This window comes from Sporosarcina sp. P25, assembly GCF_002743235.1.
GTDB lineage: Bacteria > Bacillota > Bacilli > Bacillales_A > Planococcaceae > Sporosarcina > Sporosarcina ureae_B.
In genome coordinates this window covers 1-57671 of record NZ_PDYV01000005.1, presented here as the reverse complement: position 1 = coordinate 57671, position 57671 = coordinate 1, and the positions used below count along the sequence as shown (strand labels likewise).

Sequence of the window (57671 nt, the reverse complement as noted above, 5' to 3'; positions counted from 1 at the left end):
AACTGAGGAACGTCACGATATCCAGGGAGAATGAAATCATCTTTTTCCAACACATATTGAGAAGCTAACTGGGAAGCTTCTTGTCCTGCCGTAGGAGCATAAAATCCGAGACGTCCTTGTCTATTTAAAGAAATGGATCGTTGGTCAAGGATACGTGTATAAACCATGCGATTCATCAATTCCACTAATTCTTCATCGGGAAGTTTCGGATCCAAGTCCTTGTCTACGATCTTTCCTTCTTCATTCAATATTTGCACCATATCAAATTGACTTTCAATCAGTTGAAGCGCTTTCACAGGATCATACTGATTACCTTTTTTAGCTACCATATCTTGATCTCTCCTTCATATCTGTATTATATCGATTTCAAATAAAGTTAATACAACTTCTTATAAATATTAGTATACGCAAAACTGAGCACTTGGTCAACCATTGTAATCAAAGACTTCTTAGTCTTTTTTATATTTTTCTAAAAACATACTGTACTAACACAATATCCATTCTGTATTGGTACAGATGCGTTTTTTCTTAACTGACACTCAGCATTCTGTAGCCTTAAAATTCATCATTAGATATCCATACAGCAACTCAGATTACAGCCTCATTCGCATTCTTGATCTGCTCCAACAATCGATTATGGCGTACTACTTGTTCCTTTTAATAGTATTTACTCCATACTTTACATTTCCTTTTTAATGTGTTTCTAAACTTTTCAAAGCACGAGCAGCTAATCTGTTTACTTCCCTAGTCGCTTCATTAAATTCTATAAGTGATTGTTGACTGGAAGTGATTAACTCGTTTACTTCATTGACTTGTTTTTGAAGTTCATGCTCACGGATAGAGTGATCTTCAATTTGCGTATATAATTGCGTCTGACTATCTATCAACTTTTTATACTGCATGATGAACGTCTCATGTATATCCGAACGTTCATAAAGTGTTTCAATTACTACACCTAATTGATCATGTAAATCCATCTGCTCCATCCATTCAGACATACGGTCTATCTCTTTCTTCGATTCGCGTAAAGAATTTTCCTCTTTTTCTACTAGCAGAGCCCGTTCATGTGCAGACTTCTTCATCGCAACCACACGCTGTTTCACTTCTTGATATTGCTGTTGAGTCAGTTCCATGGTCTCAACAAATAAGACTTGTTCCTTCTGTTCTTTCTCAAGTAACTTCATCCCAAAGTTGTTCCCTTGTTTTTCTTTTTCATTCACAGCCACAAGTAAATCTGTAAGTTGTTGAGTTACTTCAGACTCTTTGGAACAACCAGTTAGTAGAAGGAATATGAACAATAAACAAATTACTTTCTTCATTAATTACCCTCCTGATGCTTTATATACTTTTTTCTTTCACCATTTTTATCATTCGTCTATACTGTATAAGAGGAAATTGTTTTTTACGATTATATCCCTTACTGCACGTCTGTTACCAGTTTATTGCAGATTGTACTATACCTAATATATCCGAGAGGAAGAGTAGAAATGATTTTAATGAATGATATTATCCGAGAGGGTCACCCGACGTTGCGTCTAAAAGCAAAAGAGGTGAGCTTTCCTTTAAGTAACGAAGACCGTCAATTATGCGATGATCTGTTGGAGTATGTAGTCAATAGCCAACATGATGAGTTGGCAAAAAAATACGGTTTGCGTTCGGGCATCGGATTGGCTGCACCACAAGTGAATGCATCCAAAAGAATTTTCGCCCTGCATATTCCTGACGGCGAGGTTCTATTGGAAGACTTTATAGCGATTAACCCTAAGATCATTAGCCATTCCGTAGAAAAAACATATATAGAGAACGGTGAAGGCTGTTTATCGGTAGATCGTGAAGTGCCTGGGTATGTTCCGCGTTACGCAAGAATTACCGTAAAAGCTTTCGATAAGGAAGGCAACGTAATCAAGAAACGTTTAAAAGGATTGCCCGCCATTGCGTTCCAACATGAACTTGATCATTTGAATGGCATTATGTTCTATGATCATATCGACAAAAATGCCCCTTACAAGGAGATTGCCGGTGCCATAGCATTCGATAGAGAGTAAAGCTCTTATACTTGACAGACCGATTTTTTTCTGTTATAGTCTTGTCAAGGAGTGATGATGCCATGTATAAACGTCTAAAACGCAAACTGCTAAGACGACTTAATGGCCTGCTCGGTAAAAAGACAATTGCTTAGACTTTTACGCCCGCCAACTAAATTGGTGGGCTTTTCTTTATTTTAGGGAAATTGCATGCTATTATTGATGATATGTATTATTAGGAACGTAAAAAGGAGAGTTAAACATGATTTTCAAAGTATATTACCATTTAAACGTACATGAAGTTCCAGTCCGCGAGAACACACTCAGCTTGTATGTAGAAGCTGAAACAGAAAAAGAAGTCCGTGATCAATTAAAAGGTCGCGATCTGATGATTGAATACGTACAAAAGCTGGAGGGCGAGCATTTAACATACGAACAAGCCTCCCCAGACTTTCGCGTTGAGCAGGTCTAATCAATGAAATCTATTAAAAACAATGAAACAGCCGTTTTTGCCCTAGGCGGACTAGGTGAAATCGGTAAAAATACGTATTGTGTACAATTCCAAGATGAAATCATCATTATTGATGCTGGAATCAAGTTTCCTGAAGATGAATTGCTAGGTATTGACTATGTAATTCCAGATTACACTTACCTCGAACGCAATATCGATAAAATTAAAGGACTTTTCATCACACATGGTCACGAAGATCATATCGGTGGAATTCCCTATCTATTACGCAAAGTGAACGTTCCCGTCTATGGCGGTAAACTAGCAATTGGTTTACTTCGCAATAAGTTGGAAGAACACGGATTATTGCGCACTACGGAAATTCATGAAATTGAAGAAGATGATTTTATTAAATTCCGTAAAACTGCAGTGTCCTTCTTCAGAACTACGCACAGTATTCCTGATGCATTCGGTGTAGTGGTCAAAACTCCATCGGGTAACATCGTCCATACAGGTGACTTTAAGTTCGACTTTACGCCTGTCGGTGAACCTGCTAACTTGCATAAGATGGCGAAAATCGGTAGCGAAGGTGTCCTTTGTTTATTATCAGACAGTACAAACGCAGAAGTACCTAACTTCACGATGTCTGAACGTAAAGTTGGAGAAAGCCTGAACGATATTTTCCGTACTGTAGATGGTCGGATTATTTTCGCTACATTCGCTTCGAATATCCATAGATTGCAACAAGTGATTGAATCGGCGCAGATATTTGGCCGTAAAATCGCTGTCTTCGGTCGTAGTATGGATAATGCAATTACTATCGGTCGCGAACTCGGTTATATTGACGCTCCAAAAGATTTATTCGTAGATGCTCAATCACTCAACCGACTTCCAGCTAATAAAGTGATGATTTTATGTACGGGTAGCCAAGGTGAACCGATGGCTGCACTATCTCGTATCGCAAACGGTACGCATAGACAAGTTCAAATCCAACCTGGTGATACCGTTATTTTCTCATCTTCACCTATCCCAGGAAATACACTTAGCGTGAACAAAGCGATTAATTCATTGTTCCGTGCAGGTGCAGAAGTTATTCATGGTCCTTTAAACAACATCCACACGTCCGGTCACGGGTCACAGGAAGAGCAAAAGCTTATGTTGCGTTTAATCAAACCTAAATACTTTATGCCAATCCACGGGGAATATCGCATGATGAATATGCACTCTCAACTTGCTGTAGACTGTGATGTCGAACCTGATAACATTTTCATTATGGGTAACGGTGATGTACTTGCACTCACTGACTCAACCGCAAGACTTGCTGGACGTGTACCGTCAGGCGATGTTTACATCGACGGAAGCGGCATCGGCGATATCGGTAACGTTGTACTACGTGACAGACGAATTCTCTCTGAAGATGGTCTGGTCATCGTTGTAGCAACCATCGACACCAAAAAGAACCGCTTAGTATCTGGTCCCGACCTGATCTCACGCGGATTCGTCTATATGCGGGAATCAGGCGCTATGATAAACGAAGCACAATATATGCTTTCGAAAACATTACAGCGCAAACTGGCTGCTAAACCTGATTCCATCAACAACCTAAAAGGCGACATCATCGATACACTCGTTCCGTATTTATACGAAAAAACGAAACGTAAACCGATGATCCTTCCTGTAATTATGGAACTCTAAAAAAACATACAAAAAAAGCAAGTGCACTTTAGCACTTGCTCCAAACTGAAGGCAACTCCGATAAATCAGGGGTTGCCTTCAGTTTTTTATTTGGATTTTTTTATAATAACTTTTAACCATTTACTAGATGTTCCAAGTTGAAAAACAACACTAGTTGATCGACGTTCTCCTCTTCTTCCACTTTCTATTCATTAATGCAATGCTCTCCGTTCAAACCGATGAATATCCAGATCAGAACCAATCACAATCAACACATCATTAACTTCTATTTGCTCAATCGCTTGCGGAGAAACTAGTATATGTGTGCCACGCTTGATCGCTACAATATTCACACCGTACTTGGCACGAATGTCTAAATCGATCAGCGAAGAACCTGCGATGTGATTATTAGCTTGAATCTCCACGATCGAGTATTCGTCGGATAACTCTAGATAATCCAAAATATTATTTGAGACCAAGTTATTTGCAATACGCTTCCCCATATCTCGCTCAGGGTGAACGACTTGGTCCGCTCCGATTTTTCGCAATACTTTTTCATGATAGTCATTTTGCGCTTTCACAGTAATACGTTGTACACCGATTTCTTTCAAAATCAGCGTAGTCAAAATACTCGCTTGTATGTTTTCTCCTATTGCGATCACCACATGTTCGAAATTCCGTATGCCTAATGAACGCAATGCCGCTTCGTCGGTCGTATCGACAGCTACAGCTTGCGTGGCAATATTCGCAAATTCCTCCACGCGTTCTTGTGACTTATCGATCGCCATAACATCAGCTTCCAGTTCAATTAGTTCTTTAACGATACTGCCACCAAAACGACCTAAACCAATTACTACAAATTCCTTTTTCATCTCATTACTCCTCGCCATTGCGAATAGTCACATGTCTTATCGCAATCCCATTTTAAATTTCAGGAATAACTCATTATACACTCCAAGTGTTTCTAAACCTAAATTTTCATACACTTCAAGGTTTTTCCTCGCCTCTTCATCAGGGTAAAATCGTTCATCACTTGTAATATCTTCATCCATAAATGACAATGCTGCAGTATTCGGTGTAGAATACCCCACGTATTCTGCGTTTTGCGCTGCCACTTCAGGATCAAGCATGAAATTAATAAATTTATATGCACCTTCAACATTCGTAGAGGTTTTCGGGATGACAATATTATCAAACCATAAGTTCGAACCTTCATTTGGCACGATATAATTAATGTCGTCGTTTTCAGAGATCATATCTGCCGCCTGGCCAGACCACGTGAGCGCAACGGATGCTTCGTTATTGATCATGAGTTGGGTAACTTCATCACCTATAACCGCTTTAACATTCGGACCCATCGTTTCCAGCTTGTCTGTTGCCTGTTTTAGTTCCTGCAAACTAGTTGAGTTCAATGAGTAGCCGAGTGAATTCAATGATATTCCGATCACTTCACGCGCACTATCTACTAAAATGAGCTTCTGTCGCAATGAAGCATCCCATAAACTTTCCCAACTCTCAAACGTCTGACCTTCCAATAAGGATGCATTATATGCGATACCTACAGTTCCCCAGAAATACGGAATCGAATATTGATTGTCTGGATCAAACGGCAAATTCATGAAGTATGGATCGATGTGTTGAACGTTCGGAATTTTCGAGAAATCCAATGGCAGTAAAAGATCCTTCTCTTCCATCATCTGCACTGCATATTCAGACGGGACTGTCACATCGTAAGCAGTTCCCCCTTGTTCGATTTTCCCCATCATTCCTTCATTGGAATCAAATGTTTCATAAATCACTTTGATGCCTTCTTGTTCCTCAAATTGCTTCAGAAGATCCGGGTCAATATATTCGCCCCAGTTGTATACCGTAATCGTATCTTTACCCGCACTCCCCGCTTTATGCTCGAGCTGATAATTGGCAAACAACAGGAGACCAGAAACGAGTAAGATTACAAATGCACTACTTATTAATCCTTTCATTTTTTCACCCCCTGAGGTGATTTTGCTTTATTACCGATAATATAATAACCCAGTACTAGAATTATTGTGAGTAAGAAAATCAATCCGGATAACGCATTGATTGTTAACGTGATTCCTGTGCGTGCCATCGAGTAAATTTCCACGGACAGTGTCGAGAATCCATTTCCTGTTACGAAAAAAGTAACTGCAAAATCATCCAATGAATACGTTAACGCAAGAAAGAACCCTGCGAAAATTCCCGGCTTGATATAGGGCAATATAACACGCGTCAGTATATCTTTACGTGAGGCTCCTAAATCCCGCGCTGCATCTATTAACGTAGTACTCATTTCTAGCAACTTGGGCAACACCATAATGACGACGATCGGTATACTAAAAGCGATATGGGAAATGAGCACTGAAGCAAAGCCCAATTTCACACCGATCAGCGTGAATAAGATTAAGAAAGATGCACCGATAATTACATCAGGACTGACAATCAATATATTGTTCAGAGATAATACGGCCTGACGCGCAGATTTATTTTTCATGAAGTAAATGGTAAGTGCACCCATCACGCCGATTGTAGTGGATAGTAAGGCGGATAATAATGCGATAATGACCGTATTCAAGACAATGATTAGAAGTCGCGTATCTTGAAATACCGCTTGATAGTGATCTAAAGTAAATGATTCGAAATTCGACATCCCGTCTCCGGAATTAAATGAATAATATATGAGATAAAAAATAGGAGCATATAAAATTACAAAGACTGCTGCCAAATAAACTTTCGGCAAGATCCCCAGTTTCTTCATTTAATGATGCCCCCTTTTTTTCCAGACGTCAGTACCATAATTAAGAACATGAAAATGATTAGAAAGACAGCAATCGTGGAACCCATTCCCCAGTTTTGTGTAACGAGGAATTGTTGCTCGATCGCGGTTCCAAGTGTAATTACTTTATTACCAGCAATTAAACGAGTAATCATGAATAGGGATAAGGCCGGTATGAATACAACTTGTATACCTGATTTCACACCATCCGTAGTCATTGGCCAAATCACTCGTTTAAATGTTACCCATGCATTCGCCCCTAAATCCTTGGATGCATCCAATAAAGTAGGATTAATTTTATCCAAAGAGTTAAAAATAGGCAATATCATAAATGGAATAAATATATACACGGAAACAAACACGAAACTAAAGTCGGTGAATAATATTTGCTGACTGCCTATACCGACAGTTTCCAAAAAGGCATTAATGGGTCCATAAATCCCCATCAACCCAATAAATGCATAGGTCTTCAACAATAAATTAATCCACGAAGGTATGATAATGAGTAATAACCATAACTGCTTATGCTTCGTCTTAGTTAAGAAGTAGGCTGTCGGATAGGATATCAATAAAGCAAAAAAAGTTATGAGAAATGCATACCAAAACGAACTCATTGTTAATTTGAAATAGATCGATGAAAAGAAGTTTCGATAGTTAGCCAACGTTAAATGACCCGATAAATCAAAAAACGAGTAATACACAATGACAGCAATCGGTGCTAGCACAAATAATAATAACCACGCTGCATACGGTGTGGCATATATAAAACGTAACGGGTTTTTATTCCTCATCTTCCGCCACTCCAAACGATTCCAGACGTGCATCAAAGTCCGCTTCAGATTCATTCAGACGCATAACATGAATGTCTGCCGGTTCAAAATCCAAACCGATTAACGTCCCTACATCCGCTGGTTTAGTTGAATGGACTAGCCACTCATTACCGTCAGAGTCATACGTTGATAGTTCATAGTGTACTCCCCGGAATAATTGCGTATCTACAGTGACAGTTAACCTTCCTTTTTCGACGGTTGTCATTTCCAAATCCTCAGGACGAATGACGATATCCACTTTTTCATTAGGATAGAATCCACCATCTACACACGGAAATTGTTTGCCAGTAAATTCCACTAGATAATCTTCAATGATTCTCCCTGTTACTATATTCGATTCGCCAATAAAGTCTGCTACAAAACGGTTAATGGGCTCATCGTAAATATCAATCGGCGTCCCCGACTGTTGAATTTCACCGTTATTCATAACGAAAATTTCATCGGACATCGCAAGTGCTTCCTCCTGGTCATGCGTAACAAAAACAAATGTTTTGCCAAGACGCTGCTGGAGCTCTCGCAATTCATATTGCATTTCAGAACGTAATTTCAAATCTAACGCCGACAATGGCTCGTCTAGTAAAATCACTTCAGGATCATTGATGATCGCTCTAGCAATCGCAACGCGCTGACGCTGCCCGCCGGACATTTCAGTTATTTCACGGGATTCGTATCCCTCTAAATTCACGAACTTCAACGCTTCTTTTACTCGGCGATCCACTTCATTTTTTTTCACTTTTTTAATGCGTAAACCAAATGCAACATTTTCATACACATTCAAATGAGGAAACAATGCGTAATCTTGAAATACCGTGTTCACTTGACGTTCATTTGCGGGTACAGAGTTGATCTTCCTTCCATTGAAGAAGATCGATCCATCCGTCGCTTCCGTAAAACCAGCGATCAAACGTAAAATAGTCGTTTTTCCACAGCCAGAAGGTCCAAGTAATGTATAAAACTTACCGCGTTCCATTTCAAATGAAACACGATCGAGGACAGTTGTAGATTCATTATAGCGTTTTGTAACATTCTCAAAACGAATAATCGGTTCAGTAGTCAATAGGTTTCCTCCTTGCATACCATATTATTTCTTATAATAAATGAATAGTTGTAAACTTACTCATTATACCCAAAATGATAATGAAATCAACTATCATTTTATGTCGAATAACAAAACAGCCCACAGGAAAATAGTCATGAAAATTGTTTTTTCGCAAATGACATAGTAGAATGAAACCATATATTGAGGAGGGATTCAGTTGGAAGACCATTTATTTTTTTATCTGGACTCTGATGACAAGCGGAATCGAAAAGTCGACCCCGCAACAAGAGAAAATCATCTAGAAGGAATTTTTCTAGTACAAAATAAGAAAATACGAACGTGGAAAGAGATGGCTTCTCATTGCGTAGAATGCATGGAACCATTACATTATAGCGATGAATTTGACGCACGGTACTGCAAAGATTGTGATGAATGGCGCGAATTGATATGTGATCCTAATTGTAAAACATGCCAAACACGCCCTATGAAACCTTCTGACTGTAAACAAGACTTTGAGTAATCAGATGCTCAAATCCTAAATATATGAAGTTTATCGCTCTTTATAATAATTATTATTATCTTCGAGTCATTCTAATTGAATTTAACTTGAAACTTTGTTATTCTAGATAAGAATTGTGCAACACAGTCATGTGGTTGTACAAAAGACTAATTGGAGGTTTTATATAATGGCTGAACGTATGGTAGGTAAACAAGCTCCAGATTTTACAATGGAGGCAGTACTAGCTGACAAATCTTTTGGTAAAGTTAGTTTACAAGAGAACATTAAAAACGACAAATGGACAGTTCTTTTCTTCTATCCAATGGACTTCACTTTTGTATGTCCAACAGAAATCACTGCAATGTCAGATCGTTACGATGAGTTCGAAGACTTGGATGCAGAAGTAATCGGTGTTTCTACTGATACTATCCACACTCACCTAGCTTGGATCAACACGGATCGTAAAGACAATGGTCTTGAACAACTAAAATACCCACTTGCAGCGGATACTAACCATTCTGTTTCACGCGACTACGGTGTATTGATCGAAGAAGAAGGTATTGCATTGCGCGGCCTTTACATCATCAATCCTGAAGGCGAACTTCAGTATCAGACAGTATTCCACAACAATATCGGTCGTGACGTGGACGAAACTCTTCGTGTACTACAAGCACTACAAACTGGCGGTCTTTGCCCAGCAAACTGGCGTCCAGGTCAAAAAACTCTTTAATTTTTGGACAACCATCCCCACGCGTTACACTAATCGTGGGGATTTTTTTATCAACTACTATATACACCCACTTAGCTAGGAGGAATTCTTGATGAAATTACGTGAACAAATGCCTGAACTTCAAGGTGCTACAACTTGGTTGAATGGTGAAACTTCCAAATCGGAACTTGTTGGAGAAAAACCGACACTTGTACACTTCTGGTCTGTTAGTTGTCATATGTGCAAAGAAGCGATGCCGGATGTAAACAATTTCAGAGATCGATACAAAGATGAACTAAATGTTGTGGCTGTACATATGCCTCGTTCAGAAGATGATGTCGATTTGGAACAAATCAAGGAAGTAGCAGCTGAGCATGATATTACACAACCGATTTTCGTTGATAGCGAATTGAAGTTGAACGATGCATTTGAAAACCAATACGTCCCTGCCTACTATGTCTTTGACAAAGATGGTGCATTACGTCACTTCCAAGCAGGCGGTAGTGGTATGAAAATGCTTGAAAAACGTGTGAATCGTGTACTAGATGAAATGAAAAAAGAAGATTAATTGTACCAACGACTCTTGCTTTAAGGGAGTCGTTTTTTCATATCCCTTTTCCTCAAAACACTCCGTAGCAAACACAATACAAACATTGTCGATTTTTTTATGATACGATTAGTAAAAAGTTTTTTGGAAAGCGAGTTGCCGAATGAACAAACTATCTACTCAAATCGCACTTTATATTTTAATGTTCAATATGTTCATCGCTATGGCTGGTGTCGGCTTGATCATCCCCATAATGCCCGAATTCCTAGGTACTTTTGGAGTTGCAGGACGCGCACTCGGACTATTGATTGCCATGTTCTCCTTTGCACAATTTATTTTTTCTCCTATTGCAGGAAATCTCTCAGATAAATACGGCAGAAAAAGCATTATTGTTTTCGGCTTGATTATCTACGGATTTTCTCAATTAGCTTTTAGTTTATCAACTGAACTATGGATGCTCTATCTCGCACGATTCTTTTCCGGCTTCGGTGCCGCCTTTATTATTCCACCTACTATGGCATTTGTGGCGGATATTACATCCCCGAAAAACCGCGGTCGCGGAATGGGATTACTTGGCGCTTCGATGTCTTTAGGTTTTATGATAGGTCCCGGAATTGGCGGTTTTCTCTCTAATATCAGCTTATACTTCCCTTTCTACTTTGCAGCAGCGGCATCCATGGTAGCAGCGGTTGTATCTTTATTACTGCTACCTAACCCTAAGCCCGTATTGCAAGGTGCTGCAACGAATGAAAACATCTTTCAGCAAATGCGTAGATCTACGCAAACGTCGTATTTCGTCATGCTGATTGTCATGTTTGTATTTTCCTTTGGATTAGCTAATTTCCAATCAACCATTTCGTTGTATGTAGATCAAAAATACAATTACACACCTTCCCAAATCGCAGTCATCATTACGGTTGGCGGATTTGTCGGGGTCATCATCCAGACATTTGTCATCGATCGTTTGTTCAAACGTTTTGGTGAAATGCGTGTCATTCTCATCAATTTAGTCATAGCTGCTTTCGCTATGTTAGGTATTTTATTCGTCAACACATTCTTCACTATTCTATTGGTAGCAACGATTTTCTCAACTGCCACTTCATTGTTGCGACCAGCAGTCAACACCTTAGTCTCGAAACTAGCCGGTAAAGAGCAAGGGTACGCAGCTGGGATGATGAACGCCTACATGAGCCTCGGAAATATGATCGGTCCAGCTACAGCGGGATACATATTCGATATGAATATGGAATCACCCTATATAGTCGGCACAATCATTCTCCTACTTTGCTTTATTCTCGCTTTATACTGGGCAAGAAACAACAAGTCACTTATAGAATCTGCAAGAACTTCTTAAATAGTGTCACGATAGCAGCCTATAACAAAAATAAATAAAGAAGAGACTGAGACATAACTATCTCACCCCGTTTCCTCGCAATCCGAAAGGCACGCTTTCCGAGGGGCGTGGCTCGAGCCGCTTCCTTCGCTTTGCTACGTCCAGGGTATCAAGACGCACGCTGATCCCTCAGGAGTCGGTCTTTCTCCGTTCCGGTACATTCTGATACTCTAAAAAATATTTGCTAATAGAACAGAAAAAAGCGTAAAGGACTCATTCCCCTTACGTTTTTTCTGTTCTGTCCCAACCTCTTTTTTTACTGATCTTTTCTCAATAACTCCGCGTACTCCTGTACGATATCTACAAATGCCTTCACTTGCTTCAATTCAAACGTAGAGCCATAACCAATTAACCATGTATCACGTGTCAGTTCAAACTCTTCTTCACTATTCAGCAGTGGTATTAGATTGACTTTTTCATCGCCCGATAATGTGATGGAAGGCAGTATGGCATAGCCAATACCTTTCAACGCGAGCTGCTTGCACATTTCAATCTGATCCACTACGATCTGACGGCTTGGATTTTGATTGAAGTGTTTGTTCCACCAGCGTTGAATTTCCATATAATAGTTCGAATCACTTTTATACTGAATAAAGTGGCGGTTGGTGTCTTTTAATTCATCAATTGTCGAGATTTCAGAATCCACTAGATATAGCTGATCACGGAATAAATAGACACGATTACTTTTCCAGTCCGTTTGCCCTCTAACGATACCGATATGCGCTTCTCCTTCGTACAAAGCTTTGGAGATTTCCGAACTCCATCCCGTCATCAATGAAATCTTGGCATCAGGATAAAGTGCTACATAGTCTTTTAATACTTGAGGCAACCAAGTCTGACCGATAATCGAGGCACAGGCAATCTTCAATGTGCCATGTACTTTATCTTCAAGGGAGGCGATCAATTCCATCGTCTCATCTTTCTTTGCCAAGGATTCCTTCGCATAGTTAATGACGTGTTCACCTGCTGGCGTTGGTTCCAGACCTTTTTGTGAACGGATGAACAACTGCATGCCCCATTCTTTTTCAATCGTCTGGAGGCGTTGTGACAAAGCAGGCTGAGACAAATGCAAGCGTTCTGATGCTTTACGCATGTTGCCCTCTTCAGCCAATGCTTTGATAATATCCAGTTCAATTGTTGACATGATCCTGCACCTTCCCCCGTGGAATTCGTAAAATCAATAATAAACTGATGACGGCAAATAGAGTAATCGCTATGTACACCCAGTGCAAGGAGATGTCTAAACCGCTTTGTAAACTGACTAGCTCTTGTGATGTAATCATTGAGCGTCCGTCTTTCGTTAACAATGTATTGACGTCATCAATCGTGTAAGGCAATTTTTCTTTGGCAAAATAGGCAATAAGTGTAGCATTCAAAATGGCTCCAAACACAGAAGCGCCAATTGTATTGCCAAAATTTTTCATAAACATATTAGTGGCAGTAGCCGAGCCTCTTTGTTGGCGCGGCACAGCTCCTTGAATCGTTACAATGAAGGATGTATTAGTCAGCCCCATTCCGACACCAATGAAGAAGCTAGAACATCCCGCCCATACCGGTCCCAGCGTCGCGTTCATGAAGACAAACATCGTTGTGCCAATTACAAGGGACACGCCACCGATAAACGATACGAGAAACGGGCCGAAACGTATGAGTAAATGCCCCGCCAATGAGGAAGCTAAAGGCCAGCCAATTGACATAGCAGTTAATGTGAAACCTGCTATGATCGCTGGTTGTTCCATAATTCCCGATACATAAGTAGGTAAATAAGAAGAAACCCCTATTAAAATAACTCCAGTAGTTAGCGAGACAAGATTCGCATATAAAATAACGGGATTTTTCCAAATGCTAAAAGAGATAAGTGGATCTTCCGCCAGCTTTTCTTGTCTGAAAAATAACCAAAATGAAATTCCGCACAGTATGATCAAAGCAACACCGAAAACTGAAAAACGGCCAAACCCTTGACCTCCTTCTACCAACCAGATTAAGATCGTCGACAATGCAGATGTCAGGAAAAAAGCACCTTTGTAATCGACAGAAGCTTTTTGGGTTTCTTTTGGTTCATGCAAAAAGAAATAAATGACACCCATCGAAAGCAGTCCAAGTGGTACGTTCACCCAAAATATATATTGCCAGCTAACGTATTGCACAATCAATCCACCAATAACAGGACCTAAAACTGCAGAAACGCCCCATACACTCGACAAATACCCCTGTATTTTCGCACGTTCTTCTGTTGAATAAATATCACCAATGATCGTAGTCGCAATGGGCATAACGGCTCCCGCTCCCACACCTTGTATGAGACGAAAGACAATCAATTGTTCCATAGAGACGGCGAATCCACAAAGGATGGAACCAATCAAAAAAATCGTCAAGCCCATAAAAAAAATCGGCTTTCGACCAAATAAATCGGCTAACTTTCCATAAATCAATACCGTCACAGTACTCATTAATAAATAAGATGAAAATATCCAACTATATCGCGAAAACCCACCTAGTTCAGAGGCGATAGTCGGCATCGCAGTAGTAACAATAGTCGCTTCCACTGCCCCCACAAACATAGCGAGCATAACAGCAGCGAGCACAAAGGGCCGATTAGTTTCTTTACGCACAGCTATTTCAACTCCTTCTATTAGAAAAAGACCCCTGTATCGGAGCCCTTTAACATTTTACTATAGCATTTGCTTCGCTGCTTTATCTAAATAAGTTCATTAGATGCTGTAAATATACTTTTTAAATTCTTTCATCACTACACGTCTTGTGATAATACCCGCAAATGTTCCATCCTTTTCAGTGACACATAAAAACGGATGATTAATCAATAGATCTACTGCACGTTGAAAACGATCATTCACACGAATCGTCGGCAGATTCGTATCCATAATTTCATCTACTTTTATATCTTCTAATCTCTCATATTCAATGCGTTCCATACCTAAAATAGAATCTGTAATCATACCAATGCCAAGAAGCCCTTTCAAATGATATTGATTATCCAATACAGGAATGGCAGAATAGCCAGTCTTCGTCAAGACAAGCAGCGCATGCTCTGCATTATTGCCAATTTGTACATGAGCAACTTTTTCCGAAGAAATAATTTGATTTGCGATGGGCGCGGTAAGAAAATCTTTATTGTTTATAGAAACCATAGGTGATCGCTCCTTCTGTTCTTCATCTACATACATTTACCTAAAAGTCCGTTCACTGCTTCCCATCCATCATACCACAAAAAGCCATTTATCACCTCAAAAGAAAGCGGATTCATAAAACAAAAAACCTCTTTCTTTAATAGAAAGAGGCCCAATAATAAAATATGATGATAAAGATAAAAATAGAAGCGACTATGATAATCCACAGTAATGGGTTCATAGTATATGGATTCTTAGCTACAACATCTGGTATACGATCTTTTTCATTTAACTGGAATGAACGACTCGTTTTCCTTACTCCAGCTATTCCAATTCCAAGCATAATGGCGGAGACAAACACCATAGGCCACAACCAAATATCCCACATCATAACTCCCTCCTTTTCGCACATACTATAGTAAAGAGCATGTGCAATAAGTGAGTAAGTATGCGTACTGAACTTTCAGCAAATCATTCGCAAATAGTTATTTGCGATTTTTTATAAAATATGCATAAAGAAGTTTTTATGATTTGCTTCTATTTCATTCTATATACTTTTTAATCAAGACTTGCGTTCCATTTTCCCCATAACCTTTAGCGAGTAACTATGTATACATATCGCGGGCTAGTTGTAATCCCGGCAATTTCAGATTCAGTCTTTCCGTTTCCTGTAAGGCAATATTTAGATCCTTTACAAAATGTTTTACATAAAATCCTGGTTCATAATTTTCGTTAATAATTCGTGGGCCCAGATCCGATAAACTAAAGGAATTCGCCGCACCCGAAGTGACGGATTGTAACATCGTGTCCGGATCAAGGCCCGACTTCATTGCGTAAGCAATCGCTTCGCATGCCCCTATCATATTTCCAGCGACAGTAATTTGGTTGCACATTTTGGCGTGTTGCCCAGCTCCAGCTTGTCCTTGATAGACAATTTGTTTGCCGAAAACAGACAAAATAGGTAATACCTTTTCAAATAATTCTTTTTGACCTCCACACATGATAGAAAGTGTACCATTCCGAGCCCCTATATCTCCACCAGATACAGGAGCATCAAGAGAATTCATTTGTAAAGAAGCAGCCTTTTCTGCTATGGCAATGGCTAGTTCTGGACTTGACGTTGTCATATCTACTACGATCTGAGAAGGTCGACCATTTGCAAATATACCTTGATTTGATAAATAAACTTCTTCCACATCGGAAGGCATGCCGATCATCGTGAAAATAATGTCCGCATCTTGAATAGCTTCGGCAACGTTATCGGCCCATTTTGCTCCTAAAGCTACCAGTGGTTCGGCCTTTTTTTTCGTTCTAGTGAATACTGTTACTTCATATGATGCGTTAAGCAAATGCTTAATGATACTAGAACCCATAACACCCGTACCAATAAATGATATTTTTTCTTTTCGCACATTCTCACTCCTCATTGTATACGATCATCTCCATCGTACAGAATTTCAAATATTTTTACAATTGAGGAGACAAAAAAAGAGGACCAATACAAGATTGGTCCACAAAAGGGGGAAATGAGAATGTTGCTGTGTTCATTTATATCTTTCCCCCTTTTACTTTAAGTTAAACATTCATTTCCACATTAACTTAAGGTAGTTGTGTTTTTTTCTTGTTGTTAAATTCATTAATTAATATATCTAATTTACGACTAAGTTCAATGGTATTCTTAGCGTTCATACCATGTTTTTCGGCCGTCTGTATTAGTTGTTTTCTCACACGTTCAATTTCTAAATTGCAATTATGCACTACTTGCACACCTCTCATTTGTAATTACTCTATTCTGTAATATACCAACAACTTAATTTTATTAAACCGAAATATTATCGACACTTTACGACATGATGTATATGCATATATTTCCTTGGGTTCTAGAAATAAGACTTTACGTTTTGAACATTATAAGGCAAACTATAATGGAATTACCAATATTATCATTTCATCACTTTGCTTAAAGTAAATGATGTTTGAAGAAAGGATGGTTAGCATGACGATTGCAGAAATAGGTGATATCATAGAATTCAAAGAGGGCTTACAAGGAATTGTTGAGAAAGTGAACGAAAACTCTGTAATTGTAGACTTAACGTATATGGAGAACTTCGATGAATTGCTAATGCAGGAGAAAACCGTGGTGAATCATAAACGTTATATCATTTTGAGTAGTAATTCGCAAAAAGGAAACCTTCCTCCCTGTGATCCGTCCAATAGAATAGTATAGTATATGAAGGAGTGGTACGATATGAACAACAAATGGCGTATAATTTTCACTTCACTGACAGCCTCTATCATGCTTGCTGCATGCGGAACATCTGATGCAGAACCGGAAAAAAATACAACAGGTAATGCTATCGAAGAACCTGCTGCTCCCGAAACAGATGTGGAAGATAGCACTTCTCCCGAAAATGAAGCAGAAACAGGCGAAAATGCCATGAAAGATGCTGTGGAAACAACAAGCGATGAACAAGATTACTCGATGCAGGTACTTCCTGGATATACACTTACAAGTGAAGAACCAGGAAGAGATAGTCTATATGTAGAAGAGGACAGCGAAACATTCATGCGAATCGAGACTATGCCTAAAGACGAGGAATCTTATACTTTTGATGAACTCTATGAAAATATGGAAGAATTGTTGACAGCTTCAAGTGACGGTGAAACACCTGTTGAGATAACAGAGCAAACAGATCTTCCACAAGCAGATGGTATCCAGTCTGTTAAAGGTGCAGTAGTAGATTCTACTGAAGGATATTTTACAGGCTATGTCATCGAGCGTGAAGACAAGTTAATTCGTGTAACAATTTACGCACAAGAAGACAACGAACATATAAAAGATTTTAAAGATATGGCAGCTACAATTAAGTGATATTTCTATATAGAAAAGGCCGATCCCATAGGATAGGCCTTTTTTCTATATAGACTTTCAATCATTCTGATTCTGGGACGGAGATTTTTGGAAATGTCAAATGAAAAACCGTTCCTTTACCTACCTCACTAGTAACTGATATAGAACCGCCATGCTCTTGAACGGTTTTCTTAACAAATGGAAGTCCTAAACCCGTTCCTCCCGGTTTGTTTGTAATAAACGGTAAGAAAATAGTATCAAGTTGCTCTTTTTCCATTCCAATCCCTGTATCAGATATAAAGATATCTATATTACGATGATCACCTTCGCTTATCAAGACAGACAATGTATCATTTGCACTCATGGCTTCCATTGCATTTTTAAGAAGATTAATGAATACTTGTTTAATACGGTTAGGATTTGCTTTAATTAATAATGACCCCGTTGCATTAAATTCGTTCACTAAATGAATTTGATCCAACAATGCTTTAGGGCGAAGCAATATAAGTACGTCTTCTACTAAAACGGATAATGAAAATATCGTGATTTCGTCAACAACTGGTTTTGATAGTGCTAGCATTTCGTTCAATATTTCGTTCATGCGTTTGACTTCATCTTGAATGACGTTTACATACATTTGTGCATTTCCGGTTACTTCGTGTTCCAGTAGTTGGAGAAATCCTTGTAACGTTGTCATCGGATTGCGTACTTCATGTGCAATGCTTGCAGCAATTTCTCCAGTCGTGCATAATTGGTCGGAGTGTGCCAGTTGCTCAAATAGACGTTCTTTTTCAGTAATGTCAACAATTCGTAAGACGAACATTTGTGTTCTACAGTCCAATTTCAACATTACTTCTTGGCAACGCTGTATTCCATTATATGTGTAAGACATTTTCACTGTCGAAGATTCTTGAGTTAATGCTTTTAAGATATATTCTTCAAAAGAAAACGAAGAGGTGGGAACCATTAAATTAAAAAGATCTTGTAGATGTAATAATTCATTAGAAATTTGGTCTGGGAACATTTCTGAAAACAAATCATTCGTCGAAATAATATACCCCGATTCATTCACTAGCGCCATTGGGATAGTGGCTGTTAAATAAGCACTTTCATAAAGTTGATGCAATTTGTGATTTTGTTCACCAATTTTTATTGTTAATATCGCCTTTCCGTTATATTGCTGGTATATAATATAACAAGGTTCAAGATTTTTATTCGGCACATTTATATGACCAGTCAATACAGTTTGATCGGCTATCGTTTCTGTCTTCAACAGAAACAACCGTCTCTCTATTTGTTCAGATAAACTAGGATCAAATATTTCAGATATATGGTGTGGTATGAAATCTTTAGGTATGAGTAATTTAACAGCTTCCGTCATATCAAGTATATCGCCATCTTCATCTAAGACGATCTTAAAAAGCGAACTTTCTAGATAACGATTGATATCTAGTGTATTTAGCACTATAGCAGTACCCCCTCAATGAAATAGCAACTATCAACCACTTACTTGTAAATTTATTCTTATTTGGAAGTGAATTCTGATTGATTCTAATTATGCCATAATGACGTACTTGTTCACATAGGCTTATAGTCTATTTTGTTTTTTTCATCTACTTATATTATTTTTAGATTAGGAGTTTTGTCATGAACATCGTTTTATCTACCTTAAATGCTAAGTATATACATACCAATATCGCAATTCGCTACTTGAAAGCATATGCAGAACCTGAATTCCATTGTGAACTGGCTGAATTTACCATTCATGATCCTACACTTTCTATCGTTTCAGAGCTATATCAACATTCTCCAGACGTCGTGGGTTTTAGCGTATATATTTGGAATATAGAAGAAACTATAAAAGTAATCCGTCTGCTGAAACTGACGAGTCCTAAAACCGTTATAGTTTGTGGTGGACCTGAAGTAACGTATGACTATGATCAATGGTTAAAAAGAGTACCGGAAATCGATATTATTGCGATAGGAGAAGGCGAAAAGACATTTAAGGATATTCTTCAAGCGGTCGATGGACAAACTGATCTTTCTTCGGTACAAGGCATTGCATATCGTGCAGAAGGAAAGTTAAAAATTACAGCTCCAGGTCCTAAATTGGATCTTCGTGAACTCCCCTCCCCTTTTCGTTTTACGGAGGATGTTCCACAACTATCAAATCGTGTAATGTACATCGAAACAAGTCGCGGCTGTCCATTCTCTTGTCAATTTTGCCTTTCTTCAATTGAAGTAGGTGTTCGATACTTCAATCGAGACGCTATAAAAGAAGACATTCGCTACTTAATGCAACACGGCGCCAAAACGATTAAATTCGTCGATCGTACATTCAATATTAGTAGAAGTTATGCCATGGAAATGTTCCAGTTCCTAATAGATGAACATCTACCCGGAACTGTCTTTCAATTTGAGATCACAGGCGATATCATGCGACCAGAAGTAATTCAGTTTTTAAATGATAATGCACCTAAAGGCCTATTCCGATTTGAAATTGGCGTCCAATCCACTAATGACTTAACAAATGAATTGGTTAAAAGAAGACAAAACTTCACTAAATTATCCCGAACAGTCACAATGGTAAAAGAAGGCGGAAAAATTGATCAGCATCTTGATTTGATTGCCGGACTCCCTGAAGAAGATTATGCATCTTTCCGTGATACGTTCAACGAAGTATTTGCTTTACGCCCCGAAGAATTACAGTTAGGCTTTTTGAAGCTATTACGTGGAACCGGTTTACGTATCCAAGCCGAGCAATATGGTTATCGTTACATCGACACCGCTCCTTATGAAATTGTATCAAATAATGTGCTGTCTTTTGATGATATGCTGAAGATTAAACAAACAGAAGACATTCTCGAGAAATATTGGAATTCAGGTCGATTCATACACTCTATGGAGTATATTGTCACAGAATTGGTCGATACGCCATTTGACTTTTTCCAATTATTCGGAGCTTATTGGGAGAAGCAAGGCTGGTCACGAATCGGCCATCAGTTCGAAGACTTATTCACCCGCTTGGAACGCTTCCTAGAAGAAATATTAAACATCGATACTTCCATTGCAGAAAGTCTATTGAAGATGGATTATTTACTTCATCAAAAGTTTTTACCAAGAAAGATATGGTGGAATTCCGAGGTGCCCGAAGAAGAGTTAAAAGAGGTCTATCAGTTACTCTTACGTTCTCCACATTTGCTCGGTGATACGTTTGAGTCAAGTGGTTATACTGAACGAACGATTCGAAAGCAAGTTTTCGTCACGAAGACCTCAGCTAAATTGAAAGATGATCTCTCCATAATTAAAGATCCTGGTTATCTTATTGTCCAATACACGCCAGGTGAAAAAGCACAGCACTATCATCTGTCTGAACAGGTGCTAGAAACCGTTTATCCATAATAAAACCGCAGCACGCGAAAATTCGCTTGTTGCGGTTTTATATTTTATATTACCCAATAATAACACGCTCTTGCGGATAATGATAAGGTGTTTTATTCGACTTGCCACCTATCGTGTAGATGAACGATATCAGTCCTACTCGACCGATGAACATGAGTGCCATAATGATCAATTTGCCGGTCACTGATAAATCACCTGTAATACCAAGCGACATACCACACGTTCCGAAGGCGGATGTAATTTCAAATAACAACGGGATGACAGGTATCCCTGGCTCCGTAAGTAACAGCAACAATAAAGCCGCCAACACCATAAAACATGCTACGAGAATAAGCGCATACGATCGGAATACGTCAATCAGTTTGATTTGGCGTTTAAAAATGTGTATGACGTCATTCCCTCTTGCAAAGTTAATAAGAAATAATAGCGCAATAGCAAAGGTCGTCGTACGGATACCACCGCCTACTGAACTTGGTGAAGCCCCAATAAACATGAGCGCACTGACAAAAATATCTGTTGCTTCACTAAATTGCGTCACATCATAAGTCACGAGGCCTGCCGATCGTGCAGAAACTGAATGGAATAACGCTGTGAAAAACTGCTGGTGCCAGCTCATTCCTTTAAATGAATTAAATGATTCTAGTAACCAAATGGTTAATGTACCTACCAGTAACAGAATCCCGAATGTCGCAGTCGTAATCTTGGTGAAAAGTGAAAAGCGGAAATGTGGTACTTTTTTCGAAAAAAAGCTTTTTACTTCAATCAGTACTGGGAATCCAATCGCACCTAAAATAATTAATATCATGAGGATGAGCTGCACGAAATAATCATCATGATAAGGCACCATCGACGAACCGGTAATGTCAAAACCTGCATTTGTAGTTGCAGACACTGCCATGAACATGCCGTTCAATAGTGCTTCACTAAACGAATTATAAAAACGATAAATATATAACGTTAGAATACCACCACCAATAATCTCGATGGCAACGATAATTTGGATGATTTGACGAATTAATTGAACGACGCCTTGTAATGTGTACTGATTCGTATCAATCATAATCAGTTGGCGCTCTCTCATGCCGATTTTCTTTTTCACAAGTAGCCAGAAAAACGTTCCTAACGACATGATGCCGATACCACCGAGCTGAAGTACGAGCATGATCATGCAAAGGCCGAATACAGAGTAAGTTTCCCCTATACTAATAGGTGACAACCCCGTGACACTCACTGCGCTCACAGCGGTAAATAAACTGTCTATAAAGGCCACCTTCACACCTGGTTTATATACACCTGGCAAATTCAATAAGAGAAAAGAGGACGCAATGGCCAAAAAGTAATAGAAAGCGATAATCTGTGCTGGAGTAAACTTATGAAAAAATTCCCTGGAAAGCCTCATCTTTTTCAAATTCCTTTCATAACGGAAACTTCATTTTCCTACTTTATCAAATCCCTTGGTGAAAAGATAGCTATACACAGAACTTTACACTCTTTATACAATTCTAAACTAAAGTAGCAAAAAAAAGCAGTCTCTTCAATTCACATAGAAGAGACTGTTTTCGTATTATCTATTAGCTTTCACTTTAGATTTTGCCACGGCCAGTAGATATCCGCCGATTGCCAAGATTAACAATACAACCCAGAATGTCGTTTTCCACAATGTAGAGTGTGGGAATGCTTCTGGAATGATTAGGAGTTCAGGATGTGCAAGAGTTAACACAACTAGCTTTACACCTACCCACCCAACAATTAAGAATGCTGCTGTTTCCAATGTTGGATACTTTTCAAGCATTACTACAAATTGTTTCGCTGCAAAACGGATCATGATTAAACCAATCATACCACCTAGTAACATGACAGCGAACTGTCCACCATTGATACCACCGATATGGAAGTTACCTAACTCAGGTAACGTTACCGCAAGTGCAACAGCGGCAAGCATAGAGTCCAATGCGAATGCGATATCTGCAAGTTCCACTTTTAATACGGTCATCCAGAACCCAGATTGTTTTTTAGGCTTTTTATTCGGATGCCCTTCTGGTTTATGGGTAATTTTATCATATATACTTTTACCGGATATAAACAATAAGTACATGGCACCTATTGCTTGGATCTCCCAGAACTTCACTAAAAACGTAATCATAAAGAGTGCGGTGAATCTGAAGACGAATGCCCCTAATAAACCGTAAAATAGTGCTTTCTTTTGTTGGGGTTTCGGTAAGTGTTTGACCATTACAGCCATTACTACTGCGTTGTCTGTTGCTAATAGGCCCTCGAGTACGATTAGTACTAAGAGTACCCATGCATATTCTAATAAAATCGGATCCAACATAATGCCTCCTTGTTTTCTACAAAATAAAGAGACCCCCACCTAATAAAATAGGCAAAGGTCTCGCTAAGTCGGAATTTCACGTTCAAAATCCAGCTATCATAACCGATGACCGTTGTGGAAGTCACGTATTGACGATTATGAAATAGGTTTCCCTATAGCTACTCCCCTTTGACATTGCGTCAAAAGTTATTAAGATATCAGATACTGTTAAAGTATTATAACATGATAACTTTGATTTGCAAATGATTAAAATGACGCCGCCGTACTATTAAATTAAATGTGCATAACTAGTATGAAGTAAAGTCAGTTGCATCGTTAAGCTACTCCCTATTTTACAGATCACTCATACTACTATACTTTCCTATCGCACCATTTATTCTACACAATGTTAAAAGCCGGCAAATGAAAGTTCCATCTGCCGGCAATATGCATTACTTGGTCTCTCTTACAGTTACAGTTTCCGTTACTGTCACGGTTACAGTTTCTGTTACTTTGACAGGTTGATCTACCGTTACTGCTTGTTCTCTGTTAGGCGTATTCCTACCTCGACGCGTCTCCCGGTCCAACAAACTGTAAATGATCGGAACAATATACAACGTCAGGAACGTGGAACTAATCAATCCGCCAATTACTGCAATCCCCATTGGTTGATTCAACTCAGAACCTTCACCTAAGCCCAGCGCTAATGGTAGTAAGCCCAATATAGTGGTGAGGGCTGTCATAAGGATCGGACGCACACGATCACGTACAGACGACATGATAGCGTCGTACGAACTGAGTCCTGCTTCTTTACGCTGGTTGATATAATCAACCAACACAATTCCGTTGTTGACCACAATCCCCACCAATATGAGAAGACCTATGACTGCCGTTACACTGACTGGTGTATTCGTGAAGAATAACGCTAACGCTACACCGATTAGCATAAGGGGTACGGAGAACATGATAACGAATGGATATTTGAACGATTCAAACTGTGCAGCCATTACGATATATACTAATACCACTGCCAGTATAATTGCCAATAGCATATCGTCAATCGCATTTTCAAATAGTTCGCGATCTCCCCCGTATGAAAGTTCCACTTCACTTGGTAGGTCTAGATCCTCTACCATATCATTTACCTTTTTCGTCATATCTCCTAATGATTCACTGGATAGATATTTCACAGTAAATGCAATGGAGTGTGCCTGATCTACGCGTACAATCGTTGCAGGACCTTCTGCGATTTCCACATCCGCTACGTCTTTCAACTTAACAAATGTATCTAGCGGGGTTTTTAACTCCAATTCCTTTAACTTATCTACACTATTGCGGAAACGTTCATCATAGCTAACGTTAACTCCAACTACTTCGCCTGTTTTCTCGAAGACGATTTGTGAAGCAGAGACACCTCGCGTAACGTCACTAACCGTTTGCGCTATTTGATAAGGAGCTAATCCGACTTCTGAAGCTTTTTCACGATCTACTTCAATTTTTATTTCCTCTACCGTATCCACTAAATCATTTGTGACTTCAGTCACAGTATCCATCTCACGCAACTTCTCATCAATTTGTGACACTGCTTTACTTAAACGTTCTTCATTCGTATCGTTTAAGGAGAATGCTAACGTATTCGGACTCGAACCAGCAGCAGTCTGCAAGTTGAAACTAATTTCTGCGTCATCACCGATTTCGTCTTCTACGATCGGTTGTACTTTGTCTACGAATTCAAAGACAGAGCGGTCACGGTCATCTAATGGTATAAGTTTCACATACACTTCCGCCATATTACTCTCTGATCCACCCTGGGCCATACTTTGTTGGGTTCCGCCCACTAGACTGACATACACTTCGACGTCGTCTTGTTTCTTCATCTCTTCTTCAATTCGTTCTACTACATCGTTTGTCGCATCCAATGAAGCACCGTTTGGTAACTTAACATTGATGCTGAAAGATCCTTCATCCGTAGCAGGTAGGAATTCCGTTCCTACTTTTAGAATTCCGAATACACTTCCTACAAGTAAAGCAGTTGTGATTAGTAACACAAGTAGACGATGGCTCAAAGCCCACTTGACAGAGTTTTCGAATCTCTGATTTTTCTTTACACGATTCTTTTTCTCAAGCATTTCTTCAGTAGGCGTCTTCAATAAACGACTCGCAAGCATTGGCACGACAGTCAATGCAACGACTAGTGATGCAAATAAACTGAATGAAATCGTTAACGCGAACTCGGTGAAGATTTGACCAATGATTCCCGTAATAAAGATAATCGGTACAAATACAGCGAGAGTAGTTAACGTAGAAGCGGTTATAGCTCCGCCCACTTCCTTGGACCCATCTTTTGCTGCTTCCGTTGGAGTTTTCCCCATTGCTAAATGTCGCTCAATATTCTCTATTACGACAATGGCATTATCAACTAACATACCAATTCCTAATGCAAGAGCACCAAGTGTCATGATATTTAACGAGAAGTCTGAGAAATACATAAGGACAAACGTAACAATTACTGAATAAGGAATCGCTACCCCAATGATAATCGGACTTTTAATTCCACGTAAGAAGACAAATAATACGAGCATTGCGAACAAGCCACCGAGAATTAGTGACTGACCAATATTGCCGATTGCAAGCTGTACATAGTCCCCTTGGTCAAAAATAACATCAGATTCAATATCTTTGTATGCGTCTTTCTCCAATAACGTATCCAATGATTTTTTAAACTCTTTAGATACAGTGGCAGTATTCGCTCCTGATTCTTGAAGTACAGACAATAATACGGCCTGCTCATCATTAGCCCGTGTTTCCGTTTGTACTTTCGGCTCCAACAATGCTACATCCGCCACGTCAGAGACGTTGATCATGTCACCTGTCTTGGGATTAGCACCTATTTGGATACTTCGTACATCCGAGATGTTTTGAACTGTACTTAAGATTCTCGTAGTCAACTTTCTTCCATCACTCGTGTCAATCGGATCACCCGGCATAGATACATTACTAGCTTGTATTGCCTGCACGACATCTGATTGCGCTAAACCAAATTCTTTTAATTTATCGGGATCTAAAATAACTTGAACGTCTTCAATGATCTTACCTGACACGTTCACACTGGCTACACCTTCAATACGGCGTAATTCTTTCTCCAGCTCTTCTGCAATCTTCCGGATATTCGTATCTTTATCGACGGAACGTAAAGATAATTGAATGACTGGGAATTGAGATGGATCAAACTTCATGAAACGCGGTTTATTAGCACCATCGGGCACTTCTACTTGATCAATCCGTTGGAGGATATCCATTTGAACATCATCAATCGAAGAATCCCAATCAAATTGCAGGAATACTAAGTTGGCTCCTTCTTGGGAAGAAGTCTGCATGGACTTTAATCCAGGTGCTGTTGATAAACTTTCTTCCAACGGCTTGGTGATTTTCTCGCTCACTTCCGTTGGTGAAGCGCCCGGATAATTCGTAACAACTACCGCTACAGGCGGATTTAGGTCAGGAATTAGTGTAACGGGAATTTTAAAGAAAGATACTGCACCTAAAATAATGACGAGAAACATAGTGACTAACGTAAAAACGGGTCGTTTGACTGAAAAACTACTAATCTTCATTGATCTATTCCTCTCTTTACTCAGCGCTCTAGCTGGAGAAACTTGTTCATCTTTCCACCATAACACCTGAATAGCTTACTTTCACCGTAATATGCTCGAATATTAATGAATAAACACAAAAATTATTCACAATTTTAACAAATAACCCGGAAGGATTACAATGAATCCGACCGGGTTATTTGTTTTATAATTTATAATTGGTTATACAGCTTGATATCTGGGAATTTATCTTGGAACCAGCGCATCGCAAAATCGTTTTCGAACAAGAAAACTTTGTGATCATGTCGATCTTTTACGAGTAATGCCCGTTGTCCTGCCATTGACTCTTTTACATCTTCTTCGTTTTCAATCCAGCGTGCTACTTTGGATCCCATTGTCTCCATCTGAACTTCTACATGGTATTCCGCTTTCATACGATGTTCAAAAACTTCGAATTGAAGTTGCCCTACTGCACCGAGAATGACTTCTTCTGTATGCAATGTTTTGTAATATTGAATGGCTCCTTCTTGTACAAGCTGTAAAATCCCTTTGTGGAACTGTTTGGATTTCATCACGTTTTTAGCATTTACTCTAACGAATAGCTCGGGAGTAAATTGAGGAAGTGCTTCAAATTGGAAATTCGCTTTACCACTGATGACCGTATCACCAATTTGATAGTTACCCGTGTCATATAACCCAATGATATCGCCTGCTACTGCCTGATTGACAGTCTCTCGATCATCTGCAAGGAATTGAGTCGTTTGTGTTAACTTGAAGTTTTTGGAAAGACGTGGAACCGTTACCGTCATGCCACGCTCAAACTCGCCTGATACGATCCGAACAAACGCAATCCGATCACGATGCGCTGGATTCATGTTCGCTTGTATTTTGAAGATGAAGCCTGAAAAAACTTCAGACTCAGGATCTACGTATTCAGCATCTTTCGTTAACCTAGGTTGAGGTTCAGGTGCGAACTGTAAAAATGTTTCAAGAAATGTCTGAACCCCAAAGTTAGTCAACGCACTACCGAAGAAGACAGGTGTTAAATCGCCTTTAGCGATACGTTCTTCATCGAAGTCGTTTCCAGCTTCATTTAATAGCATGACATCTTCTAGTGCTTGCTTATAATAAGAAGTCTCTTTCATCGAGTGTTCTACTGCAAGCTCGCCTTCTTCGTCGATTGGGAGGAAACGTTCTTCATCTGCATTTGGACGCGCCAGCTCTATACGTTCATTAAAGCGATCGTAAATACCTAGGAACTCTTTTCCCATACCAATCGGCCAATTCATTGCGTAAGATTGGATTTCTAAAACTTCTTCTAATTCTTCCATTAGCTCCAATGGCTCTTTACCTTGTCTATCCATTTTATTGATAAATGTGAAGATGGGAATTCCACGCATTTTACATACTTTGAACAATTTGATTGTCTGGGGCTCGATTCCTTTCGCCGAATCGACCATCATGACAGCAGCATCCACTGCCATTAATGTTCTATACGTATCTTCACTGAAGTCTTCGTGTCCTGGTGTATCCAAAATATTGACACGTTTGCCTGCATAGTCAAATTGTAAAACGGAAGAAGTTACAGATATTCCACGTTGTTTTTCAATTTCCATCCAGTCAGACGTAGCGAACTTTCCTGATTTCTTTCCTTTAACTGTTCCTGCATCGCGAATCGCTCCGCCAAAATATAGTAACTTTTCAGTAATGGTCGTTTTACCGGCATCGGGGTGAGAAATAATCGCAAATGTTCGTCGCGAAGTAATTTCATCATGTTTATTCTTTTGCATCAATCGTACTCTCCTTTTGCTTACGTTTTCTATCATAGAGAGAATAGGGATGCATTTCAATGGTTTTCATTGAATTGACTAAAAAACTATAAACTCTCAAATCCAAACTGTACTTCATTTATTGATGGGTGTATCGCCGAACTTTTTAGCTGCTTCCTCAAGTGCAATAGTTGCATCCGAATGCGCATATTTCGTGTTGCCGATAATTTGAAAATCTTCATGACCTTTTCCCGCAAATATAATGATGTCTCCCGCATTCGCTTGCATAATAGTATGACGTACTGCTTCTTCTCTATCTCCTATACATGCGTACTGATTATGCGGCATAGTAGCACTGAGTTCCGATAGGATGGACTCATATGGCTCATCTCGTGGATCATCTGTCGTAAAGACGACATAATCTGCCGCTGCCGCTTTTTCTCCCATGATCGGACGCTTAAGACGATCCCGATTGCCTCCCGTTCCTATTAAGAATAGAAGACGGTTACCATCCTTTTTTAATGGTTGTACTGTAGCGATCGCTTTTTCAATTGCATCGGGCGAATGTGCATAATCAATGAAAATGGTCAGTGGTAGAGAGGTTTCTACTTTTTCCAGACGGCCTTTCACTGTCGATACATTCGCTAGTAATGGCAAAATATCTGCTGTCGGCATTCCTTTAGCATATAACGCTGCAATGGCGGCCAAGGAATTATAGACGTTAAACTCTCCTATCAACGGCATTTTAACGAGGAACGTTCCATCCGGTGCTTGCAATTCGAATTTCGTAAAGTTCGACTGCATTTCAATCGCTGTTGCTTGGAATGAAGACTTCACATGAATACCGTATGTGTAAATTGGGAAAGAAGTCATTTCGATCATTTTACTGCTCCACGGATCATCTGCATTGATGATAGCAAATTTTTGTTGATCAAGTTGCTGCCCCAGTTGTGCAAACAGTAAACCTTTCGCTGCACTGTAATTCTCCATCGTTTTATGATAATCCAAATGATCATGCGTTAAGTTAGTGAAAATCGCGATATCAAATTCCGTTCCTGCCAGTCGTCCTTCAACTAATCCGTGTGAAGAAACTTCCATGATCATCGATTCGCAACCTTCATTGGCCGCTTGCGCAATCATTTGCTGTGTAGTCAAAACATCAGTCGTTGTATTTTCCGTTTCATAGAGGATGTCGTTTAATTTAAAACCAATCGTACCTGAAACGGCTGTTTTTTCATCATTCTGTCGTAGCATGTCATGAATGATATTGCCGACACTCGTTTTTCCATTAGTTCCAGTAACCCCGATCATTGTCATTCGCTTCGAAGGATACTGATAGTACTTAGATGCCAATAACTCAATCGCTTTTGATGTGTTTTCTACATACACAACCGCTGTACGGTCTTCATCTATCATAATAGGCTCTGATGCGATAATAACTCGTGCACCACTCATCAATGCACTTTTGACGAATTGATGACCGTTCACTGTATAGCCTTTCAAACAAACAAATACTCCTCCATCTTGAACTGCTCTTGAGTCCACTGCCACGTCTGTCACATTTTCCGGCAATGTTCCTTTTATTGTTTTTACAGGGAGTACGGATAATAATTCTTTCGTGTTCATATGGGTTCCTCCAATATGTTGGTGAATAACTCTTGTAATTATAACAAATAAGCGAATCGTAATTCAAAAAGGCTTTTTATTTTGGAAAATAAAGTGTTATATACTTTATCTATTATTCCTATCATACCCGTCTTTTCTTATCACATCCAGCCTGGACTATAGAATGAAATTTCTATTAAATGCCGATAAATTGCTTAAAAATTATTGTTCACCACAAAGGCACTTTGCTGGTCAACAGCCAGCAAAGCGCGTGGTCAAAAGTTTGGATTTCGCTACCGTTAGCGAATGAACCGTTTTACTAATGATAATTTTCCTTTGTATGGAGGAAATGCTATAGGCACCGATACCGCAGTACTCTTTTTCATCATCGATTTCGAATGGGAGAATGTTTCAAAGCTTGCTTTTCCATGGTATTGATTTATTCCAGAAGGTCCTACTCCACCAAATGGTAAATGAATATTGGCAACATGTGAGATGGTGTCATTGATGCAACCACCGCCAAATGGTAAAACTTCGATGAAATGATTAGCTGCCTCATCGTTCTCTGTGAATAGGTATGCTGCTAGTGGTTTTGGCAACATGCTAATTTGTTGAATTGCAACACCTAAATTATCATACGGAAGGACTGGCAAGATCGGGCCAAATAACTCCTCTTGCATACTTGCGCTATTCCAATCCGAAAGCGCTAAAATTGTCGGCTCGATGTATTTATCCGCTGCGTCTGTCTTGCCGCCTTCTACGATATATGCTTGATCTTGATCTAATATTTTCGCTAATCGATCGAAATGACGATCCGCAATGATGCGACCGTAGTCAGCACTCTTCTGTGCGTCTTTCCCGTAATAGCGTTGGATCGCACTCTTCATTTCATTTAATAATTCATCGTAAATCGAAACGTCAGCTAGCACATAGTCGGGTGCTACACACGTTTGACCTGCATTCATATACTTACCCCAAACGATTTTCTCCGCTGCTTTTTTGATATCCGCAGTATGGTCAACAACGGCTGGACTTTTCCCGCCTAACTCTAGTGTCAATGGAGTCAATCTCTCCGCACAAGCTTTCATGACAATTTTCCCTACTTTTGCACTTCCGGTAAAGAATACATAATCAAATGGTGCGCCAAGTAACAGTTGCGTTTCTTCTTTGTGACCATGCACAACGGATACATACTCCACCGGAAATACACTTGCAATGATTTTGTCTACGACAGCAGCTGTATGCAATGCATCTTCCGAAGGTTTTAACACTGTACAGTTCCCTGCTGCGATCGAACCTATTAACGGATCAATCAATAGTTGGAACGGATAGTTGAATGGTCCGATAATCAATACGGTGCCATATGGTTCTTTTACGATAAAGCTCGTCGCTGGTTGTAAATGGAGTGGTGTCTTCACCTTTTCAGGCTCTGCCCATTCTTCCAAGTGATCCATCATATGAGTAATACTAGATAACACGAAGCCTATTTCTGACACATACGCTTCGAGCGGAGGTTTGTGTAGGTCTTTATGCAATGCATCCGAGATTTCTTTTTCGTGCTTTTGAATCGCTTTATACAGTTTTTCCAACATCATTTTTCGGAATGAAATACTACGCGTCACTCCTGATACATAATATTGTTTCTGTTTGTTCATAATCATTTCAAGTTCTAGACCGGTCATTGCCAAATTATCCACACTCCTCATAATTATTCTTATTATCAGTCTACCATTTTATTCAATAGAAAAAACTTCAGACGATTGATTCGACTGAAGTTTCTACTTATATTATATGTTATTTTTCATGAGTCGCAATGAATTTAATACTACAATGACAGTTGCACCCATATCCGCCATGACTGCCATCCATAATGTCAACCAGCCTGGAACAATAAGAAGCAGTGCAATCACTTTTAAACCAAGTGCGATCGAAATATTTTGAAGGATGATTTGTTTAGTGCGTGAGCTTAATTTAATTGTATATGGAAGTTTCTCCAAGTCGTCTGCCATCAAGGCGATATCCGCCGTTTCAAGTGCAGTATCTGTTCCCGCACCACCCATCGCAATACCGATATTTGCGGTAGCTAATGCCGGCGCGTCGTTCACTCCGTCACCCACCATCGCCACTTTACCGTATTGACTCAACGATTTAATCATTTCGACTTTTTGATCAGGTAATAATTCTGCTTTGACTTCTGTTAAGCCGAGTTGCGCTCCAATTGCCAAAGCGGTCGATTGGTTATCCCCTGTTAGCATCACTGTTTTCTTGCCCATCTCATGAAGCTTCTGGATTACATACAAGCTACTTTTACGGACTTGGTCAGCTACCGCTATAATTCCTTCTAGACCTGTTTCTGACCAGACAAGCATAACTGTTTTGCCTTGTTTCTGTAATGTAAGAATCTGCTGATCAATGGATTCTTCCACTGTGTTCATTTCCCTAAATAATTTAGGGCTACCAACATGCACCAAATGCTCTCCAATCACAGCTTTTGCACCTTTGCCTGTAATAGATTGGAATTGATGTACCGGTAGTAATCCAAGCGGTAATTTCTTCGCTGCTCGCATAATCGATGAAGCTAATGGATGTTGGGAGAACTTCTCGATAGAAGCTGCTCTTTGTACGATTTGATCTTCAGTCAATGAAGAAACCGTCAAGACGTCTGTTACTTCGGGACGCCCTTCAGTCAACGTACCTGTTTTATCGAAGGCCACGACTTTGATTTGTCCTGTCTCTTCTAAATGAATGCCGCCTTTGATCAACACACCGTTACGTGCAGCGTTTCCAATGGCTGTAACGATCGCAATAGGTGTTGAAATGACTAGAGCGCAAGGACAACCAACTACTAATACGACAAGACCTTTATAGAACCATTCACCCCATACTCCACCCATTAAAAGTGGTGGTATGATCATAATCAGTAAAGAAATAACTAAAATAGCTGGTGTATAGAATCTCGCAAAGCGATCGACAAATTGTTGTGTCGGTGCTTTTTCCGCCTGTGCTTCTTCGACCAAGTGAATGATTTTGGCAATGGTAGTATCTTCAGCAAGCTTCGTCACACGGACGTGCATTGCGCCTTCTTCATTCAAAGTCCCTGCAAACACTTCGTCTCCAAGCACTTTATGGACAGGCACAGACTCACCAGTGATGGCGGCTTGGTTAACCGATGAATCACCTTGAATCACTTCGCCATCCATCGCAATCTTTTGTCCCGGTTTAATCAAAATCACATCATCAATACGTAAATCTTCCACATCTACTTCAAATTCATTATTCCCGCGAAGTACAGTGGCCGTCGTAGGGGCAATTTCAATGAGTGAGGTAATGGAATTTCTAGCTTTATCAATCGAGTAACTTTCCAATGCTTCACTGACGGAGAAGAGGAAGACCACGACCGCCCCTTCCGCCCAGTCACCAATGAGTGCAGCCCCAATGACTGCGATGGTCATCAATGTAGACATATCAAATTCAAGTTTGAAAAGATTCGTTAATCCTTCCTTCATCAAACTGAATCCACCGATTATAATGGCAGAGAGAAACAGAGCGATCGATAGCCAATTATTATCACCATTCGCGGTAGATACCGCATACCCTGCTAGCAATAAAACTAACGAAGCAATAGTCGTTTGATTTTCACGTTTTTTCCAAAAAGGAGTATGCTGTTTAATAATCCGCTGTTTTTCAGGGAACACTTTAATACCGTCAAATGCACCCGCTTCTTCTAATTGTACAATAGAAGCATTTCCCGCCACCGTTAATTTGGAAGCGCCAAAGTTTAACTGTACATCTTCCACAGTATCAATTTGTCGGACATTTTTCTCGAATTTCGCAGCACAACTTGTGCATGATAAATTTTGCAGGCGATAGACATTTTTCTCTGAAGCCATGTGATCAGTCCCCTCGAAAAATCGTTCATTTTAACAATTTAATCATTCAATCGTTCGTTTGATTGTTTAATTTAGTATATGCAATTCTAGATATTTTGTCAATTTCTTCATTCAAATGATGATTTGAATGAAGACGTGAAAAAGCAGTTCCTTAGATAATCCAAGGAACTGCAAAATGAACGGTTTATTATTTTGAGCGCGTAATGAAGATCTGAGGTATTTCTGCTTCAAATCGGACTAATTCTCCTGTACGTGGATGTAGAAAAGACAGAGCTGTGGCATGAAGTCCCACTCTGCGCAAAGGGTTACCTGTAGCACCATACTTTTTGTCACCTATCACTGGATGACCCAATTCTTCCATATGCACACGGATTTGGTTTTTCCGACCCGTTTCTAGAAGTACTTCTAGCAATGAGCAATCTTTATTCGCTTGTACTCTTCTATAATGTGTAATGGCATGCTGGCCGCCATTATCAGTTGGGTTTGAATATACTCTAAACGCACTATTTTCGGTTAACCAAGACGAAATAGTCCCTGATTCTGTTCGTACTTTTCCTTCGACAAGCGCAGTATACAAACGTTCCTTTACCGATTCATTCCATGTACTTTGCAAAGCTTTCTGGGTTTCTTCATTTTTGGCAAACATCATCACACCTGATGTATCTCTATCCAGACGGTGCACAACAAAAATTCGGTTTTCAGGATGGCTCCTCTTCACGTACTTTGTGATTTCTCTATAGGCTGTCTGATCTTTTTCTTTTTCAGAAGCTACAGAAAGAATACCTGCTTCTTTATTGATCACGATGATATCGTCATCTTCATGGAGAATAGATACACCGACTAACTTCGAGACATTTATAGCTGTTTTATTACTTTGTATTTCCACCTTTTGTCCAGGCGCTAACGGCTGATTATGTTTGGTTGTCATTTGACCATCCACCATAACTTGACCACGCGTAAGAATGGATTTTACCGAATTTCTACTGCTTTTTGACATCACCTTCAATAAGTATGGCAATAACTCTATCGGTTGTTCCACTGTATATTCTTTTACATTAGATGTTACTTGTTTTCTTTTCATTATATGTTGGCCTCCTGCTTATTTAAATAGGTACTCGCATGATAAGTATACACCGCTTGACGGGTGGTGCGCTCGAATATCATTTGACAGTAATTGCGAAAAATAAATCTAGACATAAAAAAAAACAGCCCCTAGACATTCGGTCTAATAGGACTGCTTATTGTTATAAACCGTGTTCCTACGGTAAATAACTTAGGTTTGGCACCTATGACTCCGACTGGGCTCGAACCAGCGACCTCCACCCTGTCAAGGTGGCGCTCTCCCAGCTGAGCTACGGAATCGTTCTTACTAGGATGTGCGTTTTGAAGTGAGCCAGTTAGGCTCTCAAGCACAAATACTATAATAGCATTTTCTTTCCTAGTTGTAAACAACGAAATTAAAAATCGATAATTTTTCCATGCTATCAGAAAAATTACCGATTTTTATGGAAGTTCATTACATTATTCAGAGACGCTTCTCCTTTCACTTACTGCATGGGGTTTAATTGTTCTTCAACTGATTCATTCTCAAAATATAAAAACTCTTCATGATCCAGCTCACTCATACGTTCTTTGTTAAAACCATGTGCCAAATGCCCTTCAAATACGTTTTCCCACCATGTCTCTTGTGTATTCATAGTATGTTCTCTCCTTTTTGATTTGATTGGTTTCTGTACCGATCTATATATTTTATTCGTTATGACTTATTCGCTTATATGTAGTATATACAGAACCCGCGTTGGTAAAACTGCGTAATTAGTCCAAAATAATTCGACTCACTTTTAGTCCTTCGGCTTCTTGACTTTTATTTTGTCATGTGTTCCGAAATTCATTTTTCTTAGGAAACCCTTGTATATCCTAGACTCGTCCTCTAGTAAAAAATCTATTTACTCTAGTTCTTTTCACTCAACTAGAATAGTAAATAACAAAAAACATATATATTACCTGAAAATTCTTTTTTCATTAGTAAAATAAAAGACTTGCAAGCTCAGTTTCAAGCCGACAAGTCTTTTAAAAGCTATTTAATTTGAAGCGAATGTAGGCGTATTATTTTTCTTATTCCCCATCCACTGGGACACCAGTAAGATAGTGAATAATACTAAACCGATAATATCTGTAATAGTTTCTGGGTAGATTAACAACATACCTGTACATATTGTGATAATTCGTAGAAGCCAGTTCAGTTTATTATACCAGAAGCCAATTATGCCTGCCCCGATTGCAACCATACCGATAATGGCGGTCACAGTCACCCATACAATCTCCGTAATACTCGAGTCGAGCATCAGCATAGCCGGATTAAAGACGAACATATATGGAATGATGAAGGCAGCAATCGCTAGTTTTGCAGACGTGACACCCGTTTTGATCGGATCTCCGCCAGAAATACCCGAAGCTGCAAAGGCAGCTAATGCAACAGGCGGTGTGATATCCGCAATGATACCAAAGTAAAATACGAATAAGTGGGCAGATACCGCCACTACAATCGGCACAGCGGCACCTGTAGGCTCATCCATCATCAATAGCGTAATGATGGCAGGTGCTGCGATTGTAGATGTAATAACATAGTTTGCTGTCGTTGGAGAACCCATCCCCAAAATAATCGCTGCAAACATCGTGAAAATCAATGTGAGCAAGATGTTACCGCCAGCTGCTGAGATCAGGCCCGTTGCCAAGCTGAGCCCGAGACCCGTCTTGACGACAACACCGACAATAATACCTGCACAGGCAGTCGCTGCTGCTACAGCCAATGCTGTACGAGCACCGTCTACTAATGCATCAATCATATCTTTAAATCCAATTCTTGTTTCTTTACTGATTGCACTCACTGCAATGGTTAGCACGATACCGAGTAATGCCGCTTTCATCGTTGGAATACCCACCAAGAGGAAAACGATAATACCTATAATCGGTAGTAATAAATAAATCTTTTTCAGCGTTTCTTTTCGATTAGGAATTTGCGACGCATCCATTCCTTGCAAACCAACACGCTTTGCTTCGAAATGAGTCATGATCCAAATTCCAGTGAAGTACAGCAATGCAGGGATAGCTGCCGCTTTGGCAATTTCCCAATAGGTAACGCCGCCGATGAATTCAACCATCAGGAATGCAGCGGCCCCCATAATCGGTGGCATAATCTGACCACCTGTAGACGCGGCTGCCTCTACTCCGCCTGCGAATTCTTTTCGATAACCTAACTTCTTCATCATCGGAATCGTGTATGAACCGGATCCAACAACATTTGCTACGGAACTACCTGAAATTGTACCTTGCAAAGCACTTGAGAAAATGGCGACTTTTGCAGGTCCACCAGTCAAACGTCCCGCCAATACTACTGCCAAGTCATTGAAGTAATTACCAACGCCAGTCTTCACTAAGAACGCTCCAAACAACAAGAAGACGAATATGAAGGTGGCGGATACACTAATTGGCGTACCGAGGATCCCGTCCGTTGTAAAGAACATTAGTTGAACGAGATTTTCTACACTTTGCCCTCTATGTGCAAGGAACCCTGGGAAATACGGTCCAAAGAACGCATACACCAAAAACACTACTGAAATGATCGTGATCGGCATTCCTACCGCACGTCTCGCTGCCTCTAGTGTCAGTAAAACCGCTAAAATACCGATAACTAAATCGAGATCGGATACGCGTCCCACACGAAATACTAGCTCGTCGATAAATAGCGGCCAGTATAAACCAACTGCTACCGCCAATAAAGATAGAATAATATCATAAAACGGTACTTTGTCACGACGCACACCAATTTTCTTTCTAGCAGGGAACAACAGGAAAATAAGGGATAAAGCAAATCCTAAGTGAATAGATCGCTGAATTTGAGCTGTAAATGGTTTACCAATGGCCGTATATAACTGGAAAATTGAAAAAGCCAATAAACCGAAAAATACAATCTTGCCAATAAGGCCTTTTAGATCTCTTGTATTGGATTCTGGGTCGTACTTTTGAAGAATTTCGAGTTGCTCTTGTTCAGAAAGCGTACCCATTTCTTCATTGGAGATGGCGGGAATATCTTTTTCCCGATCTTTATTGTTTTCCATTTAATCTGACTCCTTTAAACATCTTATAATTTGACACCTTTGCCACATGAAATTCATAAGAATGCCCCTTTTGAAGAAATTCTTTTAGATGATAATCTTGTTGCTCATATCGCAAAAACAGATCTGTATTCACCCTACCTACATAGAGAATAAACGAATCGATCACGCGGTTTTCGAATGTAAGCGTATAAACACCATCTTCTACTTGCAGTGCTTCACCTTCTTCTGCATAACCTGGCAGTCCGATGGCTACGTCTTCATACTGCATAAATTCGAAACGGAGCTTTCCATTGTCAGTAATGCGATATTGCTCCTTCACATTGGACAAATGGATCGAGTGAATATAGTGTATTTGAAAATTTCGATTCTCGTGTAATGGAAGATAATAAGCTTTTGGCTGTTCGCTCCGAACCTCTTCAAGTATGATCATTTGTTTATATGGATAAAACCATACGATCACCATTACAATTCCTATTAGAAATGTCAGCAGAAGAACGATTTTTCGTAATTTCATCCGCTTAATCCTTTCTGTTCCCTTACTTGCAATCAGCATAGTAATTTATGTATTCAGCCAATTGTTTTTAAAAAATTAAGAATGGGACGGACAAAGCTTTCGCTTTACCGTCCCTCATGATCCTATCAGATGACTTACTCAGTTTATTAGTTCACTTCGTCAAAGTACTTCTGTGCACCTGGGTGTACAGGAATACCAATTCCATTCAAACCGTTTTCTGCTTTAATCAAAGCACCTTTAGCATGTTGGATTTTCGAAGCGTTTTCATAAATTGCCTTTGTGATCTGGTAACCAAGTTCTTCAGAAATATCGTTCTGCATAACAAGCATTGCACCTACTGATACTGCAGGTGTCTCTACTTCAGAACCATAAGTTCCGGCAGGGATTATTTCTTTAGTATAATACGGATATTTCTCGATTAATTCGTCAGCTTTGTCGTCTTCTACTGGAATAATGAAAACTTCTGAAGTAGCGTTTAGACCTTCAACAGCACCTGTTGGCGTTCCAGCTGTAATGAATGCTGCGTCTATTTGTCCAGCTTGTAGACTTTCTTGTGACTCACCGAAGTCCAAGTTTTGTGCTTTAATATCGCTTAAAGCTAAACCATGGATTTCAAGCAATTGCTCAGCGTTAGCAGCTGTTCCTGAACCTGGCGCTCCTATCGAAATGCTTTTGCCTTTTAGATCTTCAAATGTCTTGATATTGTTTTTCTTCAACGTAACCAATTGAACTGTTTCCGGATAAAGTGCACCAATAGCAGATACTTCGTCGATTACATCTCCGTCAAACATCATTTCACCTTTAGAAGCGTAATATGCAATGTCTGTTTGTACGAATGCAATGTTTGCATCTCCATCTTTAAGCGCTGTCATGTTCGCAGCAGATGCTTGAGATACTTCAGCAGTCGTCTTGATTCCTGTCTCTTCAGTAATGAATTCAGCAAAAGATCCACCTAGTGGATAATAAGTTCCTTGTGTTCCCCCAGTAAGTAAGCTCAAGAACTTGTAGTCTTGCTCTGTCTTACCGTCATCTTTGTTTCCGTCTGCATCTTTGTTCCCGTCAGCTTTTTCGTCGGTACCGCAAGCCGCGAGCACAAGAAGCGCGAGCATGGAAACTAACGCCAGTAGGCGAAGTGAGTTTTTCTTCATGTGACCATCTCCCCTTTACATTTTGTAGTCATAGACACTACCATTCTACCATGAAAGCGCTTTAACTTGTCAATATAATATTAAATTATATATTATCGCATGTTCCATTTAAGCTATTCACCCTCGTCTATATAGCTTTTATCAGGTATTGCCAAACACCTACCCAACTGCTGTGGTAGGTGTAGTGGGTATAATGAACTCTCACCGCCAGCAAAACCACAAACTCCTAACAGAACTGCAATCCGGTACGCACCCGACAACTTCATTTATAATAAAAAACTGCCGCTAGACATGATGATCTAGAGCAGTTCGATTCGGTTAAGATCTCTTGCCATTTTGTACATCTTTAAACGTTAGACCCGCTTCTTTCAAATCGCGCGTTCTATGCGCAATTCTAGATGCCGCACACGCCGCTACACTGGCCACTAAATCATCTAAGAACGTATGGATACCAATTCCTTTTTTTGTATCCAATTCGTTGATGATACCGACTTTGTTTTTGTCTAAGTGACCGAATGTAGTCACTGCGATTGAACCATACGTGTAGACCGCACCTAACGCGATCGTTTCATCCACCCCAAATAAGCCTTCATCTGATTCAACAATTTGCTGAAGTGGTTGCGATAACTGACCTCGTTCAGCGATTTCATCCAATTCCACCCCGACCAATATTGCGTGTTGCAATTCACGTTTGCGAAGAACACTTTCTACAGAATCGATACATTGTTCCAGTGACAATCCTTTGTTATAAGGCACTTGCAATTCATAAACAATTTTTGCAATATCTTCAATCTTAACCCCACGGCGAATCAACGCGTCTTTTGTTGCAGCTGTCACAACGTCCGAATGAACAATATTCTTACCTTCATCCATATTATTTCCCCTCTCTCTCTTCATAAGCAATAGTTTTCACTAGCTTTACACTGTTATTTATCGGTATGATATTTAGTAAGTGTACATTAATTATGGAGGTCCTACAAAATGAATCCAGGAAAAATTGAAGAAGTCCGTTTTTACAGTAATGAACTACAGGAAGAAATGGAACTATTAATATATTTACCTTCACGCTACTCTCCTTTATACAAACATAATGTCCTGCTCGTCTCTGATGGCAAAGATTATTTTCAACTTGGACGGATTGGCCGAATTGCCGATGAATTAATGGAAGACGAAATCATTGAACCAGTCATCATCGTCGGTATTCCATACAAAACCGTGCAAGAACGCAGACGTATGTATCATCCAGAAGGTGATCGACACAAAGCGTATATCCGTTTTTTAGCGCACGAGTTAATTCAGTATATTGACGAAACCTACCCAACATACCAAATGGGCTCTTCAAGAATGCTAATGGGCGATTCATTGGCAGCATCGATTTCCTTATTAACCGCTTTGAAATATCCAAACTGCTTTGGAAAGGTAGTGTTACATTCACCATTTGTTAACGAACAAGTACTCGAAGCAGTTAAAGACAATCAAAACCCTGCTAACCTTTCTATTTACCATGTGATCGGTGATAAAGAAACGGATGTACCTACAACAGCTGACGGTAGATTGGATTTTTTAACGCCTAACCGCGAGTTGCATAAAGTTATTAAAGAAAAAAGTTTTCCTTACTATTATGAAGAACTGGATGGAGATCATACATGGAAATCATGGCAACCTGATATTCGCCGCGCTTTGATCGAAATAAATAGCCTTTAGTAATAGAAGGAGACATGTTAGACTATTTTCTGATATACTAAAATAGATGTACCTAAAATTCAGTCAATTCACAAGGAGGCAATCTTAAATGAAATACGGTATTGTTGCATTCCCTTCAAAGAAACTTCAAGACTTAGCAAACGGTTATCGGAAGAGATATGATCCGCATTATGCGCTGATCACACCTCACATGACGCTGAAAAATCCATTCGAAGCGAATGATAAGGAAATTGAAGAAGTAGCTAATGCATTAAAAGAAATCACCATCAAAAACAGTCCTTTTGAGATGAAGGTTACAAAAGTTAGCTCGTTCGCGCCAACGACGAACACAATTTACTTTAAAGTTGTACCGAATGAAGAAATTCTTACATTGCACAAGGATTTAAATGTAGACTTTTATCATGATGAAAATAATTATGCTTTTGTCCCGCATATTACCATTGCGCAAAACCTGACTTCCGGTGAACACGATGATGTGATTAACCAAATGAAAATGGTAGGTGTCGACCACACCGAAGTCATCGATCGTATTCATTTACTCTATCAATTAGAAGACGGATCATGGACAGTGTATGAAACGTTCCGTCTTGATCGTGAGTCTTGATTTGCAGATGACAGTAAAAATCGTCTCAGATGAAAAAGGTCAGCAAGACGCGTATTCTGTCCGCAAAAAAGTGTTTGTGGAAGAACAAGGCGTCCCGCTGATCCTCGAGCTGGACGAACACGATCAAGAAGCGATCCACTTTGTTGTCTACGACGGGGCGGATCAACCAATCGGTGCTGGCCGCATGAGAGGGTTAGTAAATGCTCACGGTAAAATAGAGAGAATCTGTATTTTACCCGAACACCGCGGTAAACATCTTGGGAGTTTGATTATGAATACATTAGAAGAACATGCAATAAAGAAATCTATGAAAAAACTGATTTTGAATGCACAGTCCTATGCTGTGCCTTTTTACGAAAAACTGGGCTACGTCGTCATATCGCCTGAATTCATGGACGCAGATATACCTCATCGCGCCATGGAGAAGAGTTTGTTGCACAACTGATTGGACAGTAAAAAATACCCTTTACCACTTTTAATAACTAGTGGTAAAGGGTATTTTATTTATTGCGTCAGACATACGTGTTAATCGATTGGCCCTTTCCAACTACATCTGCAATTTCAGATGATAATTGGACTGGATTTGGCGCAATAAATCCTTTTTTAACTAAAGGTTGAGGTGCACGATTTTTTCGTTGTTTCATCTGCTCTTCACGACGTCTTTCCTCGTCTGCCAGAACATCTTCCCAATAGCTCGATTCTCCGTTGTTCAGTCGCACAGGACTCACTCGTCCGATATAAGCAAAATTATGACGTTCATTGTTCATGCGTTCTGCATACTGTTGCGCTTGGTAATTTTGTATTGGTAGTATATAACCCACGACGTGCACCTCCCTTTTCAATCTAGCTTCTTTAGTAGTTTATCCACTTTACAAGCATTCTAAACATGTTTTAGTATATTTATTTTACTTACCACCTAGCATTTGTGATATATCGTTCAAATTCAGTCCTTTACCACTTGTCACAATGGAGTTAACTAATTCATCTTCCACTGATTGTGGCACATCTTTTTTAGCTACTTGACTAACTTTTTGAATGATTTTTCTTACTTGTTTTTCGTCTTTGAAATCGGCATATTGGATTGCGTTGGCTAATGCGAATACTTCCTCCATCGGCACACCCGTTTTAGATTCTATTTTTTTAAAGAATGAATCGTTCATATTCAGTTCTCCTCCTTAGAAATAGCTTCTGCCTACAATGATCAATAAAATAAACAGAACTACAATCAAGACGAATGAAGAACCGCCATAACGTTCACCACATCCTCCGCCGTATCCGTAGCCACCTTGAGATGGATAACATCCGTACATGAAAAACCCCTCCTTCCTTTCTTCTCTACTATATGCAGAGGAGAATGAATTGGAGAGGGCGTTTGAGTAGTTTAAATATTTCCTTTTGATGTAAAGAGCAATGCGCCGATTAGGCCGAAAATAATTGCCGCACTGATTCCCGAACTTGTCACTTCAAACATGCCAGTTACCACACCGATTAGGCCATGTTTCTCAGCTTCTGCCATCGCGCCATGTGTCAATGCGTTACCGAATGAAGTAATTGGAATCGTAGCACCAGTGCCAGCAAAATCAATAAATGGTTCATACCAGCCGATACCATCGAGCACCGATCCCGCCACAACCAATGAACATAATGTGTGGGCAGGCGTTAACTTTGCGACATCCATCAGTAATTGCCCGATGACACAAATCAAGCCACCCACTATAAACGATGTAATGTATATAGATATCATTCTGCCGTCACCTCATCCATTGTCAGTTCAACAGCGTGAGCGATACACGGAATCGTATCTCCTTGTTGAAATGACAAGGGGGATAGTAAAGCACCCGTTGCTAGCAATAAAACCCGCTTATACTCACCCGCCAGCATTTTTTGATAGACATCGGAAAAAAATACCGCTGCTGAACACCCAGATCCACTGGCTCCTGCTTTAAAGGACGGGTCATTTCCATAAAACTCTTCTCCGGCATCCCGAAAGTTTTTCGTATGCGGTAAACCATTTTCATTCGCTAACGCTTTAAAGATGTTGAAACCATTACTTCCTAAATCCCCTGTGATGATGGTGTCATAATCATCGATGGTCCTACCATGTCCTATTAAATGATTCATCAATGTATCACTGGCTGCTGGAGCCATCGCAGATCCCATGTTCAACGGATCTGTCATCCCCATATCTATCACTTTTCCTATAGTGGCGCAGTTAATCACGGGAGTTCCTTGTTTATGTTGTCCAATCAATACTGCACCAGCCGCCGTGACCGTCCACTGTGCAGTTGCTCCTTTTTGCGAACCATACTCAAGTGGATATCGAAACTGTCGTTCAATTGCATTATGATGACTAGACGAACCGGCAATGATCCAATTTGCGTGCTTCGCATCCGCGAGTAATGCCGCAGTAATCATAGAAGAAACTGACGTAGCACAAGCGGAAAACAGTCCAATATAGGGGATCGCTAGGGCATGGGCTGTAAAATTAGAAGGTGTCATTTGATTGACCAAATCACCAGTTAAGAAAAAATCCATTTTATCCGGTTGTTTCTTCGCTTTACTAAGTGCAATCAACACAGCATCATACATTAGTTGCTTATGACCGTCTTCGTTTGTCGGTAAATCACATCGCTCATCTTCATATACTTTATCGAATTTCTGTGCAAACACGCTTTTCTTTTTTTCCAGTGGACCTGCCGTTACACCTGTAGCATAAAGACTCGGCTTGGATTGAAAGGTCAACACGCCTCGTTTTACCATGAAGCCACACCAAATTTCACTAAGATGGTCTTGATCAGCGCTACGACGAAGGCAGAGAACACACCGAATAAAATAACTGAACCCGCTAATTTAAACATATTCCCGCCAACCCCTAAGACATATCCTTCCGATTTATGTTCAATAGCAGCTGAGACGACCGCATTGCCGAATCCCGTAATCGGCACCGCTGCGCCCGCTCCACCAAATTGAGAAATCTTTTTATATAATCCAAACCCCGTTAACAGCATCGAAATAAAAATCATAGTGGCAACTGTTGGATTACTCGCTGTGCGTTCCGTAAAGTCAAAGTACGTAATGTAAAATAGTGCAATAAACTGTCCAATCAAACAAATCAATCCACCAGTCAAGAACGCTCTAATTACATTTTTCATAATAGGTGGTTTAGGTGATAACTCTTTCTCTATTTGGGCATACTTTTCCTGTTGCATTAGGTTTGCTCCTTTTCGATTGATTTGATTTTATCTATTTTCTTTCGATAATTTTTTTCGCTTTTTTTATTTATCAGCTTCTCCGTCTCCATCAAGATTTTACTGTCTGCTGACACCGTAATTTTCAAATCAGGATATTCACGTTCCAATTTCTTTTGAATTTTTCCAGCAATAGTCTTCTTTTGAAATCGGGAAAACGTATTGACACGGATCCCGGCAAGCAATTCATCTTCATATAGCAGTACCTTTGCTAGTTTCACATGTTCATTATTCATTAAAACATTCTCTATCGAACGCTCATCGTACGAAGTAGTATTTTTAATATCCGTTCCTTTCTCACTACAACCAGTGAGTAGACCGACAATAAGTAACAATAGACTGAGTTTCTTCACAATCGACGCCTCCCTTCTGTCTAGCATGTATCTTTTATGTCGGATTTATGCATATTGAGGAAAGCGCCCTGTCATGTCGTTTACCTATGCATAAAGTATAGAGAACGACAAACAGGAGGTGGACAGTAGTGGGATGTGAAAAAAAAGACAGCAAACATGGTGGCTGTCATAAGTCGAATTGTATTTGTGAAGTAGTACGCTTTATCCAACGCGTCCAGAATACGTGTCCGGAAGTGGATTGTGTTGAGTGTGATACCGATTGTTTCATGGCACCGCTCGGCAGTTTAGTCAGTCCGGTTAGAGGACGCGTCAACACCCGCGTATTCAGTTTATTGACGGGTAACGGGGACTATTTCAAGGCAGTATTCAGAGGTGGTAAACGGAAGCATTATCCTAAAATGACGGCAGAAGAGTCACTGGCTAATCATAAGTCAACACATCATAAGCATACGAGTTGCGTTTCCGTATTTTTCCGTGTGCAGACAGTGTTTGATTCTTGCTGTGCTACCATTCAAGTATTGCAGCCTTTGTATAACGGACACCCGTTTGATATTACTACAGACGGAAAAATCTGTTTCGAGAAAATTTGTAAGGTGAATGGTTTCGGACCTACGAATACATGCTTGACGGTCGACTTGAGTTGCTTCTGCGGTATTCAGTGTATTGATGATGTGTTTATCAATTTCTGCGACGAAGATTAATTTGTTACTTGCAATGCTAAATGGCGGACCCTATAGGAATAGGGTTCGTCTTTTTGTTTTAGCAATAGTAATGTCACAAGAATGGATGCATCGTTGCACTATCTTCACGATAAACAAAACAAGGCGAACCCATTTAACGGGTTCGCCTTGTTACTAGTAAGAATTAAATAGTGAATGATTGCTGTTTCCAAAGGATATCTAAGATTTCTTCAATGCGGACTGTAGTGATTTCTTTGTCCGATTTGATCCAGACGACTTCATTTTCTAAATCATGCAACTTTCCTTTGATACTACTTTTTTCAGTGATGATTTCTAAAGGAGCATATAATTCTTTACGGAATGGGTGTTGCAAGTATTCTAATCTTTGACGAATGAGTTGAGTTGCTAATAATTCTTGTTGGATCTCTGGTGACTCTGATGCCGACAAGCTTTCTGCAACGGGTAAGACGACGGGATGCTCCAATCCTCTTGAGTGTTCTAGCTCAAAAACGGATGTGCTTTCTTCTTCGACAATGGGGGTATATCGATATCTTCTAATAACAGGGCTTGAAATGAACAGTAACGGCTTCTCATGACGCATTTTCATCACTTCCTTTTAAGTAACATATGTAAGTAAAACGCCTAACGTTCCGAAATATAAAAAAACAGTATTCCCAGTTCATAAAGAACTAAGGAATACTGTTGCAAGACCTAGATAAATGACGACACTGATAACGTCGTTAAGAGTAGTAATAAATGGTCCTGAGGCCACAGCCGGGTCTACTTTCAGTTTATGCATAAATAACGGAATAAATGATCCCGAAATCGTTGCAACGAAAATCGAAACCATCATTGCTGCTCCTACTAATAAAGCGATCACCAGTTCATGCTTCCAGATAAAAATTAATAAAACGACAAATATTGCGCAAATCACACCTGTAATAATTCCAGTACCCGCTTCTCGTATCAATAACTTCAATTTACTTTCATCTTCAATATCACGTGTTGCGATACCACGAACCGCAACAGCAAGAGACTGGGTTCCACTATTTCCGGCAGTTCCGGCGATCAAGGGGATAAATGCGGCTAATAAAGCAACTTGAGAAATCGTTTCAGTAAATAAATCAATTAAGTTCGCCGTTAACATTCCAAGAACCAATAAAATCAGTAGCCATGGAATCCGTTTTTTGGCAGCAGAAAATGGGTTTTTATCAAATGTATCCATTGTCGAGACACCGGCAAGTTTGGAATAATCATCCGATGCTTCTTCATCGATAACGTCAATAATGTCATCAACTGTAATAATCCCTAAAATATGTTGCTGGAAGTCGACAACTGGAACAGCTAGGAAGTTATAATCTTGAATCGTTCGGGCAACGTCTTCTTGGTCGTCGGAAACCGATACGCTGACGAGACGATCACTCATAATGGCGCGAATTAATGTATCTTCATCGGCAATAATCAAGTCTCGTAATGAAACGACTCCAGTTAAGCGCTGGTAGTCATCCACAACGAAAATATAGTAAATCGTCTCAGCACTTGGTGCTTCACTACGTAAAATTGTCATAGCGGAACGAACAGTGGAATTTTCGGAAACCGTCACGAATTCCGTCGTCATGATCGAACCAGCTGTATATTCTTCATAGTGTAGTAATGCTTTAATTTGAATCGCTGCTTCTTTATCCATCAATGTTAGATAGCTAACGACTTTCTTTTTATCTAGTTCTTTCAGGACATCTACCGCATTATCCACAAACATGTATGAAATCATCTCTGCGGCATATGTCGCGTCCATCTCCTCAAGGAACTCTTCATATTCATCTTCTTCAATTTCACTTGTTTCAAATATTTCCGCAAGTTCTTTTGGCGATAAATAAAAATACATCAACTCCCGAAGCTCTGCACCAACTTCTTCATAAAAAGTCGCTCGATCATACGGATGAAGTACCAAATATTCTTTTCTGAACGAATGAATGTCCTCGTTGCTCAGCAATTCTCGCAACTTTACTGCATCCAAAACGATCTCACTTTTCATTTGTTCTGGTTGAGTAGTCATGATTTCACACCTTCCCTTCTGTACATACGGTACGCTAACACGTACTAGTAAGTTTCTATACAACGTGAGTACTGCTTTATATTAACAGAGTGGTTGCTGTTGAGAGAATCCGCACACTTGCTGACTTTGCCGTAAATAGTATTGCATATCTTCCGGCAACGGACTAGTAAAGTGCATTCTCTCTTTCGTTATCGGATGAAGTAAACTGACGCTAGAACAATGCAATGCTTGGCGTGGGAATACGTCTGGATTTGCATCGTATAAATCATCACCTATGAGTGGATGACCAAGCCATTGCATGTGCACACGAATTTGATGCGTACGGCCTGTATGCAACGTCAAGTCTATAACGGAGAAACAGTCTGCTTCATTACGATAATGCGCTTTTACGGACACATCGGTTTTTGAATACTGTCCATCCTCCCGCACAATTCTCTCAATAATACTGCCTTCTTTTCTGCCAATCGGTTGTTCGATAGTCAAAAATGGCTTAGTAATTATACCTTCCGAGAATGCAGTATATTGACGTTGAAACAAATCTTGCGCCATTTGTTTGCTTAATAGATGGTGAATATGGCGGTTTTTTGCCACACAAATAATACCCGATGTATCTGTATCAAGACGCGTCACCATATGAGCAGTTGATAGAATACCTTCTGTCTCAAATTTTCCACAGACAAAATTCGCAAGCGTTCCAGAAGGATGATTGCGAGAAGGGATCGTGCTCTGTCCAGCTGGTTTATCAAGCATCAAAAGAGTTTCATCTTCATATAAAATGGATAACGCGCCCTCTTGTGAAATCAATCCATCACTCACTTGTTCCGGAGGGAATAATACAGTGACTTGATCACCAGGTTGCAACTTATGACGCACGTTTTGAGACTGTCCATTCACCAAGATCTCGCCACCGCGATATTTAATAGCCGTTAACGTCGTTTTGGAAATTTCATGCTGCGCTAAAAATTCACGAAGCAATCCACTTTCCTTCACAACGAATTGTAATTGAAACAGCGTATTATTTTTTCTTTTCATCATCTTCACGTTCATAGATTAAATCACTCGCTACAAATGACTCTTCTACACGTTTCCAGAATGGGAAAGGACGGAAGCGCGCAAAGCCCATCTTTTCATTGGACACTTTATATTCGATAGATTTGACATCTTTATGCAGGAGTTGCAAATGATCGACTGTCACCATGAAATCGGGACCTTTTACAGGTGTCAGTGTACAGATATGATGATCGGGTAAAATGAGCGGAGATCCTACTGTACGGAATACACGATTATTGATCGATGCCATTTCCGTCAATTGCATGGACGGCAATGAAGGATGGATAATCGCACCACCAAGAGATTTACTGTAAGCAGTTGACCCAGACGGCGTCGACATACAAAGCCCGTCTCCTCTAAAACGTTCAAAGTGTTCTCCATTTAATTCAACATCCATCACCAACGTAACTTCAGGTGATTTCACTGTGGATTCATTCAATGCTAAATACGATGCACTTTTTTCAGAGTGACGATAATTGATCGTGACTTCAATCAAAGGATACTCGATGACTTCGTACTCTTGTCGTGCGATCAAGATCACCAACTTTTCTATTTCAGAAGGTTTCCAGTCCGCATAAAACCCTAAGTGACCCGTATGAATTCCCACAAACGATGTCTTATCCAAGCGGTGTATGTATTTATGGAAAGCATGCAATAGCGTTCCATCCCCACCAATGGACAACACAATATCCGGTTCTTCTTCATCATATTTCAAACCGAAATCGCGTAAATACACACGTGCTTCTTTCATTAACTTATTAGATATCTCGTCATTTCGCGACTGAATTGTGAATTTCATAACATCACTTCCATTCTTTTTGTGAATTTCTTTTGCCATATATCAATTCACCTTTTCCAGCACCGGCTTGAATACTTCTTCTACAGCTGTACTGAATTCCTCGCCGTAGTTATCATTACCTTCAATATTAAAAATCAACGCCTGCAATTCGTCTGCAGCACCTGTTAATAGAACTTTCTCATCTTGCCACATCAACACAGGTTCTGCTTGGTGCAACAACATATCGACCAGTCCACTCCAACTGTCCATCGGGAAATACGCATACCGATAGCCTGTTTCGTGATCAAAAATATATACAAACGATTGACGATCCGTGTCTGTTAACATTTTCCCAGCTGGAGAACCTAACGGCCACTCTGCCTCCGGATTCAATATAAATTGAACTTCATTACCATTTTTACTTGTTCCAATGATTTCATTTTTTATATCCAAGACATCCACTTCCTTAATTAAAGTCTTTACGTTTAGTCTACCATATGCCACACGTAGTTGCATTTCGTTATTGTGCATTATGATAAGAAAGTTGGTATAATAGATATAATAAACGAACCCATTTACTATCTTCAATAAACAGGAGGAAAAAGTATGAATCTCGCCCCCATTAACACTCGGTTACTCCTTGAAATCAATACACTACAAACTCTTGGAGCGGTTCAATCCTTCAGTACTAATCCACCGACCAGCTCCAATCAGTTCCAAACAATGCTTACGCAATTGCTGGACGACAATATCATAAGCCCTGAACTCGCAAATCAATCCGCACAACTATTTAGCCAAGGAAGCAGCATACCACCATTTGATATATCGACAAAGCCAGGTAAAGAATTGGCTGCTGTATCACCAGACAATACGTCACTAGCAACCAATAATCCATACGCAGACATTATCAAACAAGCTGCAGAAAAATATCAGCTACCAGAAAAACTAATTGCCGCCGTCATCAAACAAGAATCCAACTTCAAAAGTAATGCGAAAAGTCACGCAGGCGCAGCCGGACTTATGCAACTAATGCCAGGCACAGCTAAATACCTCGGTGTGTCCAACCCGATGGATCCGGAGCAAAACATCATGGGTGGAGCGAAATACTTGCGTAGCATGCTCAACCAATTCGGCTCAAACGAAATGGCACTAGCAGCCTACAATGCAGGACCTGGGAACGTAAAAAAATACGGAGGCATCCCGCCTTTCAAAGAAACCCAGAACTACGTAAAAAAAGTCATGAACTATTACCACCAAACGGTGTAAACTTTTCGTTGTTTTTTTACAATGTGTCCCCACCACTATCTAGCCAATTGTAAGCGTAAGGCGACTACGAGAAGATCAGCTACGCCGCTTATCCGACTTTAGCGATCCAATCTGCTATATAACAAGAAACAAAATAAGCTCTTTTATTTGTATAGAAATTCGTTCGTTGATAGAATACAGATACAAAGCACGAAGGGGTGTGAATTCAATGACTCGAAAACCTGTCATCCCTTTTGAGGAGATCGGCGAGAAAAAATTACACGAACTGATTGAAACATTTTACGCAAAAGTGGCTGTTCACCCAGATCTCATTCCAATATTCCCTAATGATTTATCCGAAACCATTAGGAAACAAAAACAATTTCAAACACAATATCTCGGTGGTCCTAACCTATTCACGGAAGAGCACGGACATCCTATGATGAGGGCTCGACATAACCCTTTCCCTATAACACCTACACGCGCAGAAGCATGGCTAGCATGCATGGCTGAGGCAATGGACGATGTAGGACTGGAGGGTCCACTTCGGGAAGTCTACTATAAACGCCTTGTCTTAACAGCCAACCATATGGTAAATAGGAACGAGGAGGAAGATCAGTGAACTATCTAACTGTTATTGATGATACGTTACACTACTCTGCTTCAGTAAAGCCCATTGAACTCTATGTATTTCTTGATCCGTATTGTAAAGATTGTTGGTCACTGCAGCCATTGCTACGTAAAATGCAAGTCGAATACGATCACTATTTCACGTTACGCATCGCGCTACGAACACCGATGACAAAATTGAATCCACCTTCTTTACTTGATCCAAACGATGCCAAGTCCACGAAGCGGTCAAACCCTTGTTTCCCTAATATTGCAGTAAAAGCTGCAGAGTTCCAAGGTAAGCGAGCTGGGTTCCGTTACTTATCCTGTTTACTTGAGTATTCCTTTTTGAAGAAGCGTGATGTGGCATCCTATTCTGTACTTGTAGAAATTGCTGCACGCATTAATTTAGACGTAGATGAATTTATCGCAGATTTTACTTCTGAAGAAACATCGCGTGCGTTGCAAGTCGATATGTATTTAGGTAACGAAATGGAAGTGGATGAAGCACCCACTTTCGTCTTCTTCAACAGCAATATTGAAGACGAAGGATTGAAAGTGAGCGGCCTCTATGACTATGCAATTTACGAACAGATTTTAGAAGAACTAACCGGAGGACAACTTCTACCAGAAATACCTCCTTCAATTGATTTGTTATTCAATCGTTTTGATTTACTCACAACGAAAGAAATCGCGGAAATGTGTCATATGACAGAAAAAGAAGCTGAACGCGAATTAAAGAAACGCTTACTAAAACAGGAAATCGAACGGATTCCCTTCCAAGATCGTACGCTATGGCGTAAAAAGCAACCTAATTGTTCGCTAATTAAATAGCCCTTATACCAGTCGAAGTCCAACCATTTCTTGGGACTTCGGCTTTTTTACGTAAAGAAAAGAGCATCCTCTCCTGGGGGGGAGTGAATGCTCTTCTTCAAAGGGAATGGGAGAAATGTTCACGTTCAAACAAAAGGGGTGTATGTTTGGTATGTGATTTATTCCACAATTACACCATATCATAAATGATTAATGACTTCAACAAATTATAACAGCTTTCATCCAAATGTCACGGTCTTCGCAGATCGCTGTCGAAACATGTAGTCAAAAATTACCCTCTCTTTGCCAATAGTTGTTCCAACTCATTTAATCGTGCTTCAAATACTCGGCACGCTTCCTCAATGGGCTTTTCAGATGTCATATCGACACCCGCTTTTTTAAGTACTTCGATAGGGTAATCGGATGACCCTGCTTTCAAGAAGTTCGTAATATAACGCTCTACTGCCGGCTCTCCTTCATCTAAAATCTGCTTACTGAGCGCTACGGCTGCACTATATCCTGTCGCGTATTGATAGACATAATAATTCATATAGAAGTGAGGAATACGTGCCCATTCTAAACCAATTTCCTCGTCACTAACAATCGCCTCTCCGTAATACTTTTTGTTCAAAGCATAGTATTCTTCTGTTAACTTTTCAGCAGTCAACGGTACACCGTCTTGATCCAGCTTATGAATTAAGTGCTCGTATTCCGCAAACATTGTCTGACGGAACACCGTCGCACGGAATCCATCCAGCCAATAGTTTAACAAGTAAATTCGCTGATCTTCGTCAGTCGTCACTTTTAATAAGTGATCATTCAGCAATGCTTCATTAACTGTTGATGCAACTTCCGCTACAAATATAGAATACCCACTATAAATGAATGGTTGATACTTACGGGAATAATAGCTGTGTACACTATGTCCGAACTCATGTGCTAACGTAAATAGATTGTTTACATTATCTTGCCAGTTCATTAAGATGTACGGGTTTGTTCCATAAGAACCTGAAGAATACGCACCTGAACGTTTTCCTTTATTTTCACGAACATCAACCCAGCGATTATCAAGCCCTTCTTTTACAACAGCCCGATAATCTTCTCCGAGCGGATGGAAGCTCTCAAGCATGGTTTCTTTCGCTTCATCGTATGTGTACTTCATCTTTGTATCTTCGACTAGTGGTGTATAGATATCCCACATATGAAGCTGATTCACATTCAATACTTTTTTACGCAGCGCTACATAACGATGTAATAATCCTAGGTTTTTATTGATGGTAGATAACAGGTTTTCATACACTTGCTCCGGAATATGGTTATTGGATAATGCTGCCGCTCTCGCTGAACTATAATTTCTAATTCTTGCGTTTACATTATGCCCTTTTACATTACCGCTTAATGTCGAAGCAAATGTATTTTTGAACTCTCCGTACCTTGCATACATTTCTTTAAATGCCGCTTCGCGAACTTTCGGGTCTTTACTCTCTAAAAATTGTGAATAACGGCCATGTGTTAATTGAATGTCACGGCCCTCTTCGTCTTTGACCATACCGAAAGTCAAATCCGCGTTGTTTAACATACTGAATGTTTCAGAAGATTTTCCTGTTACTTCAGATAACTGCGCGATTAATTGCTCTTGTTCGGAAGACAGAACGTGAGCGCGTTCTGCATTCAACTCTTCAAATTCTTGTTTATATAAACGCAAGCCTTCATGCGATTCAATCGTTTCATTCAATTTCTTTTCATCGATCGAGAGTAATTCTGGAGTGAAATAAGATAACGCTGTTGATATTTTCACGACTAATGTTCTAATTCGACCATCCATTGCCTGATAAAAGCTGTTCGTCGTATCCTGATCTGTTTTAAGATGCGCATACGTGTACAATCTTCGCAGACGTTCTGCCAACTTGTCACGATATGTTAGCGCTTCAAAAAGTGGATGTGCTCCATTTCCAAGAGTCCCTTTATACTGTTCTGCTTCTTTGGCCATCTCTTCAATTTTGCTGTACTCTTTATCCCACTCTTCATCAGATGAAAATATATCTTCCAAGCGCCATGTTTCCTCTTCAGATACTTCATCGCGCATCAATACTTTGTTATCATTCGTCAATCCAATTCCTCCTCCTGCATTTACCGTTATTTGATACTATTGTATTTTCTCAATTCCTGGCATGCATTGCAAGAAATCGCCCTGAAAGTATTTCCAGCACAAAATCTCTACCCATGAATTTATCCATTCGATAGATATCTATGCGCTGCTCTCTCAAGAAATCCACATAACTTTGACAAGCTTCCACTTGTTGGATCGAATCCCCTTCAAATGTTTTGACAAATGAATGAAGGATGGTGAGATTTAGTTGGAAGGGTGTATTCCTCATTTGTCGCATAACCGCAATAAGTAGCAATTGCCATTCACTATCAGACTCTGTAAATGCCGCTTGCCCAAATGTCGGAACGCCAATCCATGCAGGCAATTGAATGGGTTGCACACGCATTTCATAACACGCACGCAAAAAACGATGTTGGATACCTCTTTGATTATACCCAATTACCGACCGAAGATACTTTCGGCGTGCAGATTGATATTGACGCGCCAGTTCTTCAATATCTTTTATGGATGGAGTGGCAGGAATAGCAAATGGAATGGTTTGATGTTTGCTTTGCATGATGGAGTGACATACCGCAAACGCGGTGCCTCGAAGATGGATGAAATGACTAAGGTAGTGAAATTGTTGCTTTAGCGGATTGTACGTTATGAACACGGATAAAACTTCTTTACTAGGTGAATGAAGTTGACGGATAAAGTGTTGTTGGAATTGAGTGAATCGATGAGTAAGAACAAACGCTGAAGAGTCTTGCACTTTTTGAGGTGTTAGTACTATCCAAATTGGCGTCATATTTACCATATCGTAGCCTGCGTTACGCTCAAGGATACGGGCTATGGGAATCGTACTGCATTGGAATTCAATAGGGACTTGCTCGTTTCGCCATGTTACAAGCAGATCGGGACGTTGCCGGATGTCAGGCAAATAAGGTTCCATTGCTGTTTGTAGGTGCAAACGTGAAAATAGTTCATAGAGTTGGATTTTACCGAGCAGATGGGTTGGGGACTCCCCTTCTGAGAAACTGTCCCGGCAAGTGGTTTGCTTCAGATGGGCAAAGTGTGGAATTACAATATCGCCGACTTTCAGGAGTACTTGTTCTTTGCACTGTGGACAATGAAAGGTTTCGTTTTTACGCCACTCTCGTAAGTCGGCCAGGGACCACTGCCGTGTTAGCACGACTTGCTTCCCGCCACTTGTAAGAGCTGTTAACAAGGCCTTCACACTCCTTCTTCTCTATACTACGAATTTTCTGATTAGTTGGCAAGAGAAAGTTTCATGATTCAAACTTGCAGGTGCATGGCCACGGCCTGCCCCGCAGTTTTGCTTGCGCTACTGAGTAGTGATGAGGGGGATTATGGTACTAGAAAAAAAGATTTTTACGTTACCCAACTAAGAATTCCATTTGACAGAAGCACTACACGGCTGCCCGTCTTGCTCATTTTTTGTTGGGTACGTCGCTCGACTTATTTTTGGTTACTAAAATTAGTAAGTGGATGCTTTCTCGACCCGCGCAGGCACGTGGGGGATTGCCTACAGCCATGAGCCAGCTGGCGGTAGGGCTGCCAGTTGTCTCATGGCCACGGCCTACCCCGCAGTTGTGCCTGTGCTACTTTGGGGTAATGAATTAGTTTGTGTTTCTAGCAAAAAGAAAAACAGTGACATTGTGATAGCTATCATGTATTTCTTGCTCACTTTTTGTTGGGGACGTCGCTCGACTTATTTTTGGGTTCTGAAGTTGGCAAGTGTTCACTTTCTAGATCCGCGCAGGCACGTGGGGGATTGCCTACAGCCATGAGCCAGCTGGCGATGGGGCTGCCAGTTGTCTCATGGCCACGGCCTACCCCGCAGTTGTGCCTGTGCTACTTTGGGAAAATAAATTAGTTTGTGTTCCTAACAAAAAGAAAAAAAGCGGCATTGTGATAGCTATCATGTAATTCTTACTCACTTTTTGTTGAGGACGTCGCTCGACTTATTGTTGGGTACAAAAATTAGTGAGTGTATACTTTCTCGACCCGCGCAGGCACGTGGGGTAATGAATTAGTTCGTGTTTCTAGCAAAAAGAAAAACAGCGGCATTGTGATAGCTATCATGTAATTCTTACCCACTTTTTGTTGAGGACGTCGCTCGACTTATTGTTGGG

At 40.0% G+C, this 57671-nt stretch carries 56 protein-coding genes, 1 tRNA gene and 1 pseudogene (1 of these 58 running past the window's edge); 16 read left to right on the top strand and 42 right to left on the bottom strand.

The annotated features are described in order from the left end of the window. A protein-coding gene (gene pdhA, locus CSV70_RS06360; RefSeq protein ID WP_085133115.1) for a pyruvate dehydrogenase (acetyl-transferring) E1 component subunit alpha crosses the window boundary here: on the bottom strand, window positions 1–329 show its beginning. Its footprint begins 787 nt before the window's first position; the window shows 329 of its 1116 coding nt (coding positions 1–329); its start codon is at window positions 327–329; its stop codon lies beyond the left edge, outside the window. 363 nt (window positions 330–692) lie between these two features. Next, window positions 693–1319 carry a YkyA family protein gene (locus CSV70_RS06355; protein WP_085133114.1) on the bottom strand — a complete coding sequence of 209 codons (627 nt, stop codon included), beginning with the start codon at window positions 1317–1319 and terminating at the stop codon, window positions 693–695. A gap of 168 nt (window positions 1320–1487) precedes the next feature. Between CSV70_RS06355 and def the strand changes: the two genes are divergently transcribed. The 3 genes from def (at window position 1488) to rnjA (ending at window position 4167) form a co-directional block, all read left to right on the top strand. Further along, the gene (def, locus tag CSV70_RS06350; protein WP_085133113.1) at window positions 1488–2045 is read left to right on the top strand and encodes a peptide deformylase; all 558 of its coding nucleotides are present in this window, start codon (window positions 1488–1490) and stop codon (window positions 2043–2045) included. Window positions 2046–2286: 241 nt separating this feature from the next. After that, entirely contained in the window at window positions 2287–2496 is a 210-nt protein-coding gene (locus tag CSV70_RS06345; RefSeq protein WP_099661086.1) for a DNA-dependent RNA polymerase subunit epsilon, read from the top strand. Between the two features lie 3 nt (window positions 2497–2499). Further along, window positions 2500–4167 carry a ribonuclease J1 gene (gene rnjA / locus CSV70_RS06340; RefSeq protein WP_099626313.1) on the top strand — a complete coding sequence of 556 codons (1668 nt, stop codon included), beginning with the start codon at window positions 2500–2502 and terminating at the stop codon, window positions 4165–4167. Between the two features lie 191 nt (window positions 4168–4358). On the opposite strand, the gene CSV70_RS06335 is transcribed toward rnjA, so the two are convergent. From CSV70_RS06335 to CSV70_RS06315, 5 genes are read right to left on the bottom strand one after another with little or no spacing between them, the layout of a single operon-like run. Beyond that, window positions 4359–5018 carry a potassium channel family protein gene (locus CSV70_RS06335; RefSeq protein ID WP_085133110.1) on the bottom strand — a complete coding sequence of 220 codons (660 nt, stop codon included), beginning with the start codon at window positions 5016–5018 and terminating at the stop codon, window positions 4359–4361. A gap of 36 nt (window positions 5019–5054) precedes the next feature. Further along, complete coding sequence (locus CSV70_RS06330) at window positions 5055–6128, bottom strand: ABC transporter substrate-binding protein (RefSeq protein ID WP_099628667.1); 1074 nt, start codon at window positions 6126–6128, stop codon at window positions 5055–5057. Continuing rightward, window positions 6125–6922, bottom strand: a complete 798-nt coding sequence (locus CSV70_RS06325) for an ABC transporter permease (RefSeq protein WP_085133108.1) — start codon at window positions 6920–6922, stop codon at window positions 6125–6127. Before CSV70_RS06325 ends, CSV70_RS06330 begins: the two co-directional genes overlap by 4 nt. After that, complete coding sequence (locus CSV70_RS06320; RefSeq protein WP_085133107.1) at window positions 6919–7731, bottom strand: ABC transporter permease; 813 nt, start codon at window positions 7729–7731, stop codon at window positions 6919–6921. The genes CSV70_RS06325 and CSV70_RS06320 overlap by 4 nt, the downstream gene beginning before the upstream one ends. Then, a complete protein-coding gene (locus CSV70_RS06315) occupies window positions 7721–8827 on the bottom strand; it encodes an ABC transporter ATP-binding protein (protein WP_099626310.1) in 1107 nt (368 codons plus the stop codon). Before CSV70_RS06315 ends, CSV70_RS06320 begins: the two co-directional genes overlap by 11 nt. A 668-nt stretch (window positions 8828–9495) precedes the next feature. On the opposite strand from CSV70_RS06315, the gene CSV70_RS06305 reads away from it, so the two are divergent. The 3 genes from CSV70_RS06305 to CSV70_RS06295 all read left to right on the top strand — a co-directional run bounded on the left by CSV70_RS06305 (window position 9496) and on the right by CSV70_RS06295 (window position 11918). After that, window positions 9496–10038: a peroxiredoxin gene (locus tag CSV70_RS06305; RefSeq protein WP_085133104.1), complete on the top strand. Its 543-nt coding sequence runs from the start codon at window positions 9496–9498 to the stop codon at window positions 10036–10038. 91 nt (window positions 10039–10129) lie between these two features. Further along, window positions 10130–10585, top strand: a complete 456-nt coding sequence (locus tag CSV70_RS06300; RefSeq protein WP_085133103.1) for a TlpA disulfide reductase family protein — start codon at window positions 10130–10132, stop codon at window positions 10583–10585. 142 nt (window positions 10586–10727) lie between these two features. Next, entirely contained in the window at window positions 10728–11918 is a 1191-nt protein-coding gene (locus tag CSV70_RS06295) for an MFS transporter (RefSeq protein WP_085133102.1), read from the top strand. A gap of 295 nt (window positions 11919–12213) precedes the next feature. Here the strand turns inward: CSV70_RS06295 and CSV70_RS06290 are convergent, their stop codons facing one another. The 6 genes and pseudogenes from CSV70_RS06290 to CSV70_RS06265 form a co-directional block, all read right to left on the bottom strand. After that, on the bottom strand, window positions 12214–13101 hold the full coding sequence (locus CSV70_RS06290) for a transcriptional regulator CcpC (RefSeq protein WP_085133101.1): 888 nt from the start codon (window positions 13099–13101) through the stop codon (window positions 12214–12216). Further along, on the bottom strand, window positions 13088–14527 hold the full coding sequence (locus CSV70_RS06285) for an MDR family MFS transporter (RefSeq protein ID WP_199171598.1): 1440 nt from the start codon (window positions 14525–14527) through the stop codon (window positions 13088–13090). Before CSV70_RS06285 ends, CSV70_RS06290 begins: the two co-directional genes overlap by 14 nt. 141 nt (window positions 14528–14668) lie before the next feature. Further along, window positions 14669–15106 (bottom strand): cyclic-di-AMP-binding protein CbpB, encoded by a 438-nt coding sequence (gene cbpB / locus CSV70_RS06280; RefSeq protein WP_085133099.1) that lies wholly within the window; start codon window positions 15104–15106, stop codon window positions 14669–14671. Window positions 15107–15242: 136 nt separating this feature from the next. After that, window positions 15243–15476: a hypothetical protein gene (locus tag CSV70_RS06275; protein ID WP_143560916.1), complete on the bottom strand. Its 234-nt coding sequence runs from the start codon at window positions 15474–15476 to the stop codon at window positions 15243–15245. Between the two features lie 217 nt (window positions 15477–15693). Next, window positions 15694–16512 (bottom strand): annotated as a pseudogene (locus CSV70_RS06270) (NAD(P)-dependent oxidoreductase); the annotation flags it as partial. 172 nt (window positions 16513–16684) lie between these two features. Then, window positions 16685–16861 carry an aspartyl-phosphate phosphatase Spo0E family protein gene (locus tag CSV70_RS06265; RefSeq protein ID WP_085133096.1) on the bottom strand — a complete coding sequence of 59 codons (177 nt, stop codon included), beginning with the start codon at window positions 16859–16861 and terminating at the stop codon, window positions 16685–16687. A gap of 220 nt (window positions 16862–17081) precedes the next feature. On the opposite strand from CSV70_RS06265, the gene CSV70_RS06260 reads away from it, so the two are divergent. Together CSV70_RS06260 and CSV70_RS06255 are read left to right on the top strand one after the other, a co-directional pair. Beyond that, window positions 17082–17312 (top strand): YkvS family protein, encoded by a 231-nt coding sequence (locus CSV70_RS06260; RefSeq protein ID WP_085133095.1) that lies wholly within the window; start codon window positions 17082–17084, stop codon window positions 17310–17312. A gap of 21 nt (window positions 17313–17333) precedes the next feature. Next, window positions 17334–17957 (top strand): hypothetical protein, encoded by a 624-nt coding sequence (locus CSV70_RS06255; RefSeq protein ID WP_099628663.1) that lies wholly within the window; start codon window positions 17334–17336, stop codon window positions 17955–17957. Window positions 17958–18018: 61 nt separating this feature from the next. Here the strand turns inward: CSV70_RS06255 and CSV70_RS06250 are convergent, their stop codons facing one another. Further along, window positions 18019–19401 carry an ATP-binding protein gene (locus tag CSV70_RS06250; RefSeq protein WP_099628662.1) on the bottom strand — a complete coding sequence of 461 codons (1383 nt, stop codon included), beginning with the start codon at window positions 19399–19401 and terminating at the stop codon, window positions 18019–18021. Between the two features lie 182 nt (window positions 19402–19583). Between CSV70_RS06250 and CSV70_RS06245 the strand changes: the two genes are divergently transcribed. Then, window positions 19584–21338: a B12-binding domain-containing radical SAM protein gene (locus CSV70_RS06245; protein ID WP_099628661.1), complete on the top strand. Its 1755-nt coding sequence runs from the start codon at window positions 19584–19586 to the stop codon at window positions 21336–21338. Between the two features lie 49 nt (window positions 21339–21387). On the opposite strand, the gene CSV70_RS06240 is transcribed toward CSV70_RS06245, so the two are convergent. The 14 genes from CSV70_RS06240 to CSV70_RS06180 all read right to left on the bottom strand — a co-directional run bounded on the left by CSV70_RS06240 (window position 21388) and on the right by CSV70_RS06180 (window position 41159). Then, window positions 21388–22737, bottom strand: a complete 1350-nt coding sequence (locus CSV70_RS06240) for a TrkH family potassium uptake protein (RefSeq protein WP_099679258.1) — start codon at window positions 22735–22737, stop codon at window positions 21388–21390. 165 nt (window positions 22738–22902) lie between these two features. After that, window positions 22903–23667 (bottom strand): TerC family protein, encoded by a 765-nt coding sequence (locus CSV70_RS06235; protein ID WP_085133090.1) that lies wholly within the window; start codon window positions 23665–23667, stop codon window positions 22903–22905. Between the two features lie 434 nt (window positions 23668–24101). Beyond that, on the bottom strand, window positions 24102–27263 hold the full coding sequence (locus CSV70_RS06230; protein WP_099627971.1) for an efflux RND transporter permease subunit: 3162 nt from the start codon (window positions 27261–27263) through the stop codon (window positions 24102–24104). A gap of 191 nt (window positions 27264–27454) precedes the next feature. Next, window positions 27455–29032, bottom strand: a complete 1578-nt coding sequence (locus CSV70_RS06225) for a peptide chain release factor 3 (protein ID WP_085133088.1) — start codon at window positions 29030–29032, stop codon at window positions 27455–27457. 114 nt (window positions 29033–29146) lie between these two features. Next, complete coding sequence (locus tag CSV70_RS06220) at window positions 29147–30637, bottom strand: UDP-N-acetylmuramoyl-L-alanyl-D-glutamate--2,6-diaminopimelate ligase (RefSeq protein WP_099628660.1); 1491 nt, start codon at window positions 30635–30637, stop codon at window positions 29147–29149. Between the two features lie 278 nt (window positions 30638–30915). After that, entirely contained in the window at window positions 30916–32304 is a 1389-nt protein-coding gene (locus tag CSV70_RS06215; protein ID WP_369822339.1) for an aldehyde dehydrogenase, read from the bottom strand. A 99-nt stretch (window positions 32305–32403) separates the two neighbouring features. Further along, window positions 32404–34506 carry a heavy metal translocating P-type ATPase gene (locus CSV70_RS06210; RefSeq protein ID WP_099628659.1) on the bottom strand — a complete coding sequence of 701 codons (2103 nt, stop codon included), beginning with the start codon at window positions 34504–34506 and terminating at the stop codon, window positions 32404–32406. A 187-nt stretch (window positions 34507–34693) separates the two neighbouring features. Further along, window positions 34694–35587, bottom strand: coding sequence for an RluA family pseudouridine synthase (locus tag CSV70_RS06205; RefSeq protein ID WP_099627969.1), 894 nt, complete (start codon window positions 35585–35587; stop codon window positions 34694–34696). Window positions 35588–35795: 208 nt separating this feature from the next. Continuing rightward, window positions 35796–35868, bottom strand: a tRNA-Val gene (locus CSV70_RS06200). Between the two features lie 185 nt (window positions 35869–36053). Beyond that, window positions 36054–36203, bottom strand: coding sequence for a hypothetical protein (locus CSV70_RS16555; protein ID WP_198166024.1), 150 nt, complete (start codon window positions 36201–36203; stop codon window positions 36054–36056). A gap of 384 nt (window positions 36204–36587) precedes the next feature. Continuing rightward, on the bottom strand, window positions 36588–38570 hold the full coding sequence (locus CSV70_RS06195; RefSeq protein WP_233191765.1) for a TRAP transporter permease: 1983 nt from the start codon (window positions 38568–38570) through the stop codon (window positions 36588–36590). Window positions 38571–38610: 40 nt separating this feature from the next. After that, the gene (locus CSV70_RS06190) at window positions 38611–39138 is read right to left on the bottom strand and encodes a DUF1850 domain-containing protein (RefSeq protein ID WP_158232362.1); all 528 of its coding nucleotides are present in this window, start codon (window positions 39136–39138) and stop codon (window positions 38611–38613) included. Between the two features lie 146 nt (window positions 39139–39284). After that, a complete protein-coding gene (locus tag CSV70_RS06185) occupies window positions 39285–40286 on the bottom strand; it encodes a TAXI family TRAP transporter solute-binding subunit (RefSeq protein WP_085133073.1) in 1002 nt (333 codons plus the stop codon). Between the two features lie 318 nt (window positions 40287–40604). Next, entirely contained in the window at window positions 40605–41159 is a 555-nt protein-coding gene (locus CSV70_RS06180; protein WP_085133072.1) for a phosphatidylglycerophosphatase A family protein, read from the bottom strand. 108 nt (window positions 41160–41267) lie between these two features. Between CSV70_RS06180 and CSV70_RS06175 the strand changes: the two genes are divergently transcribed. The 3 genes from CSV70_RS06175 to CSV70_RS06165 all read left to right on the top strand — a co-directional run bounded on the left by CSV70_RS06175 (window position 41268) and on the right by CSV70_RS06165 (window position 43039). After that, window positions 41268–41990, top strand: coding sequence for an alpha/beta hydrolase (locus CSV70_RS06175; protein ID WP_099661089.1), 723 nt, complete (start codon window positions 41268–41270; stop codon window positions 41988–41990). An 88-nt stretch (window positions 41991–42078) separates the two neighbouring features. After that, complete coding sequence (locus tag CSV70_RS06170) at window positions 42079–42594, top strand: YjcG family protein (RefSeq protein WP_085133070.1); 516 nt, start codon at window positions 42079–42081, stop codon at window positions 42592–42594. Continuing rightward, entirely contained in the window at window positions 42563–43039 is a 477-nt protein-coding gene (locus tag CSV70_RS06165; RefSeq protein WP_232319164.1) for a GNAT family N-acetyltransferase, read from the top strand. Before CSV70_RS06170 ends, CSV70_RS06165 begins: the two co-directional genes overlap by 32 nt. Before the next feature lie 67 nt (window positions 43040–43106). On the opposite strand, the gene CSV70_RS06160 is transcribed toward CSV70_RS06165, so the two are convergent. From CSV70_RS06160 to CSV70_RS06130, 7 genes are all read right to left on the bottom strand, one after another. Next, entirely contained in the window at window positions 43107–43415 is a 309-nt protein-coding gene (locus CSV70_RS06160; RefSeq protein ID WP_085133069.1) for a hypothetical protein, read from the bottom strand. Window positions 43416–43499: 84 nt separating this feature from the next. Further along, entirely contained in the window at window positions 43500–43754 is a 255-nt protein-coding gene (locus CSV70_RS06155; protein ID WP_085133068.1) for a stage VI sporulation protein F, read from the bottom strand. Between the two features lie 15 nt (window positions 43755–43769). Then, window positions 43770–43904 carry a YjcZ family sporulation protein gene (locus CSV70_RS16740; protein ID WP_085133067.1) on the bottom strand — a complete coding sequence of 45 codons (135 nt, stop codon included), beginning with the start codon at window positions 43902–43904 and terminating at the stop codon, window positions 43770–43772. 71 nt (window positions 43905–43975) lie between these two features. Further along, window positions 43976–44338 (bottom strand): stage V sporulation protein AE, encoded by a 363-nt coding sequence (spoVAE, locus tag CSV70_RS06145; protein ID WP_085133066.1) that lies wholly within the window; start codon window positions 44336–44338, stop codon window positions 43976–43978. Then, entirely contained in the window at window positions 44335–45354 is a 1020-nt protein-coding gene (locus CSV70_RS06140; RefSeq protein ID WP_099661090.1) for a beta-ketoacyl-[acyl-carrier-protein] synthase family protein, read from the bottom strand. Before CSV70_RS06140 ends, spoVAE begins: the two co-directional genes overlap by 4 nt. Continuing rightward, on the bottom strand, window positions 45348–45803 hold the full coding sequence (spoVAC, locus tag CSV70_RS06135; protein WP_099627966.1) for a stage V sporulation protein AC: 456 nt from the start codon (window positions 45801–45803) through the stop codon (window positions 45348–45350). Before spoVAC ends, CSV70_RS06140 begins: the two co-directional genes overlap by 7 nt. Beyond that, on the bottom strand, window positions 45803–46195 hold the full coding sequence (locus CSV70_RS06130; RefSeq protein WP_099661091.1) for a hypothetical protein: 393 nt from the start codon (window positions 46193–46195) through the stop codon (window positions 45803–45805). Before CSV70_RS06130 ends, spoVAC begins: the two co-directional genes overlap by 1 nt. A gap of 128 nt (window positions 46196–46323) precedes the next feature. On the opposite strand from CSV70_RS06130, the gene CSV70_RS06125 reads away from it, so the two are divergent. Then, window positions 46324–46896: a CotY/CotZ family spore coat protein gene (locus tag CSV70_RS06125; protein WP_099628655.1), complete on the top strand. Its 573-nt coding sequence runs from the start codon at window positions 46324–46326 to the stop codon at window positions 46894–46896. 163 nt (window positions 46897–47059) lie between these two features. Here the strand turns inward: CSV70_RS06125 and CSV70_RS06120 are convergent, their stop codons facing one another. The 5 genes from CSV70_RS06120 to CSV70_RS06100 form a co-directional block, all read right to left on the bottom strand. Further along, a complete protein-coding gene (locus CSV70_RS06120) occupies window positions 47060–47476 on the bottom strand; it encodes a hypothetical protein (RefSeq protein WP_099661092.1) in 417 nt (138 codons plus the stop codon). A gap of 78 nt (window positions 47477–47554) precedes the next feature. Continuing rightward, on the bottom strand, window positions 47555–48931 hold the full coding sequence (gene mgtE / locus CSV70_RS06115; protein ID WP_085133060.1) for a magnesium transporter: 1377 nt from the start codon (window positions 48929–48931) through the stop codon (window positions 47555–47557). A gap of 81 nt (window positions 48932–49012) precedes the next feature. After that, a complete protein-coding gene (locus tag CSV70_RS06110) occupies window positions 49013–49978 on the bottom strand; it encodes an RluA family pseudouridine synthase (RefSeq protein ID WP_233191762.1) in 966 nt (321 codons plus the stop codon). After that, window positions 49947–50780, bottom strand: coding sequence for an NAD kinase (locus tag CSV70_RS06105; protein ID WP_029052471.1), 834 nt, complete (start codon window positions 50778–50780; stop codon window positions 49947–49949). Before CSV70_RS06105 ends, CSV70_RS06110 begins: the two co-directional genes overlap by 32 nt. Before the next feature lie 42 nt (window positions 50781–50822). Then, entirely contained in the window at window positions 50823–51212 is a 390-nt protein-coding gene (locus CSV70_RS06100) for a UPF0738 family protein (protein WP_099628653.1), read from the bottom strand. A gap of 153 nt (window positions 51213–51365) precedes the next feature. Between CSV70_RS06100 and CSV70_RS16835 the strand changes: the two genes are divergently transcribed. The 3 genes from CSV70_RS16835 to CSV70_RS06085 all read left to right on the top strand — a co-directional run bounded on the left by CSV70_RS16835 (window position 51366) and on the right by CSV70_RS06085 (window position 53447). Then, a complete protein-coding gene (locus CSV70_RS16835) occupies window positions 51366–52025 on the top strand; it encodes a lytic transglycosylase domain-containing protein (protein ID WP_085133058.1) in 660 nt (219 codons plus the stop codon). A gap of 208 nt (window positions 52026–52233) precedes the next feature. Beyond that, window positions 52234–52626, top strand: a complete 393-nt coding sequence (locus CSV70_RS06090) for a globin domain-containing protein (RefSeq protein WP_085133057.1) — start codon at window positions 52234–52236, stop codon at window positions 52624–52626. Further along, window positions 52623–53447, top strand: a complete 825-nt coding sequence (locus CSV70_RS06085; protein WP_085133056.1) for a DsbA family protein — start codon at window positions 52623–52625, stop codon at window positions 53445–53447. Before CSV70_RS06090 ends, CSV70_RS06085 begins: the two co-directional genes overlap by 4 nt. Window positions 53448–53718: 271 nt before the next feature. Here the strand turns inward: CSV70_RS06085 and pepF are convergent, their stop codons facing one another. Beyond that, window positions 53719–55512: an oligoendopeptidase F gene (gene pepF, locus CSV70_RS06080; RefSeq protein ID WP_099628702.1), complete on the bottom strand. Its 1794-nt coding sequence runs from the start codon at window positions 55510–55512 to the stop codon at window positions 53719–53721. Window positions 55513–55585: 73 nt separating this feature from the next. Beyond that, window positions 55586–56743, bottom strand: coding sequence for a competence protein CoiA (locus tag CSV70_RS06075; RefSeq protein WP_158232417.1), 1158 nt, complete (start codon window positions 56741–56743; stop codon window positions 55586–55588). Window positions 56744–57671 lie beyond the last annotated feature (928 nt).

Coding starts and splice junctions, on each gene's coding strand:
- CSV70_RS06335 (WP_085133110.1), bottom strand. CDS start 5,018: ATGAAAAAGGAATTTGTAGTAATTGGTTTAGGTCGTTTTGGTGGCAGT.
- spoVAC (WP_099627966.1), bottom strand. CDS start 45,803: ATGCAACAGGAAAAGTATGCCCAAATAGAGAAAGAGTTATCACCTAAA.
- CSV70_RS06120 (WP_099661092.1), bottom strand. CDS start 47,476: ATGCGTCATGAGAAGCCGTTACTGTTCATTTCAAGCCCTGTTATTAGA.
- CSV70_RS06220 (WP_099628660.1), bottom strand. CDS start 30,637: ATGAACACGAAAGAATTATTATCCGTACTCCCTGTAAAAACAATAAAA.
- CSV70_RS06210 (WP_099628659.1), bottom strand. CDS start 34,506: ATGGCTTCAGAGAAAAATGTCTATCGCCTGCAAAATTTATCATGCACA.
- CSV70_RS06295 (WP_085133102.1), top strand. CDS start 10,728: ATGAACAAACTATCTACTCAAATCGCACTTTATATTTTAATGTTCAAT.
- CSV70_RS06345 (WP_099661086.1), top strand. CDS start 2,287: ATGATTTTCAAAGTATATTACCATTTAAACGTACATGAAGTTCCAGTC.
- CSV70_RS16835 (WP_085133058.1), top strand. CDS start 51,366: ATGAATCTCGCCCCCATTAACACTCGGTTACTCCTTGAAATCAATACA.
- CSV70_RS06090 (WP_085133057.1), top strand. CDS start 52,234: ATGACTCGAAAACCTGTCATCCCTTTTGAGGAGATCGGCGAGAAAAAA.
- CSV70_RS06140 (WP_099661090.1), bottom strand. CDS start 45,354: ATGGTAAAACGAGGCGTGTTGACCTTTCAATCCAAGCCGAGTCTTTAT.
- CSV70_RS06275 (WP_143560916.1), bottom strand. CDS start 15,476: ATGATGTGGGATATTTGGTTGTGGCCTATGGTGTTTGTCTCCGCCATT.
- CSV70_RS06155 (WP_085133068.1), bottom strand. CDS start 43,754: ATGAACGATTCATTCTTTAAAAAAATAGAATCTAAAACGGGTGTGCCG.
- CSV70_RS06185 (WP_085133073.1), bottom strand. CDS start 40,286: ATGAAGAAAAACTCACTTCGCCTACTGGCGTTAGTTTCCATGCTCGCG.
- rnjA (WP_099626313.1), top strand. CDS start 2,500: ATGAAATCTATTAAAAACAATGAAACAGCCGTTTTTGCCCTAGGCGGA.
- CSV70_RS06320 (WP_085133107.1), bottom strand. CDS start 7,731: ATGAGGAATAAAAACCCGTTACGTTTTATATATGCCACACCGTATGCA.
- CSV70_RS06260 (WP_085133095.1), top strand. CDS start 17,082: ATGACGATTGCAGAAATAGGTGATATCATAGAATTCAAAGAGGGCTTA.
- CSV70_RS06330 (WP_099628667.1), bottom strand. CDS start 6,128: ATGAAAGGATTAATAAGTAGTGCATTTGTAATCTTACTCGTTTCTGGT.
- CSV70_RS06105 (WP_029052471.1), bottom strand. CDS start 50,780: ATGAAATTCACAATTCAGTCGCGAAATGACGAGATATCTAATAAGTTA.
- cbpB (WP_085133099.1), bottom strand. CDS start 15,106: ATGGTTTCTATAAACAATAAAGATTTTCTTACCGCGCCCATCGCAAAT.
- CSV70_RS06170 (WP_085133070.1), top strand. CDS start 42,079: ATGAAATACGGTATTGTTGCATTCCCTTCAAAGAAACTTCAAGACTTA.
- CSV70_RS06190 (WP_158232362.1), bottom strand. CDS start 39,138: ATGAAATTACGAAAAATCGTTCTTCTGCTGACATTTCTAATAGGAATT.
- CSV70_RS06325 (WP_085133108.1), bottom strand. CDS start 6,922: ATGAAGAAACTGGGGATCTTGCCGAAAGTTTATTTGGCAGCAGTCTTT.
- CSV70_RS06355 (WP_085133114.1), bottom strand. CDS start 1,319: ATGAAGAAAGTAATTTGTTTATTGTTCATATTCCTTCTACTAACTGGT.
- CSV70_RS06305 (WP_085133104.1), top strand. CDS start 9,496: ATGGCTGAACGTATGGTAGGTAAACAAGCTCCAGATTTTACAATGGAG.
- CSV70_RS06265 (WP_085133096.1), bottom strand. CDS start 16,861: ATGAGAGGTGTGCAAGTAGTGCATAATTGCAATTTAGAAATTGAACGT.
- CSV70_RS06255 (WP_099628663.1), top strand. CDS start 17,334: ATGAACAACAAATGGCGTATAATTTTCACTTCACTGACAGCCTCTATC.
- CSV70_RS16740 (WP_085133067.1), bottom strand. CDS start 43,904: ATGTACGGATGTTATCCATCTCAAGGTGGCTACGGATACGGCGGAGGA.
- CSV70_RS06205 (WP_099627969.1), bottom strand. CDS start 35,587: ATGAAAAGAAAACAAGTAACATCTAATGTAAAAGAATATACAGTGGAA.
- pepF (WP_099628702.1), bottom strand. CDS start 55,512: ATGCGCGATGAAGTATCTGAAGAGGAAACATGGCGCTTGGAAGATATA.
- CSV70_RS06230 (WP_099627971.1), bottom strand. CDS start 27,263: ATGAAGATTAGTAGTTTTTCAGTCAAACGACCCGTTTTTACGTTAGTC.
- CSV70_RS06195 (WP_233191765.1), bottom strand. CDS start 38,570: ATGGGTACGCTTTCTGAACAAGAGCAACTCGAAATTCTTCAAAAGTAC.
- def (WP_085133113.1), top strand. CDS start 1,488: ATGATTTTAATGAATGATATTATCCGAGAGGGTCACCCGACGTTGCGT.
- CSV70_RS06300 (WP_085133103.1), top strand. CDS start 10,130: ATGAAATTACGTGAACAAATGCCTGAACTTCAAGGTGCTACAACTTGG.
- CSV70_RS06285 (WP_199171598.1), bottom strand. CDS start 14,527: ATGCTCGCTATGTTTGTGGGGGCAGTGGAAGCGACTATTGTTACTACT.
- CSV70_RS06240 (WP_099679258.1), bottom strand. CDS start 22,737: ATGAGGCTTTCCAGGGAATTTTTTCATAAGTTTACTCCAGCACAGATT.
- CSV70_RS06110 (WP_233191762.1), bottom strand. CDS start 49,978: ATGAACGTGAAGATGATGAAAAGAAAAAATAATACGCTGTTTCAATTA.
- CSV70_RS06290 (WP_085133101.1), bottom strand. CDS start 13,101: ATGTCAACAATTGAACTGGATATTATCAAAGCATTGGCTGAAGAGGGC.
- CSV70_RS06225 (WP_085133088.1), bottom strand. CDS start 29,032: ATGCAAAAGAATAAACATGATGAAATTACTTCGCGACGAACATTTGCG.
- mgtE (WP_085133060.1), bottom strand. CDS start 48,931: ATGACTACTCAACCAGAACAAATGAAAAGTGAGATCGTTTTGGATGCA.
- CSV70_RS06180 (WP_085133072.1), bottom strand. CDS start 41,159: ATGGATGAAGGTAAGAATATTGTTCATTCGGACGTTGTGACAGCTGCA.
- CSV70_RS06165 (WP_232319164.1), top strand. CDS start 42,563: ATGAAACGTTCCGTCTTGATCGTGAGTCTTGATTTGCAGATGACAGTA.
- CSV70_RS06245 (WP_099628661.1), top strand. CDS start 19,584: ATGAACATCGTTTTATCTACCTTAAATGCTAAGTATATACATACCAAT.
- CSV70_RS06175 (WP_099661089.1), top strand. CDS start 41,268: ATGAATCCAGGAAAAATTGAAGAAGTCCGTTTTTACAGTAATGAACTA.
- CSV70_RS16555 (WP_198166024.1), bottom strand. CDS start 36,203: ATGAATACACAAGAGACATGGTGGGAAAACGTATTTGAAGGGCATTTG.
- spoVAE (WP_085133066.1), bottom strand. CDS start 44,338: ATGATATCTATATACATTACATCGTTTATAGTGGGTGGCTTGATTTGT.